The sequence below is a fragment of the Caballeronia glathei genome, from assembly GCF_000698595.1.
GTDB lineage: Bacteria > Pseudomonadota > Gammaproteobacteria > Burkholderiales > Burkholderiaceae > Caballeronia > Caballeronia glathei.
The window spans coordinates 57,672-115,342 of record NZ_JFHC01000013.1 but is presented as its reverse complement, the minus strand read 5'-3'; the positions used below and the strand labels follow the sequence as shown (position 1 = coordinate 115,342).

50 protein-coding genes and 2 pseudogenes (2 of these 52 cut by a window edge) are annotated in these 57,671 nt (G+C 63.1%); 23 read left to right on the top strand and 29 right to left on the bottom strand.

The window, feature by feature from the left end:
• A protein-coding gene (locus tag BG61_RS11530) for a PA4780 family RIO1-like protein kinase (RefSeq protein ID WP_035938477.1) crosses the window boundary here: on the bottom strand, positions 1-591 show its 5' portion. The gene continues 267 nt to the left of window position 1, outside the view; only the first 591 of its 858 coding nucleotides appear in the window; it begins with the start codon at positions 589-591; its stop codon lies beyond the left edge, outside the window.
• A 489-nt stretch (positions 592-1,080) separates the two neighbouring features.
• On the opposite strand from BG61_RS11530, the gene BG61_RS11525 reads away from it, so the two are divergent.
• The 7 genes from BG61_RS11525 (at position 1,081) to BG61_RS11495 (ending at position 8,619) form a co-directional block, all read left to right on the top strand.
• Complete coding sequence (locus tag BG61_RS11525; protein ID WP_035938479.1) at positions 1,081-1,473, top strand: potassium channel family protein; 393 nt, start codon at positions 1,081-1,083, stop codon at positions 1,471-1,473.
• A 1,102-nt stretch (positions 1,474-2,575) separates the two neighbouring features.
• Positions 2,576-2,833 carry a hypothetical protein gene (locus tag BG61_RS11520; protein ID WP_051672431.1) on the top strand — a complete coding sequence of 86 codons (258 nt, stop codon included), beginning with the start codon at positions 2,576-2,578 and terminating at the stop codon, positions 2,831-2,833.
• A 227-nt stretch (positions 2,834-3,060) separates the two neighbouring features.
• Positions 3,061-3,318: a YtcA family lipoprotein gene (locus BG61_RS11515; RefSeq protein WP_035938480.1), complete on the top strand. Its 258-nt coding sequence runs from the start codon at positions 3,061-3,063 to the stop codon at positions 3,316-3,318.
• Between the two features lie 21 nt (positions 3,319-3,339).
• Complete coding sequence (gene mdtN / locus BG61_RS11510; protein ID WP_035938482.1) at positions 3,340-4,398, top strand: multidrug transporter subunit MdtN; 1,059 nt, start codon at positions 3,340-3,342, stop codon at positions 4,396-4,398.
• A gap of 9 nt (positions 4,399-4,407) precedes the next feature.
• A complete protein-coding gene (locus BG61_RS11505; protein ID WP_035938484.1) occupies positions 4,408-6,507 on the top strand; it encodes an FUSC family protein in 2,100 nt (699 codons plus the stop codon).
• The gene (locus tag BG61_RS11500; protein ID WP_035938486.1) at positions 6,504-7,991 is read left to right on the top strand and encodes an MdtP family multidrug efflux transporter outer membrane subunit; all 1,488 of its coding nucleotides are present in this window, start codon (positions 6,504-6,506) and stop codon (positions 7,989-7,991) included. The genes BG61_RS11505 and BG61_RS11500 overlap by 4 nt, the downstream gene beginning before the upstream one ends.
• 259 nt (positions 7,992-8,250) lie before the next feature.
• Positions 8,251-8,619 carry a BON domain-containing protein gene (locus BG61_RS11495; protein ID WP_035938487.1) on the top strand — a complete coding sequence of 123 codons (369 nt, stop codon included), beginning with the start codon at positions 8,251-8,253 and terminating at the stop codon, positions 8,617-8,619.
• Between the two features lie 476 nt (positions 8,620-9,095).
• Here the strand turns inward: BG61_RS11495 and BG61_RS11490 are convergent, their stop codons facing one another.
• Both BG61_RS11490 and BG61_RS11485 read right to left on the bottom strand, forming a co-directional pair.
• The gene (locus tag BG61_RS11490) at positions 9,096-9,566 is read right to left on the bottom strand and encodes a ribonuclease (protein WP_035938488.1); all 471 of its coding nucleotides are present in this window, start codon (positions 9,564-9,566) and stop codon (positions 9,096-9,098) included.
• 213 nt (positions 9,567-9,779) lie between these two features.
• Positions 9,780-10,838, bottom strand: coding sequence for a DMT family transporter (locus BG61_RS11485; protein ID WP_035938495.1), 1,059 nt, complete (start codon positions 10,836-10,838; stop codon positions 9,780-9,782).
• A gap of 137 nt (positions 10,839-10,975) precedes the next feature.
• On the opposite strand from BG61_RS11485, the gene BG61_RS11480 reads away from it, so the two are divergent.
• The 6 genes and pseudogenes from BG61_RS11480 to BG61_RS11460 all read left to right on the top strand — a co-directional run bounded on the left by BG61_RS11480 (position 10,976) and on the right by BG61_RS11460 (position 14,622).
• Positions 10,976-11,959, top strand: coding sequence for a chromate resistance protein ChrB domain-containing protein (locus BG61_RS11480; protein ID WP_035938496.1), 984 nt, complete (start codon positions 10,976-10,978; stop codon positions 11,957-11,959).
• A complete protein-coding gene (locus BG61_RS11475; protein WP_035938497.1) occupies positions 11,956-13,140 on the top strand; it encodes a chromate transporter in 1,185 nt (394 codons plus the stop codon). Before BG61_RS11480 ends, BG61_RS11475 begins: the two co-directional genes overlap by 4 nt.
• Before the next feature lie 33 nt (positions 13,141-13,173).
• Complete coding sequence (locus tag BG61_RS11470; protein ID WP_232256409.1) at positions 13,174-13,908, top strand: superoxide dismutase; 735 nt, start codon at positions 13,174-13,176, stop codon at positions 13,906-13,908.
• 5 nt (positions 13,909-13,913) lie between these two features.
• Positions 13,914-14,111: pseudogene (locus BG61_RS43925) on the top strand (chromate resistance protein ChrB domain-containing protein); the annotation flags it as partial.
• Positions 14,088-14,198: pseudogene (locus BG61_RS43920) on the top strand (quinone oxidoreductase); the annotation flags it as partial. The pseudogenes BG61_RS43925 and BG61_RS43920, both read left to right, overlap by 24 nt.
• 154 nt (positions 14,199-14,352) lie before the next feature.
• Complete coding sequence (locus BG61_RS11460; protein WP_035938685.1) at positions 14,353-14,622, top strand: hypothetical protein; 270 nt, start codon at positions 14,353-14,355, stop codon at positions 14,620-14,622.
• A 177-nt stretch (positions 14,623-14,799) separates the two neighbouring features.
• Here the strand turns inward: BG61_RS11460 and BG61_RS11455 are convergent, their stop codons facing one another.
• On the bottom strand, positions 14,800-16,518 hold the full coding sequence (locus BG61_RS11455) for a SulP family inorganic anion transporter (protein ID WP_035938501.1): 1,719 nt from the start codon (positions 16,516-16,518) through the stop codon (positions 14,800-14,802).
• A 317-nt stretch (positions 16,519-16,835) separates the two neighbouring features.
• Here BG61_RS11455 and BG61_RS40015 point away from each other — a divergent pair, with 317 nt between their 5' ends.
• On the top strand, positions 16,836-16,997 hold the full coding sequence (locus BG61_RS40015) for an alkyl sulfatase C-terminal domain-containing protein (protein WP_306434261.1): 162 nt from the start codon (positions 16,836-16,838) through the stop codon (positions 16,995-16,997).
• A 474-nt stretch (positions 16,998-17,471) separates the two neighbouring features.
• Here the strand turns inward: BG61_RS40015 and BG61_RS11450 are convergent, their stop codons facing one another.
• Together BG61_RS11450 and BG61_RS11445 are read right to left on the bottom strand one after the other, a co-directional pair.
• Positions 17,472-18,206 (bottom strand): Crp/Fnr family transcriptional regulator, encoded by a 735-nt coding sequence (locus tag BG61_RS11450; RefSeq protein WP_035938503.1) that lies wholly within the window; start codon positions 18,204-18,206, stop codon positions 17,472-17,474.
• Between the two features lie 871 nt (positions 18,207-19,077).
• Positions 19,078-19,326 carry a hypothetical protein gene (locus tag BG61_RS11445; protein ID WP_129572293.1) on the bottom strand — a complete coding sequence of 83 codons (249 nt, stop codon included), beginning with the start codon at positions 19,324-19,326 and terminating at the stop codon, positions 19,078-19,080.
• A 438-nt stretch (positions 19,327-19,764) separates the two neighbouring features.
• On the opposite strand from BG61_RS11445, the gene BG61_RS11440 reads away from it, so the two are divergent.
• The 6 genes from BG61_RS11440 (at position 19,765) to BG61_RS11415 (ending at position 27,332) form a co-directional block, all read left to right on the top strand.
• Complete coding sequence (locus BG61_RS11440; RefSeq protein WP_035938504.1) at positions 19,765-20,661, top strand: LysR family transcriptional regulator; 897 nt, start codon at positions 19,765-19,767, stop codon at positions 20,659-20,661.
• A gap of 675 nt (positions 20,662-21,336) precedes the next feature.
• Positions 21,337-22,356 carry a TRAP transporter substrate-binding protein gene (locus BG61_RS11435; protein WP_035938506.1) on the top strand — a complete coding sequence of 340 codons (1,020 nt, stop codon included), beginning with the start codon at positions 21,337-21,339 and terminating at the stop codon, positions 22,354-22,356.
• Between the two features lie 85 nt (positions 22,357-22,441).
• On the top strand, positions 22,442-24,385 hold the full coding sequence (locus BG61_RS11430) for a TRAP transporter large permease subunit (protein ID WP_081868041.1): 1,944 nt from the start codon (positions 22,442-22,444) through the stop codon (positions 24,383-24,385).
• A gap of 21 nt (positions 24,386-24,406) precedes the next feature.
• Positions 24,407-25,480 (top strand): LacI family DNA-binding transcriptional regulator, encoded by a 1,074-nt coding sequence (locus BG61_RS11425; RefSeq protein ID WP_035938508.1) that lies wholly within the window; start codon positions 24,407-24,409, stop codon positions 25,478-25,480.
• A complete protein-coding gene (locus tag BG61_RS11420) occupies positions 25,477-26,499 on the top strand; it encodes an NAD(P)-dependent oxidoreductase (protein ID WP_035938509.1) in 1,023 nt (340 codons plus the stop codon). Before BG61_RS11425 ends, BG61_RS11420 begins: the two co-directional genes overlap by 4 nt.
• Positions 26,496-27,332: an amidohydrolase family protein gene (locus BG61_RS11415; RefSeq protein WP_035938511.1), complete on the top strand. Its 837-nt coding sequence runs from the start codon at positions 26,496-26,498 to the stop codon at positions 27,330-27,332. Before BG61_RS11420 ends, BG61_RS11415 begins: the two co-directional genes overlap by 4 nt.
• Before the next feature lie 122 nt (positions 27,333-27,454).
• Here the strand turns inward: BG61_RS11415 and BG61_RS11410 are convergent, their stop codons facing one another.
• The 15 genes from BG61_RS11410 to BG61_RS11340 all read right to left on the bottom strand — a co-directional run bounded on the left by BG61_RS11410 (position 27,455) and on the right by BG61_RS11340 (position 41,386).
• A complete protein-coding gene (locus BG61_RS11410; protein ID WP_233469204.1) occupies positions 27,455-28,156 on the bottom strand; it encodes a hypothetical protein in 702 nt (233 codons plus the stop codon).
• Positions 28,157-28,240: 84 nt separating this feature from the next.
• The gene (locus tag BG61_RS11405; protein ID WP_035938514.1) at positions 28,241-28,921 is read right to left on the bottom strand and encodes a GntR family transcriptional regulator; all 681 of its coding nucleotides are present in this window, start codon (positions 28,919-28,921) and stop codon (positions 28,241-28,243) included.
• 116 nt (positions 28,922-29,037) lie between these two features.
• Entirely contained in the window at positions 29,038-29,808 is a 771-nt protein-coding gene (locus BG61_RS11400; RefSeq protein ID WP_035938688.1) for a carboxymuconolactone decarboxylase family protein, read from the bottom strand.
• Positions 29,809-29,908: 100 nt separating this feature from the next.
• Positions 29,909-30,298, bottom strand: a complete 390-nt coding sequence (locus BG61_RS11395; RefSeq protein WP_035938516.1) for a cupin domain-containing protein — start codon at positions 30,296-30,298, stop codon at positions 29,909-29,911.
• 18 nt (positions 30,299-30,316) lie between these two features.
• Positions 30,317-31,231: an NAD(P)-dependent oxidoreductase gene (locus tag BG61_RS11390; RefSeq protein ID WP_267908588.1), complete on the bottom strand. Its 915-nt coding sequence runs from the start codon at positions 31,229-31,231 to the stop codon at positions 30,317-30,319.
• A gap of 19 nt (positions 31,232-31,250) precedes the next feature.
• Positions 31,251-32,600, bottom strand: a complete 1,350-nt coding sequence (locus BG61_RS11385) for an MFS transporter (protein ID WP_035938519.1) — start codon at positions 32,598-32,600, stop codon at positions 31,251-31,253.
• A gap of 102 nt (positions 32,601-32,702) precedes the next feature.
• Positions 32,703-33,095, bottom strand: a complete 393-nt coding sequence (locus tag BG61_RS11380) for a carboxymuconolactone decarboxylase family protein (protein WP_035938520.1) — start codon at positions 33,093-33,095, stop codon at positions 32,703-32,705.
• A 108-nt stretch (positions 33,096-33,203) separates the two neighbouring features.
• On the bottom strand, positions 33,204-34,637 hold the full coding sequence (locus BG61_RS11375) for an aldehyde dehydrogenase family protein (protein WP_035938522.1): 1,434 nt from the start codon (positions 34,635-34,637) through the stop codon (positions 33,204-33,206).
• Positions 34,638-34,670: 33 nt separating this feature from the next.
• On the bottom strand, positions 34,671-35,552 hold the full coding sequence (locus BG61_RS11370) for an NAD(P)-dependent oxidoreductase (RefSeq protein WP_035938523.1): 882 nt from the start codon (positions 35,550-35,552) through the stop codon (positions 34,671-34,673).
• 59 nt (positions 35,553-35,611) lie between these two features.
• Positions 35,612-35,938, bottom strand: coding sequence for an NIPSNAP family protein (locus BG61_RS11365; RefSeq protein WP_035938526.1), 327 nt, complete (start codon positions 35,936-35,938; stop codon positions 35,612-35,614).
• A 52-nt stretch (positions 35,939-35,990) separates the two neighbouring features.
• Positions 35,991-36,890: an NAD(P)-dependent oxidoreductase gene (locus BG61_RS11360; protein ID WP_035938527.1), complete on the bottom strand. Its 900-nt coding sequence runs from the start codon at positions 36,888-36,890 to the stop codon at positions 35,991-35,993.
• A 53-nt stretch (positions 36,891-36,943) separates the two neighbouring features.
• Positions 36,944-38,305, bottom strand: a complete 1,362-nt coding sequence (locus BG61_RS11355) for an MmgE/PrpD family protein (protein ID WP_035938529.1) — start codon at positions 38,303-38,305, stop codon at positions 36,944-36,946.
• A gap of 22 nt (positions 38,306-38,327) precedes the next feature.
• A complete protein-coding gene (locus BG61_RS11350; protein WP_035938691.1) occupies positions 38,328-39,110 on the bottom strand; it encodes an SDR family NAD(P)-dependent oxidoreductase in 783 nt (260 codons plus the stop codon).
• A gap of 11 nt (positions 39,111-39,121) precedes the next feature.
• Positions 39,122-39,922 (bottom strand): N-acyl homoserine lactonase family protein, encoded by an 801-nt coding sequence (locus BG61_RS11345; RefSeq protein ID WP_035938531.1) that lies wholly within the window; start codon positions 39,920-39,922, stop codon positions 39,122-39,124.
• A 60-nt stretch (positions 39,923-39,982) separates the two neighbouring features.
• Positions 39,983-41,386 (bottom strand): MFS transporter, encoded by a 1,404-nt coding sequence (locus BG61_RS11340; protein WP_035938533.1) that lies wholly within the window; start codon positions 41,384-41,386, stop codon positions 39,983-39,985.
• A 190-nt stretch (positions 41,387-41,576) separates the two neighbouring features.
• Between BG61_RS11340 and BG61_RS11335 the strand changes: the two genes are divergently transcribed.
• Positions 41,577-42,503 carry a LysR family transcriptional regulator gene (locus BG61_RS11335; RefSeq protein ID WP_035938536.1) on the top strand — a complete coding sequence of 309 codons (927 nt, stop codon included), beginning with the start codon at positions 41,577-41,579 and terminating at the stop codon, positions 42,501-42,503.
• Between the two features lie 50 nt (positions 42,504-42,553).
• Here the strand turns inward: BG61_RS11335 and BG61_RS11330 are convergent, their stop codons facing one another.
• The 6 genes from BG61_RS11330 to BG61_RS11305 all read right to left on the bottom strand — a co-directional run bounded on the left by BG61_RS11330 (position 42,554) and on the right by BG61_RS11305 (position 53,726).
• A complete protein-coding gene (locus BG61_RS11330) occupies positions 42,554-43,939 on the bottom strand; it encodes an MFS transporter (protein ID WP_035938539.1) in 1,386 nt (461 codons plus the stop codon).
• A gap of 78 nt (positions 43,940-44,017) precedes the next feature.
• Positions 44,018-45,370 (bottom strand): MmgE/PrpD family protein, encoded by a 1,353-nt coding sequence (locus BG61_RS11325; protein ID WP_035938541.1) that lies wholly within the window; start codon positions 45,368-45,370, stop codon positions 44,018-44,020.
• A gap of 24 nt (positions 45,371-45,394) precedes the next feature.
• The gene (locus BG61_RS11320; protein WP_035938544.1) at positions 45,395-46,303 is read right to left on the bottom strand and encodes an NAD(P)-dependent oxidoreductase; all 909 of its coding nucleotides are present in this window, start codon (positions 46,301-46,303) and stop codon (positions 45,395-45,397) included.
• 442 nt (positions 46,304-46,745) lie between these two features.
• Positions 46,746-47,651: a transglutaminase family protein gene (locus BG61_RS11315; RefSeq protein WP_035938547.1), complete on the bottom strand. Its 906-nt coding sequence runs from the start codon at positions 47,649-47,651 to the stop codon at positions 46,746-46,748.
• Entirely contained in the window at positions 47,648-50,221 is a 2,574-nt protein-coding gene (locus tag BG61_RS11310; protein WP_035938549.1) for a circularly permuted type 2 ATP-grasp protein, read from the bottom strand. Before BG61_RS11310 ends, BG61_RS11315 begins: the two co-directional genes overlap by 4 nt.
• A gap of 25 nt (positions 50,222-50,246) precedes the next feature.
• Complete coding sequence (locus BG61_RS11305) at positions 50,247-53,726, bottom strand: transglutaminase family protein (RefSeq protein WP_035938551.1); 3,480 nt, start codon at positions 53,724-53,726, stop codon at positions 50,247-50,249.
• A gap of 263 nt (positions 53,727-53,989) precedes the next feature.
• Here BG61_RS11305 and BG61_RS11300 point away from each other — a divergent pair, with 263 nt between their 5' ends.
• Together BG61_RS11300 and BG61_RS11295 are read left to right on the top strand one after the other, a co-directional pair.
• On the top strand, positions 53,990-55,099 hold the full coding sequence (locus tag BG61_RS11300) for a zinc-binding metallopeptidase family protein (RefSeq protein WP_035938553.1): 1,110 nt from the start codon (positions 53,990-53,992) through the stop codon (positions 55,097-55,099).
• Positions 55,100-55,199: 100 nt separating this feature from the next.
• Positions 55,200-56,003: a transglutaminase-like domain-containing protein gene (locus BG61_RS11295; RefSeq protein ID WP_035938555.1), complete on the top strand. Its 804-nt coding sequence runs from the start codon at positions 55,200-55,202 to the stop codon at positions 56,001-56,003.
• Between the two features lie 46 nt (positions 56,004-56,049).
• On the opposite strand, the gene BG61_RS11290 is transcribed toward BG61_RS11295, so the two are convergent.
• Both BG61_RS11290 and BG61_RS11285 read right to left on the bottom strand, forming a co-directional pair.
• Positions 56,050-57,090, bottom strand: a complete 1,041-nt coding sequence (locus tag BG61_RS11290; RefSeq protein WP_035938557.1) for an alpha-E domain-containing protein — start codon at positions 57,088-57,090, stop codon at positions 56,050-56,052.
• Between the two features lie 55 nt (positions 57,091-57,145).
• Positions 57,146-57,671 carry the 3' end of a circularly permuted type 2 ATP-grasp protein gene (locus BG61_RS11285; protein WP_035938559.1) on the bottom strand. 947 nt of this gene lie beyond the right edge of the window, so the window shows 526 of its 1,473 coding nt (coding positions 948-1,473); the start codon falls outside the window, past its right edge; it ends in the stop codon at positions 57,146-57,148.

Sequence of the window (57,671 nt, the reverse complement as noted above, 5' to 3'; positions counted from 1 at the left end):
TTCGTTGTTGCCGGCTGCGTCGACGGCCTGTGGCAGATCGATGATCACCGGCCCATCCGCTGCCAGCAGGATGTTGTATTCCGACAGGTCGCCGTGAATCACCCCTGCGCAGAGCATGCGGACAACCTGGTTCAGCAGCAGCGCGTGTAGTTCGAGGGCGCGGGCTTCGGTCAGATCGACGTCGTTGAGCCGTGGCGCGACGTCACCCGCCTCGTCGACCACCAGCTCCATCAGCAATACGCCGTCGGTGCAAATATAGGGTTGCGGCACGCGCACACCTGCGTCGGCGAGCCGGAACAGCGCGTCGACTTCGGCGTTCTGCCATGACGCTTCCTGCATCTGACGGCCGTAGCGCGTACCTTTTTCCATTGCCCGCGCCTGCCGGCTGTTTTTGACCTTTCGACCGTCCCGATACGACGCGGCTTGCCGAAAACTGCGCCGCTTCGCGTCCTTGTAGACCTTTGCGCACCGCGTCGATTCGCCGCTGCGCACGACGTAGACTGTTGCCTCTTTGCCGCTCATCAGCTGGCTGATGACTTCGTCGATGAGTCCTTCTTCGAGAAGCGGTGCAAGTCGTTTGGGTATTTTCATACGAGCGCCGGCCGCCGCTCGTGGAACGTGCATTCCATACGCGTGGATGGTGAATGGCCGGCCGAGGTATGCGCGACCAACAAACCGATGAATCGCGCAGCCGGTGCTGCCGCTCGTATGCTTGCTGCGTGGGAGAGAGATGGAGTCATGCCGGATTATAAGGGAGGCCGAGGCGAGCCGGCGCAAATCGCTTGGCGACTGCCTCGACGCATGGCCGCCGCAGTTCCAGACCGCTCGCTGCGTGGCACAACGGGCAGCACGCGATCGGTTCCCCCCAGCATCACCTTCGGACGATGGACGGCGTTATATTGACAACGTCGAAGCGCTGCTCGCGATCAGCCAAAGCGAGTCATCGGACACGGCCGGACCGGTCGGGAAGCTGGAACATCAGGTCGGCACAAAAGGGCACGGCAACCAGAAGGCCCATGCGCCTCGCGAAGGACCAGACGTGTTTGCAGCCTGCTTCGCGAGATTGCGAGAGGTTCCATCATGGACAATGTCAAGAAAGCCCCGGACAGCACCTTGCACGCTCGCCACGTGTTCGAGGAATTTGCCAGGATCATCTGGTATCTACGTTCGATTCTCGCCGCCCTGCTGGCGATTTTCGTGCTGCTTTCGGCCGTCATGTATTACGCGGGTGGACCAATCGAAGCGGCAAACGGTGCACCGCCCTCCTTTGGGCAGACGCTGTACTTCTGCACGGTAACGGCGCTTACCATCGGGTACGGTGATGTGGTTCCCACGACTACCCTGGGCCGGATCGACGCGATTTTGCTCGGAGTGGTGGGCGTGTTAATGACCGGCGTCGTCACCGCTGCGGCGGTGCGCAGCCTCGAGCAGGCATCGCATCGGGATGACCTCCGGGAACAGGGCCAGCGCTAACGCTCCTGTTTGTGCGCTGGGATCGTATGGCTACCATTGGTCCAATCATGCAGCGCCCAATACACGAATCCGTGCCTCCTACCGCCTCATGAACACTGAGGAAATTACTTCGACTTAAGCCGCCGAGGCAATATGTAACAGCATCAATCAGTCGTGGCGATCCGTGGGAAATGATTCGATCCGTGACATCACGGCTGAACGCTACGCGGTTCGCGATCGCTTTGCTCGCTTTTGGGTGCGCTTTTGCCGGCGCGCTGATCGGCCTGTACCTGACCGACCGACATGCTTCCCGAGCACCACCTGCGGCGTCGTCAAAGTCTCGATCGCGCCGTTGCTCGATGCTGCTGTTCAGCTTGGGCAACAGGCGCGCTTACTTCAGAATCACGCTTGCCTCGGCATTGCGAGTCCTTCCGCAAGCGCGGAGCGAGTCACAAGGCCCGTACGTTCGCTCAAATCAAGCAACTGTGTCATCTGCACAGCTTCTTTAACGATATCGATAATAAGGCGCGAGAGCGCCCCTCGCGCGCAGTTGGCGGTCGCGATAGTGCCCGCCTTTGGGTGCCGAACGGCCGTGTCGTGGCCTATACTAATGACGGAAGATGGCTGAACGTGTTTCGCGGAAAGCCTTCGGCACAGAACGCTTTTCGCTGTCGTCGCCCGCCACCTGATCGCAATCGCAGGCCTTCGGGAATGGTCCGTATCGGTCTCACAAATTGCCACGGTCGGCCGTCTACTGTCGCGCTCCGCCTGGTACCGGGACGGCTTTAGCATATATCAATCTATTGTCGCACTTACAGTAAAGCGCAAACCCACTTTTATTCCTCTGCCGACGAACACGTTGAGAGCAATTCCCAAGAAGAATATTCCACGCTGCGTATTGGCGCCATTGAACCTTGGGCTACGAGTGACGTGCCCACCGCACGCATAGTCTTTCAGATAAAACGATGATGCCGGCCGCGCGGCTTGAGGCGAGAATCGCTCACGATACATCCAGACAGAACATGACGACGACCAATCCCGACTACGCGGTCCTGGTCTATCTTCTGACGCGACCGCGCAAAGGGCGCGCTCGCGCGGATGCGTACTGACCAGGGAGCGTGGCATGCCCGGATTCGAACTCGGGCTCTGGGATTACGCGACATTTGCCACGTCGTTCCTCGCGGGCGGTGCCGGGATTCTGATCTACATCGGGATCGCCGGGTTGCCGGTGCGAATCGCGCTCATGCGCTATCACCCGGAAGCGGAAGCGCTCGAGCCGATGGATTTGGCACCGCACTCCTGCCTACGGCATTGCCATGTATTCAACCGTCATCCCGGAGAAGGATGCCCATTTGAACGGCGCCGCCCCACACGCTTCTAGAGCGCTCCCATCCGGCGCCAGGCACCCGTCGGATCGCGGTACGAAATGCGGAGGAAGGAAATCGATGCTACTCGGGTAAGGAAGCGGCGCGGGACAAAGGCCCCGACGGCACGCTGCCGAGCTTCGGCTCGCGAACAAGCGGCCCACGGGGCGAAACGTAACGCAAATACCAGCGAGACTTACGACCTTGGAGCGCTTACGTGCGGCTCTTCAGATGGGCAGGCCTGATGCGTGCAATCGGCGTCGCCGTGGTTGCCACGGTGCCGACGTCAGGATGCGCGTATGCGCCGTCCATCAGCGTGCTCGGCGCCTACTTCCCGGACTGGCTGTTCTGCATCGTCGCGGGCGTCGTGCTTACGGTCATCTTCTACCTGATCCTGCAACGTGCCCGGCGCGGTGAATGGCTGTGGCCTTCAGCAGTGGTATATCCGACACTCGTTACGTTTTTTGCACTCGCGTTCTGGTTGATTCTGTTTCCACATTGAATCTCCATACGGGTGGATCCGATGACGACGACCGCCAGCAAGACACCGAACAGAAAATGGCCGGCCATTGTGCTGGTTGTCGTGACCGTGCTTCTGCTGATCTTCGTCATCCGGCTGCTGGATCGCGCGCCGCGCACCGATGATGCGTATGCCTACGCGGATACGATAGACGTCGTGCCGGAGGTCAACGGGCGCATTGTCGAACTCGCCGTGCATGACAACCAGGCGGTGAAGCAAGGCGATCTGCTGTTTCAGGTCGATCCGCGTCCATATCAGGATGCGCTGACTCGGGGAAAAGCCTCCCTTATCGCACTCGACAGGCAGATCGAGCTAACCCAGCGCACCGTCAACGCGCAGCAGTACAACGCGCAGTCTGTGCGTGCTGCCGTCGAACGCACGCGCGCAGCGGCTACTCTGGCGGCTGATACCCTGCACCGCACCGAACCGCTGCTGCCGCAAGGCTATGTGTCAGCGGAAGATGTCGACCGCGCCCGAACTGCGCACCGGGCGGCGCAGGCAGAACTCAACGCAGCGCAACTGCAGGCGCGACAAGCCGCAGCGGCCATCAGCGGCGTCGATGCGCTGGTCGCGCAGCGTGCGGTCGTGCTGGCGGAGATCTCCATCGCCGAGTTGAATCTCGAATATTCGACCGTGCGCGCTCCGTTCGACGGACGCGTCGTCGCCTTGAAAACCTCCACCGGGCAATTCGCATCCGTGCTCAAGCCGGTCTTCACGTTGATCGATACGCGCCGCTGGTACGTGGTCGCGAACTTTCGCGAGACCGAACTGATGGGCATTCAAGCCGGCACACCTGCCACGGTCTATCTGATGAGCGATACGAGCCAGCGCTTTCAGGGCACCGTCGATTCGATTGGCTACGGCGTGGCCCCCGAGGAAGGCGGCTTTGGCTTGTCAGGCGGGTTGCCGCGCATTCAGCGCACGCTCAACTGGGTCCATGTGGCGCAGCGCTTTCCGGTGAAGATCCGCGTCGAGAACGCCAATCCGGAGCTGTTTCGCATCGGTACGTCGGCGGTTGCGGTGCTGCATGCCGATCGCAGCAACGACGGCGAACACCAGTGAGGAGCGGGTATGCCTGTGGCCGATTACCTGCCCGTCACGCTTCGCGACACCGGCTCGTTTCTCAAGAACGAGCTTGCACCGTATCCGGGGCGGCTCAACGTGATGCTGCGCTGCATGCTGACGAGCGCGATCGTGATCGTCGCGTCGATGGCGCTCGAGGTGCCGTCGCTCGCGCTTTCGCTGCTGGTCGTGTTTTACGTCACGCAGTCGAACGTGGTGATCACGCGGCTGGTCGCCCTGATGTTCATCGCCGGATCGACACTCGCAATCGGCCTCTCGATCCTGCTGCTGAAGTTCACCTTCGACTACCCGCTGCTGCGCATCGTCATCGCCAGTCTTCTGTTCTTCGGCAGCGTATATCTGATACGGGTTCTGAAAATCGGCGTCGTGTTCTTCATTGTCGCGATCGTCATCATCTACGTGCAGTCGTTCGTCGACCAGACCGATCAGTCCGACCTGCTGATTCGTGCGGTGCTATGGGTGTGGGTCGCGGTGAACTATCCGATCGCGCTGACACTCGTGGTCAACACGCTGCTGCTGCCTGCCGAGCCGGCATTGCAGCTGAAGGCGGAAATGCATCGGCAGCTTGCGGCCGTGGAAGCGCGCCTGACACATCTGATCGACGGCGGCCCGGACTTCGCACCGATCACGCTGTCAGAAGTCCAGCAAGGCGCGCTCGCCCTGCAAAAGCTGCTGCGGTTCGCGATGATGCGCGATAGCCGATATCGCGAGCACCAGACGTTGCAACTCGCCTGCATCGCAACGGTGTCGCGGCTCTATCGCGGGGCAAGCGAACTGCCCGCCAGTCTGCCGGGGGCATCGGCTGACCAGCTTGCGATGCTGCGCGAGTTGCGCGCGAACTGCCGCGCGCTCGACAAATCGGTTGGTGCGGACCAGCCCTATGGTTACGTGGCCACGGCAACGCCTGACGAGCGCCAGGCTGCCGACACGATCGCGGCAGCAGGCGAGTTGCAGCGAGCACTGCACGCGTTCGCCAATCTCGGCGCGAACGGCACCGCGACAGGCAAGCCGCCCGCGAAGGAGCCAATGGTGGTGCCGGATGCGTGGACGAACCCGGCATACGTGCGCTTCTCGCTGAAAACGCTGCTTGCCGTGCTGGTCTGCTACGTCTTCTACAACGCGGTCGACTGGCAAGGCATCCACACCATCATGCTGACTTGCGTGATCGTCGCGCTGCCGAGTCTTGGCGCCTCGACGCGGCACGCCCTGCTGCGTCTGGGCGGGGCCGTGATGGGCAGTGCGCTGGCGCTGTTCATGGTCGTGTTCGTCATTCCGCGGCTCGACGACATCGTTGGTTTGCTGCTCATGACCTTGCCGGTCGTCGTGCTCGGGGCGTGGATATCGGCCGGTTCGGAACGCATCGGCTACGCGGGCGTCCAGGTGGTGTTCACGTTCTCGCTCGCGTTGCTCGAACAGTTCAGTCCCACCACGAATCTGACTGAAATCCGCGATCGGATGGTCGGCATTCTGCTGGGTGTCGGCGTATCGACCTTCGTGCAGATGGCGTTCTGGCGCGAGGGCGAGGCAGACGTGCTGCGGCAGAAGCTGGCGTCGATGCTGCGCACAGTCGCCGCGCTGCTACGCGCGCCGCGCGTAGGTGAAGCATCGACGGAGCAATTGCAATATGCGCAGCAGCAGCTGCAAGCGTGGGCCGTGCTGGCCGATTGTGAAGCGACGCTGTCGCGCGTCGCGCTCGAGCCGAGTTGGCAGGAGGGCGAACAAGAGCTATTGACGCTGCGCGCGCAAACGGTTCTCGCGCAAGGCCGCGAGATCATGGTGTCGAGCAACGTGCTGCGCAATGCACTGGCTGCGCGGGAGGCCAGCTTCAGTCGGGCAGTTCACGACGCAGCGCGAGCAGCTCAGGAACGGGCCGTCGCCAGTCTCGCCCGTTACGCCGACCAGCTCGCAACCGATCCGCCGGTTGCGCACATGCCGCTACGCATCGAGATTGCCGTACAGCCGGCCGAACCGGGCGACGCGCCGCTCATCGCTGCTGCAGAAGATCTGTCGCGCCAGGTATCTGGACTGCCTGACTGGCGCGTTGCGGCATCGGCTCCCGCGCCTTCTTCGCAAGTCGTACGAACATGAGCACGCAACGGTGTCCCCGCGTATCGTCGAACCTTCGTCGCGGCTTTTGCGTCGCGGGGCTGCTGTGCATGCTGGCGGGCTGTGCGCTTATCCATGAAAACGGCACCCCATACGCGCAAATCCAGCCCGAGCAGATCAATCTGGCCAGCGATATCCATCTCGCGCGCGACGGCTGGCCCGCCGCACGCTGGTGGACGCACTATCGTGATCCGCAACTCGACGCGCTGATCGATCGCGCATTGGCGGATGCGCCGACGATGGTAATCGCGCGCACGCGCGTCGCGCAGGCGAAGTCGGATGTCGAGCTCGCCAGGTCGGGGTCGAGCCTGCAGGTAAGCGCTCTCGCCCTGCTCAATCGCCAGCATGTATCCGCGAGCGGCTTTCTCGGCCCGTTCGCGATGAACGATCCGGCCGAGGGTCTGACGGGCCCATGGTACACCGAGGGCATCGTAGGGCTGAACGCGAGTCTCAACATCGACATCTGGGGCAAGCAGCGCGCGGAGATCGCGGCCTCGCTCGGTGTGAGCAATGCGCGGCTCGCGGAGACGTCCGCGGTCGAACTCGAAATCTCGACCGACGTCGCGCAGTTGTACTACGGCATCCAGACCACGTACCAGCTGATCGATCTGCTGGAGGAATCACGCGCGGTGGCGGCGTTCGCAGTAGAAGCGCACGACGCGCGGGCGGCCCGTGGCCTCGAGGCGCGCACGCAACTCGAAGAAGCCCGCGCGCAGCAGCTGGCAGCCGAACAGCAGATCGTCGTGGCGCAAGGACAGATCAAGCAGTTCCGTGAATCGTTGCGGGCATTGATCGGCACGGGTCCGGACGGCCTTCCCGTCATCGAGCCGGTAGCGCTGCCGCGCGTGCAGGGCAGCTTGCCGGACACGCTCTCGTACGAATTGCTCGCGCGGCGCCCCGACCTGCAGGCGCTGAGATGGTATGTACAGTCGTCGTTCGATCGCATCGATGCAGCAAAGGCAGCGTTCTATCCGAGCTTCGACATCAAGGCGTTCTTCGGCTTCGACGCGCTGCACCTCGGTGATCTGTTCACGCATGCGAGCCAGCAGATCAACCTCATTCCCGGCCTATATCTTCCGATCTTCGATGGTGGCCGGTTGAATGCGAACCTGGGCGGTGCGCGTGCAGTGAGCAATACGCTGATCGAACAATACAACCAGGCCGTTCTCAATGCGGTGCGCGACGTCGCGCAGACCGGCAGCCGCCTGCAGGTGCTCGATGCTCAGACTCAGTTGCAGAAGCAGCGGATCGACTCTGTCGCGTTCGTCAGGGACAGCGCCGAGGCGCACTATCAACGCGGACTGGCGAGCCGTCTGACGGCGCTTGAGGCACGCCAGCCGGTGATTGCGGAACAGGTTTCCCTGCTCACGCTTAACGGTCAGATGCTGAGTCAGGAGATTGTGCTCACGAAGGCGCTTGGCGGCGGCTATCGCGCCGATCCGCCAGTCGAATTGAAGCCGCGTTGAACGGCAATTTCAGAAATGCTGGACGCGAGGCGACTCGAACTCGGTACGGTACACCGAATTAAACCTGCGGTGGCACTGGGCTCGGCGCTACGCGTCGCCCGTTGCAACAGAACTTTGCATCAGGTCTTGCGGTCACCGCACCGGTTGTCACACTGCCAATGCGACTGCCGCACGATTTCGTAGCCCAAGCCGCCAAGGAGATGCGGTTCGTCCGAAGTAGCAACTGTGCGAAGCAATAAGCGAAACAAAAGGAGAAGCCATGAAAGCAGTCGATATGCTGAAGGCGCTGGGTGTAGTGGTATGCGTGGCGATGGCGTCGAACGCCTACGCCCAGGCGAGTGACGCCGCCGCGTCCCCCGCTACGGCCGCGTCGGCCAAGGCAGCGAAGAAAGCTACCAAGAAGACCGACCACCAGCTCGAGGTGGATGTTCGTCGCGCGTTGTCGAAAGCGCAAGGCTTCGACGTGTCGAAGGTGTTCGTGAAAGCGCGAAGCGGCGCGGTCGTGCTGACCGGCACCGTGCCGGAGGGCAACCAGATCGGCCAGGCCGAGGAAATCGCGAAGGCCGTGCCCGGCGTCAAGTCCGTTTCCAACAAAATCTCGCTCGGCACGCAGGGCGGCGGAGGCTGAGCGGGCATCACGCGTCGCCGTACTCCTGAAGCGCGGCGATGCGTGCCGGTCGTACGGCCAGGTGGGCTTTGGTGTTCGCGCCGGGGCCCGTCGTTGTTTGGCGGGGTGTAGACAAGATACGCGTCTCGTGGCAGACGGTACGTCGTGTCCGCGAGATCCTTTACTGCGCCGCGCGCTGTACGCGATCCGGCAGACCGCACGACTGCAACCGACCAATATCCGCAGAACGTCTGCCAAAGAAATGCCCTTGGTGTTCCAAGGCAAGACACTCGCCCTGTACCGGATGGAAAGACGTGCTCACTCTGAGGACGACGCGGTCTGCGGCGAGTCGACTCGAATACGAGAGGAAGAAGCGGCAGATGACGAGCCCCTGTTACCTCGGCCACTGATCGTGCCATCGCGGCACGGGCTCGGAAAGCACATCGCCCAGGCGTCTCCTGTATCGGAGGCCCCGGGGCGTCTTTCATTGGCTCGAGTTATTCCGTAATACGTTTGAAACTGACGTAGTAATCGTCGGTGTAGTAGCAGTCGCTGGTCTGCTTGCGCGGTCCACCACATACGATGCGGCGCTGCCCGCGATCCGCCGAGCCGGGCGTACGAACCGTGTATGCGTGGTAGTAGCCGCGCGGATGCTGCGGCAGCAATACCGCGCTGTTGCGGAACAAGACACCGTCTTCGCCAAAAGGGAAAGGGCCACCCGCTTTGATCAGACGTAGTGTTTCGGCTGCTTCCCCCGGCAACTGCGCCTTGGTGACAGCGGCCGGCGCGCTCCGCTGCTGCGCGCCCGATGCGGCGGGTGTGTCGCTCGCGGCCTGCTCACGCTGACCCGGCGCCTGACTCGCGGATGCGCCCGGTTCCTGAGTAGCGTTTTGCGACCCGTCCTTGCCGCATCCGCCGAGGATCGCGCTCAACGCGAGGATGCAGGAGAAAGCCCAAGCTCGGTTCACGATACGGTTGTCTCCGGGTTGACCAGCATCCGACGACCACGAACGATTTAAGGGTATCGCTAATAGCAGAGTGAATCAATGTCTGCCGGAACGATGAGCAGGCGACAGGACGGAGACGGTCCTAATCAGTCAGTATTCGAAGATGGTCATATGCAAGACGCCCCAGCAACCCATTCCCATAGGCATCGAAGCTTCCTCATTGCCAGGTTCCCGTCAATGCTGATGCCGGTGATGAACATCCGGGAAATGGGCGTGCGAATGGGTAATGGGCAGATGCACGTGTGGGTGCGTATGCGGCTCGTCCCCGGAATAAGCAAATTCGTGTTCGTGCTGGTGATGCTCGTCATGGCGATGCCGATGGGCGTGCGCGAACCGCTCATGCGTGTGTTCATGCTCGTGCCTTTCGCGTACGTGCAGCCAGATGCCGAACGCCATCGAGGCCGCAGCAATCCAGAACGACACGTGCGGCAGTTCGGGCCACATGAGCAGCGAGAGCGCCACACCGAATAGCGGCGCTACAGAGAAGTACGCTCCGGTACGAGCCGTGCCGAGATGCCGAAGCGCAACCACAAACAGGGTGAGACTCACGCCATAGCCGGCAAGTCCCGTGAGCATTGCTGCACCGACCGTACCTGCTCCCGGCAGTGACGCGCCGGTCGCAAATGCGATCGCGAGATTCACAGGCCCTGCAATCAGGCCCTTCAGGCACGCGATCACCATCGCATCATGCGCCGAGACCTTCCGCGTGAGGTTGTTGTCGATCGCCCAACAAAGACAGGCGCCGACGATCAGCAACGCGCCAGCCGGCACCCCCGTCTCGCCAGGATGCCAGGAGAGGATGACGCCTCCTGCAACGATGGCCAGCATGCCGAGGAACACCTGAACGTCGACGTTCTCGCGGAACACAACCCATGCGATGACGGCGGTCAATACGCCTTCAAGATTCAGCAGGAGTGAACTGGTTGCCGCCGGTGTACTCGACAAGCCGAGCATCAGCAACGCGGGACCCGCGATACCGCCAGCAGCGATCGCTCCGGCCAGCCAGGGCCACTCGGCTCGATTAATCCGGTGGTGGCCATTTTCTGAACCGGACGTGCGCAGTCGGCGCAAGAGGATGCCTGTGCCGAGGCCGACCCCGCTACCGAGGTAGAACAGCCCCGCAACCATGAACGGAGACATCGAGCCGAGGAGCACCTTGGCAAGCGGGGTAGCGGCGCCAAAGAGCGCTGCCGCGGCAAGCGCCGTAAATATCGCGCTGAATCTCGAGTTCATGGACAGGACGTGGATGCATCAAAAGGACAGTGTATTGGCCGGCATCTTTCGATCCGCAACAACCTGTATGCCGGAAGTGTAACTCAGCCAGGAAAGTTAACTTGTAGAGTCGGTGACACGTGAGTAGCATACTCTACATGAACACTCTCCTGATCTGGTCGCTCCTGGTCCTGACGCTTCCCACAGAGAACGCGACAGCACGCATGCGCTTCTGGCGCGCGCTCAAAGCCAAGGGCTGCGCGGTGCTGCGCGACGGGATCTATCTGTTGCCTTACACGGCCGAACGCGAAGACATGCTGCGCGAACTGGCTGCGTCCATTGCCGATAGCGGCGGGACGGCGCATCTGCTGCGCGCCCCGAGCCTCGACACGTCGCAGGAGACCGAATTCCGTGCGCTCTTCGACCGCGCCGACGAGTACGCCGGTTTCGTCCGGGCGCTCGCCGACGCTCGCAAGACCGTTTCCGGCCAGTCGGCGGCCGAATTGACCAAGCTCGTGCGGCGGTTGCGCAAGGATTACGAGACTCTTGTTGCGATCGACTATTTCCCCGCCGAATCGGCCACGCGTGCCGAAGCGGCCTGGCAGGATTTCGTCGCCCACGTCGACACGGTGCTGTCGCCTGGCGAACCGCATCCGGCCGACCGTGCAATCCGCGCCCTCTCCGTCGCGGACTATCAGGGCCGGACGTGGGCGACGCGGCAGCGCCTGTGGGTCGATCGCGTGGCAAGCGCGTGGCTCATCCGCCGCTTCATCGATCGCGACGCACGCTTTGTCTGGCTTACGTCGCCAGACGCCTGCGCGGCTGACGCGCTTGGTTTCGACTTCGATGGCGCGGCATTTACGCATGTCGGCGAACGCGTCACGTTCGAAGTGCTGCTTGCGAGCTTCGGTCTGGAAAGTGATGCGGCGCTGCAGCGGCTCGGCGCAATGGTTCATGCGCTCGACGTCGGTGGTGCGCCGGTGCCCGAGGCGAGCGGTTTCGAAGCGATCATGGCCGGTGCCCGTGAGCGCGCGGCGGACGACGACCAGTTGCTCGATGAAATGAGCCATGTGCTCGATTCGATGTACACGCACTTCGCCGCGAGCGCGAAGAACGGCAGTGATACCGGGAAGCGCTCATGAGCACGGCGACCGCATCGGCGCCCGGCTACACGCTCGGCCAGATGACGCGATATATGCTGAAGCTCGGCACCCTCGGGTTCGGCGGACCGGTGGCGCTTGTCGGCTACATGCGCCGGGATCTGGTCGAGCAGCGCGGCTGGATCAGCGATTCCGACTACCGCGAAGGCCTGGCACTGGCGCAGATGATGCCGGGCCCGCTCGCCGCACAACTCGGCATCTATCTCGGCTACGTGCACTATCGGATTCTCGGCGCCACGATGGCCGGCCTCGCATTCGTGCTGCCGTCGTTCCTGATGGTTGTCGCGCTCGGCTGGGCGTACGCGCACTTCGGCGGGCTGTCCTGGATGCAGGCGGTCTTTTATGGCGTAGGCGCAGCGGTGGTCGGGATCATTGCGATGAGCGCATACAAGCTCACGACAAAAACCCTGGCTGCCGACAGGCTCCTATGGGTCATTTACCTGACGCTCGCCGCCGTGACGATCGTCACCGAGTCCGAAATCGCGTGGCTCTTCATCGCGGGCGGTCTTGTGAACTGGTTCCGGCGATCGCCGCCGCGATGGCTGGGCAAGGGCGGACTCAACGCGCTTGCCGTGACGCAGGTGCCCGCGTTAAGCGGCGTACTCAGCGGGCTCGATATTTCGTTGCTGGGTCAGATCGGCCTCTTCTTCGCGAAGGCGGGCGCCTTCGTGTTCGGCTCGGGGCTCGCGATCGTTCCGTTCCTGTATGGCGGAGTGGTAACCGAACACCACTGGCTCAATGACAAGCAGTTCGTCGATGCTGTGGCCGTCGCGATGATCACGCCCGGACCCGTCGTCATCACGGTGGGGTTCATCGGTTATCTGGTTGCAGGCTTCGCCGGAGCGTGCGTCGCCGCGCTCGGTACCTTTCTGCCCTGCTATCTGTTCACGGTCCTGCCCGCACCGTATTTCAAGAAATACGGCCGGCTGCCTGCGGTCAAGGCGTTCGTCGACGGCATTACGGCCGCGGCCGTGGGCGCGATCACCGGGTCGGTGATCGTGATCGCGAAGCGCTCGATTATCGACTGGCCGACCGTACTGATCGCCCTTGCCACCGTGTTGCTGCTCTGGCGCTTCAAGAAGCTGCAGGAGCCTGTGATTGTCGTGGCAGCCGCGCTGATCGGCCTTGCTGTCTATCCGCTTGTCCACCTGCACGCCCTTTGACCGGCACGTGCTCGAATTCCGAGGAATGCACACATGGCAACACGTCGTACCTTTCTGCACAACACCGCCGCTGTCGGCGCGGGATTGATGCTGGCACAGGCGCAAACCGTCCATGCCGCAGATGAAACCGGCTACATCGACAAGCTGGTAGACGCCGACGGCAGGTACGCAGCAGCGCCGCTGCCGTTTGCCTACGATGCACTCGAGCCGGTCATCGACGCGCGTACGGTCGAGCTTCACTACACCTTTCACCACAAGCCCGCGGTGGTGGCGGCCAACAAGGCTGAGGAAGCGCTGGCCAAGGCGCGGGATGTGAACGACTTCACGCTCGTGAAGTTCTACGAGAAAGAACTCGCTTTCCAGCTGTCAAGCCACATCCTGCACACGGTCTACTGGACGAGCATATCGGGCAAGGGTGGTGAACCGAAGGGCGAACTCGCGAGGGCGATCGATAAGAACTTCGGTTCGTACGCGAAATTCAAGGCGCAGCTCGCCGCTGCGACCATCGCCACCGAAGCGTCGGGCTGGGGCGTCGTTGGCTATCACCCGGCGACGGGCAAGCTGATGATCCTGCAATGCGAGAACCACCAGAAGCTGACGGCCTGGGGTATCGAGCCTGTCCTCGTGCTGGATGTGTTCGAGCACGCGTACTACCTGAAGTACCAGAACCGCCGCAATGAGTACGTCAACCAGCTGTTCAGTATCGTCAACTGGAACAACGCGGCGCAAAGGTTGCAGGCCGCCACGCCGACGCGCAGACAGGCCTGAGCGCACTGACATGCCTAGCGCGGGAGACGTCGACGAAATGGATCACACGTGAAAGACCGAAGGTCGACCGGATCGCCTGTCCCTGGTTAATTCTTCGTTTCATCGACCGGGACGCCGCGTTTCTCTACGTTCCTCGCGACGACGTGTTGCGTGTCGCCGCGCAACAGCAGGCGATCACATCCGGCACGATCCCACCGTTCGATCCGCAAATTCCCGCGCGCAAGGGCTCCTTGTACCTGACCCGCCCGGGCCTTGCCGACGATATCGCCGATCCAGCCGATGCTCATGACGAAGTAAAGCAACATTCAAGAGACCATGCCGGCAGATGAGCCAGATATGCCGGAGATTGCGCGGCAGCCGAGGTGCGGTAGCGCGTGCATACGGTTTGGGAAACGTAAGGTTCAATTAGGGTAAACTGTGCCTCACACTCTCCCAAGGAACTACATGACACACTACTTGCAGGAAGAGTTATCGTCGTTTTGGGGGCGCCTGACGCCTTATCTCGCGCTATTGGAGACCACGCAGAATGGCGCAACGGGTCCCATCGGACGCGTGACCATCGACATGGAGGACCGGCAGGCGTTCGCGCTCCACATTACCGACGTCAAGTCCGCGGACGATACCTCGGAGACACCCACTGGGCACAGCGCGACCTACACCCGAGTTAAAACCGATGGCGCTGCTTGGGGACCTTGGCTGAAAGAAGTCTATTAGCAGTCGTCCTGAAGCGACGTCTCAACGGCAGTCGTCGCTCTAAAAATGCCACGACGAACTCGTCAATACTCATGGCGAGCGGTACTTCGCGGAACAAGAAAAACCATCGAGCAGTCCGCTATGAATCACTGCTTTCGCGTTGCGTGTGAAGGCAGTGCATCCTTTGCCGCAGACCGCTTACAGTATTCCGGTCTCAGTCGCAGGCGACCTCACGCCTGCGGCCGCGAGGGCCTCGTGCAACGTTTCGAATATGTTCGACTCGCCGACGGTCTGCGTGATGCCGTGCCTGTCCATGTCGGAGCGCAGATAGGGGTTCACTCGTCCGAAAATCACCGTGATGTTCCGCTCATGCAGCGTCTGAATCAGGTCGTCCAGGGTGCGGGCGGCGGAATAGTCGAGATCGGTGATCGCCGCCGCATCGACGATGAGCCAGCGCAACCCATCAGACGCGGAATCAATGAGTTGAGTGATCTCCGACGTGAAAAAGTGATCGTTAGCGAAGAACAGATCCGAGCCAAAACGATAGACGATGAGGCCCGGCGCCGTCACGGCCCCCGGTCTTGCCGGCACGGGCTGCCATCGGCCTGTTGCGGCAGAGGGCTCCAGCACCATCGTATGCGGACGATAGCTGTGCCGCACGTGCCGCATCAGCGACAGTGCAACCGCTAGGAGAATGCCGTGCTCCACGCCCACCATCACGACGGCAGCGGCCGTGATGAGAGCCAGTGTGAATTCACCCGGGCTTTCGCCGCGGATCGCCTTCAGACTCTGCACATTGATCAGACCGAGTGCGATCGTGAACACGATGCCTGCCAGCACGCAATGCGGCAGATATTGCAGCGAGGGGCTCAGAAACAGCAGCACCACGACCACCACCACAGCAAACGCAAGCTGCCCGATCTGGCTGCGGGTGCCCGCGCGTTCGGCCATGGCTGTCTGCGTCGGGCTGCCGTTGACTACGAACGTACCGCCGAACGCAGCAGCCGCGTTCGCTGCGGCCAGTCCAAGGATGTCTGCATTGGTGTCGACTTCCTCGTGATACTGCTGCGCAAACACCCGGGCCGCTGCAGCGCTTTGCGCGATGATCATCACGAAGCATGATGCCGCCGCCGGTACGAGCGCGAGAAACTGCTCCCACGTGACCGCGGGAAAGCGCAACGGCGGCAAGCCGCCATTGATCGGTCCGAGTACCGCGATGCCGTGAGCGGCGAAGTCGAAGGCCTTGCTTGCCGCGATGCTGCCCACCACGGCCACCAGCGGGATCGGCACATGAGGCAAAAGCCGCTTGAAACCCAGGATGGAGCCCACCACCAGCGCTGCGAGCGCAAACGTCGGCAGATTCACGTGGGCGAGATGACTGACCACATAGGCCAGTTGCGCGAGACTCCGCGATGATGGAATGGGGACCGTCATACCGAACATGTCACCGAGCATGGCGATCGAGACCTGAATGCCCACGCCGGCCAGAAAGCCGACCAGTACGGTGCGCGATAGAAAATCGGCGAGAAATCCGAGTCTGAAGATGCGGGCGAGCAATAGCAGCCCCGCCGTCTGAAGCGCGACCATACCTGCCAGCGCCACGTATTCAACGCTCCCCATCGGCGCCATCGTCGAAATCCTGCTGGAGAAGATGGTGGCGGTTGCCGAGTCCGCAGCCACCACGAGATGCCGCGACGCGCCGAAAAGCGCAAACGCGACAAGCGGCAGAAAGGCGGTGTACAACCCGGTCACAGTGGGCATGCCCGCAATGCGTGCGTAACCGAGCACCTGGGGAATATCCATCGACGCGAGCGATATGCCGGCAAGTGCATCGCGCAACGCCGAAGCCCGGTTGACCGGGAGAATGCCCTTCAAAAGGCTCAGGCGCACCGCTCGATTGTCATTTGAATCGCGCATGGTCGTATCGTGTCTTTGGCGGGTTGATTCCCGCATCGTGCCCGGAGCGGGCACACGATGGCAAGCGTTGCTCGCAGAAGCCGCTGGTTGAATGCCGGCTTGAGAGCGTGATCGAATATCCCGGGACCCGAAGCAGCCGTTCGACCAGACACGACCCCGTCGGGAGCTTTCGAAGCACTGCGCTCGCGGTTCGCACGGCAATTGGACGGGGGATCAAGCCGTAACGCTGCGGACAGGGCTTTCGAGTCGAGCTCCATCGCAATGGCACGCCGCGCTTCGCGGACGGATGAGCATGGACGGCGGCATGAACGTACTCGATCGCGGGCACCGGCCTGAACGAAGTCATGATGGGCAATTCGATGATGGAAAAGCAGGTGATGGCCGGCAAGGCCAAGATCACGGGCAATACGCAGACGCTGGGCGAATTCGTGTCGTGGCTCGATAACTTCGAGTTCTGGTTCAACATCGTCACGCCGTAGCTGTCGCTATAACGCCAACGAGGGCCGCATCATGTGCGCGATCTGCGGCTTCAGGATGGAGTTCGGCGGCTGCCCCGCCGGAGCGGATTTTCGACGGCGCGCTCAACAACATGAAGATGCGTGCCGTCGCGATCGATACGCCCGGCGCGCTGCAAGGCCGGATGGAGGCGTCGCTGCCGCCCGCGGAACTTGCGGCGTTACCGGACTTCTATGCGCTGCTCGTCGAAAGCGGCACCTCGCGCTTCTTTCACGCAACTCCGGACGGCTTCGATCCTACATCGTCCCGGTGCACCGGACGTTCTTTCCGAGGATCAGGCCGAGCGGGACATCGTGCTGATCACAGCCGAAACGGCGCTTCGCAGCACACTCGATGGCGAGTTCGAGCTTGAGCGCGCCCTTCGCGAACAGCTTATTGCCGGACGCCGGCGCAACGAGCGCGCAGCTCCAGGCACGTCTGTCCGGCAGGCTCAGCCCTTAGATGACCTCTTCGGCCTGGCGCACGCGCGGCAGCATCCGCTCGAACTCGCGCTTGACGATGCCGTAGCACTCGCACGCACGGGCTTCGAGACCTTCACGGTCAAGCACCGTGATGCAACCGCGGCGGTGTTGGATCAGGCCGGCGTCGTGCAGTTTTCCTGCCGCTTCCGTCACGCCTTCGCGACGCACGCCGAGCATGTCGGCGATCATCTGCTGCGTCACCTGTAACTGGTCCGACGGCGTACGGTCAATCTCGATCAGCAGCCAGCGGCACAGTTGCTGGCTCAACGAGTGGTGACGGTTGCACGCGGCGGTTTGCGCAACTTGCGTCAGCAAGGCTTGCATGTACAGGAGCATCAGGCGGCGAAGGAAGTCCGAGCGGCCGAACTGCTCGCGCAATACGCTTGCGCTCATGCGATACGCAACGCCCGGGCATTGAACCTGAACGCGCGCCGGCATGGTATCGCCGCCGGTCAGGATGGGCACGCCGGTCATGCCTTCACGGCCGACTGCGGCGATCTCGACCGAGCCGCCGTTCTCCATCGTATGGAGAAGAGAGATGACGGCTGTCGTCGGAAAATACACGTGCTGAATGCGTTGCCCTGAATCGGAGAGCAACTGGCCTGTACGAAGCTGGACGATCTCCAGGTAAGGCGTGAGAGCTTGCCATTCGTGCGCCGGAAGCGCACCCAACAGATGATTGCCGTGCAGGTCGGACTGAAGGGTCAACATGTTTTTCTTCTCTCGTTTCTGCGCTGTGCGCCGTATTTTTTATTCCGGTCAACTCGCGTCCCGTGATGCATCTGAAGGCACCATCTGAAACGTGTTGCGACCAGCCCCGTAAGCAGGTCCGTCATTGTCGCTTGCGTAGTTTTGAGTTTTCGACGATGACGAGTGCTGCTCCACACATTTAGCGAGGACCGTGCCAGACGACCTCGATCCCAATGCCATCGTGGAGCGCCCTGCGATATGCAGCAGCGCACAGTGGAGACAGGGACATTTATGTTTCAGTCTTGGACACGCACGCTCTCAAAGGCGCGATCTGTCCGATCAATCCAGCAATCGCTTTCATCTGCTGAATGCCTTACTGGAGGCGCGTCGGAACCGTTGAACCGACGTTCGAAACCCGCGAATCCTGGCCGTCAAACCGTTATGGAATGAGCATTCGTGGGTTGTTTATGAAAATGATTCAAAATTGATTCATCGACTTGGCGGGCGCCCGGCCGCGGCTGGCTCGTTCATGGATCGATGCACGGCGGAGAAACGCGTCGACAAGGCTGAAGCTCATGCGTGCCGCGCCGGCCAAGCGAAGCGTTGGGCCCGAGAGAGAGTGAGTCGAAACTGTTGCGTTGCAGAAGCAAAACTCGCCCGTTGGACGTAGTCGAAGGCATGGCCGCATACGAACCCAATGCGACGCTCTCCACCTGGGCCAGGAGAAAACCGCCCCGTCCCGGTTGTGAATCCCTGCCCGTTAAAAAACCTGCCAAACGTTTGCGGCGAAGATGTCCGACTGACCGTGCCCGCCGGGCCACGAAAGAGACCGCACGTTGCGCCGCATGGGCCTCTCAGAAACCTTGTGTGTGATGCATTCACTGACGTTGCTTCAAATCCCCCTCCTACCGTCGATTAGCTGACGTGCCTCGTGAGCGCAGTGATTCAATGCGCGCTCGATCGTCATGAGACCCTCTTCCATCGCTTCGACGCGACGGTTCTCGGCGAAAAGACGTTGTCCGGTGGCAACTTCTTCGATCGACATCACGACATCGACGTGCAGTGACTCGCCGTCCCCTTCCTGTTTGACGGCGTTCATCGAGACCGCACAGCCTCTATGCATAAACGAACGTTTTTCCATCGTTGCGCTCCCGTGCGTGAGGGGATCCGGATCACATACAGAGCATTTGACATTGGCGCCGGCAATCGTTCCGTCCCGTGGCATGAAGACGCAAAACGCCGACTGGCGCCTGCAGTGCCGCCTTCTCCCTGCGATACCGCTCGGTGCTTGTCTGCGGTTCGTATTCCGCCAACACGGAGCCCATGCGCGGCACGTCCGCATGCCGCTCAGTGTTGAGGAGGCAATCGCCCCGACAGCGTCAGCGTGCATACCCGGTTCCACCATCGCGGGCGCGATAATCGTCGTCTTAGCCCTGTCTGCCGTGACTGTCGGAAGATGCCTGATCCGCGCACAGCCTTGCGCTTCGGGACGTGCTGTGAGACAGGAAATGCATCTACCATTGCATGGCATGCGGCGAATTGTCGATCGATATCCAGGGCACTCTTCGGGAGGTATAAGTTGGAACTACGTCAGCTCCGCTATTTTGTCGCCGTCGCTGAGGAAATGAATTTCACGCGGGCCGCGAGCCGCTTGCACATGACTCAGCCACCGCTTTCCCGCCAGATTCAACAGATTGAGGAAGCCGTGGGTCTCTCGTTGTTCGAACGCGGCGCGCGACCTCTCAAGCTGACCGATGCGGGCCGCATCTTCTATGAGCAGGCAAAGCGCCTGGTCGATGAAAGCGACGAGATCGTGCCTCTCACGCGCAAGCTGGCGGAACTCACGGAGCGGATCGTCATCGGCTTTGTGCCGTCGACGCTCTACGGCGCGATACCCGAGGTGATTCGCGCGTTTCGCGAGGCCGCGCCACAGATTGAGCTTTCGCTCATCGAGATGTTTACCGGCGAGCAAGTGGACGCGCTGAAAGGCGGTCGTATCGATGTCGGTTTTGGCCGGCTGCGCTTCGACGATACGCGGCTCCTCCGTGAAGTGCTGCTCGAGGAAAGCATGATCGTCGCCTTGCCCGACAGCCATCCGCTGGCGCTGGAACAAGCGCCGCTGACACTAGCCGCTCTTGCGAATGAGACGCTGATCATCTATCCGAGCCAACCCAGGCCTAGTTACGCCGATCAGCAGTTGGCGGTGCTGCGTGACCGGGCGCTCGAGCCAAGAGCGGTGCACGAAGTACGCGAGTTGCAGACGGCCCTCGGGCTCGTGGCTGCGCAGGCGGGGGTGAGTCTCGTGCCCGAGAGTGTCGAAGGCTTGCGGGCACGCGGGGTCGTCTACCGGCGGCTATCCGACAAGAACGTCTTCTCTCCGATAGTGATGAGCCGCCGTCTGCACGACGAGGGGCCGACCACCGAGCTGTTTTGCTCGCTCGCGCGAACGCTTTTTAGACAAAGGTCCGACGGGTAACGCATATCCTTGCACGTGCGACAAAAATATCGTGGTGTTTAATCAGTGAATTGGCCGGGTGAACTGCGGGCCACGGCGCTATTGAAACAGCGTGCATGTTTTTGCAGCGAGTGAAAGGATATGGCTTCCCCACACAGTGCGACCCTAACCTTTGCAGCAAGGGCGATGCTGAGGCGACCTTGTTGGATCGGGACGCGCCTCTGACAGTCCCGCTTCGGCTCCGATCAGGCCGCCAGAAGTCCCGTCACGTCGATGCCGGATTACCCAAGGTGCGGCGGTCATTCGTCGTGTCCGTCAGCGGTGTCATCCGCTTGGCGCGCCTATGCGCCTTGGTTTCGGCTCGAGCGCATACAACCGCATATCGGACAACGTCACCTGTTTCGACAGATCAGACTTTGCGAGAAGCCAGCCTTGCACTCACGCGTTCCATGTCGGGCTGAACAGACGTGGTCGTCTTCATTCATGCCGACACCATGCGCTCCTCATGTCGCGTTCCGATCACGCTCAATTCGCACATGGCTCAATCGTCGGTCCCACACACCGGATGCGAAGGCATCGGGTAATCCCTATCCGTGGGTGTAAACCCTCCCGTATTGATCCGTCAGGCCGCTCTCCCTATCATCGGTAAAACGATTTAGTAAATCGTTCTACAAAACCATGATGGAGACAAGCAATATGCACGCGTCACGTCGTCGTTTCATCCGGTTCGCCACGGCCGCAACCGCTGCCGCGGGCATCCCCGCGCTAGGCCGCGCGGCGGCTCCCGTCACGTTGCGCTTTTCGTCAACCATGACGGCGGATGCAAACTCCGCGCACTTTATCTGGTACCAGCGCTTTAGCGAGAACCTCAGGAAATCCGTCGGCGATCAGCTTCGCGTCGATTTCTTCCCGAACGGCCAGCTGGGCAAGGAAGCCGATGTCGTGCAACAGGTACGCCTCGGGTCGATCGACATGATGATCACCGGCAGTTCCATCTGGGCCACGGCGCTGCCGGAACTTGCCCTGCTCGATCTCGGTTTTCTCTTCGACAACTACGCGCACGTGGGACGCGCGGTCGACAGCGGCGTCGCCGGAATATACGACAACCTCCTGCAAACGCGCACCGGCTGCTCGGTGATCGGCTGGGGTTCGCATTTCAACGCGCGTAGCGTCTACACGAAGCCGGCGATCACGGACCTGGCGCAACTGAAGAACGTCAAGCTGCGCGTCCTGCCAACGCAGGCCTTCATCGAGACCTTCAAGCTGATGGGTGCCATTCCGACGCCGATCGCCTTCAACGAGGTGTACACCGCGGTGCAGACAGGTGTCGTGGAAGGCTTCGAACACGACGCGGCCAGCGTGCTGTCGAACAAGCTCAATGAAGTGGTGCGCAACAGCTGGCAGACGAATCACTTGTTCAGTCCATGCATCACCGTGATCGGCAAGCGCGGGCTCGCGAAGATTCCGGATGCGCTCAAGGGACCATTCAGGGCAGCCGCCAGCGAAGCAACCTTCTACCAGCGGCAGGCCGCCGCAACCAAGGGCGCCGACGCTCTCGCGTCGCTCAAGAAGCAGGGTATGACCTTCTTCCCGATGGCCGACGCAGAACGCGACAACGTCCGCAAGCAGATGCGCGAGAAGCTCTGGGTCCCGTTCACGCAGACCTATCCGGTGACCGCGCCCGTGCTCGCCGCGATCGACAAGGCCCGCGCCTGACGCGTACGGCCCTTCCGTCCATGCCCCGGCGCCGGTCACCGAACGGGCGGGCAATGCGTGAGCAAACAGCCACGAGAGCAAATACATGAATGAATCACTCAGCAAGGTGCCAGGGATCGATCTGAGCATCGAAGACGCCCCTGAGACAATCGCCGGACCGGTCGCGCGGCCCCGCGCGTGGGAATTCGGTACAAAGACCAGGGCCGGGCGGCACCTGGCGACGCTTTGCACCTTTGTCGAACGTCTTTGCGCAGTGGTGCTTGCACTGGACGTGCTCGTCGTGTTCACCTCCGTCATCCTTCGCTACTTCGTCCACCATCCAGTCGACTGGGCCGAAGAAGTGGCGCGTGGCCTGATGGTGCTGCTCGTGTTCCTTGGAGGCGCGACGGTGCTCGCGCGCGGGCACCATGTGCGAATCGATTTTTTTTGCGCATTGCTGCCACGAACGTGGCGTGCCCCGGCGCTTCAGATCGGTGGCTGGGTCGTCGCCGGAACAGCGGCCGGACTTGCGTATTCCGCCTGGCTGCTGCTGGAGGACGCGGCCAACGTGACCACCCCGATGGGCCTGCCGCAATGGCTCAACGTCCTGCCGGTGCTGGCGGGTGCAATTCTGATGACCGCCGTGGGCGTGGCTAACGCGATCACCGGCGCCACTCGGAGCACATGGCTCACATTCGCGGGATGCGTCATGGCCGCTTCCGCCGTATGGGGCTGGAACACTTTTCTCGATCAGTTTTCAATTGCGCCCTGGGGGCTGCTGCCGACGGGTTTCATCGGCGGGCTGGTGCTGGGCGTACCGATCGCTTTCGTGCTCGCACTGGCGGCACTCCTTTACTTCATCAGCGATCCGAGTCTGCCGATGATCATCTACTCGCAGCAGGTCATGGCGGGTATGGACCACTTCGTGTTGCTGGCGATTCCGTTCTTTGTGCTCGCGGGACTCGTCATGGAAGTGAACGGCATGTCGACGCGGCTCATCGAGTTGCTCGTGCGCATCTTCGGCCGCGTACGCGGCTCGATGAACCTGATCGCCATTCTCGCGACTGCGTTCTTTTCCGGCGTTTCCGGATCGAAGCTTGCGGATATCGCGGCGGTCGGAGGCATCGTCGTGCCGGCCGTGCGACGCACGCGTCAGGACCCGAACGAGACTGCGGCGGTACTCGCCGCGTCCGGCGTGATGGCGGAGACCATTCCGCCGTGCATCAACATGATCATCATTGGCTTCGTCGCGAATATTTCCATCGGCGGGCTGTTCCTCGCGGGCATCGTGCCGGCGGTCGTGATGGCGCTCGCGCTTGCGATCATGGTCGTGATCTTCGGCAAGAAAGTCGATCCGCGCACGGCATTTGCCACCCGCAAGCCGCTGCTGCGACTGCTCGGAGGCGCGCTGGTCGCGCTCGTCATGGTGATCATGATTGGCAAGGGCGTGACCTCCGGGATTGCGACGTCCACCGAAGTTTCCGCGTTCGCGGTGGTGTATGCGCTGGTTGTCGGCGGGCTGGCGTTTCGGGAACTCACGCCGCGGGCGATCGCCGGTCTGCTCGTGCGGGCAGCCTCGATGGCGGCAGGCATTCTTTTCATCATCGCGGCGGCGTCAAGCGTGGCGTTCGCTCTTACCATCCTGCAGATTCCCGCCATGATGTCCGCGGGCATGCTGGCGCTCGCTCACGACTATGGCCGCGTGGCGTTTCTGGCCGTGTCGGTGCTGATCATGATCGTATTCGGTGCAGTGCTGGAAGGCGCGCCCGCCCTGATCATATTCGGTCCGCTGCTCGTGCCGATCGCCGTGCAGGTTGGCGTCAACCCCCTCCACTTCGGCACGATCGCCGTCACGGCCATGGGCCTCGGCCTCTTCTCGCCGCCCTTCGGACTCGGACTCTTCGCCACCTGTGCGATGACGGGCACACGGGTGGAAGACGTCTCGCGCCGCATGATCAAGTATCTGGTGCTGCTTGCGATCATGCTGGTGTTGCTGATCCTCGTACCCGAGGTCTCGCTTTGGCTGCCGCGACACTTCAACATGGCCTGACACTGACAATTCATCCGACCCATGGCTACGATTCACGATGTTGCCGCGCTCGCTGGCGTATCGACGAGTTCGGTTTCCAACGTTCTCAATGGACGCACGGAAAAGCTCAGCGCCGAAACCTTTTCCCGCGTGGAAGAGGCGATCCGCTCGCTCGCGTTCCGTCCGAACCGCGTGGCGCGGCAACTGAAAACAGGACACACGCCGATACTCGGGCTGCTCGTGCCATCGACGGCGAACCCGATGTACGGCCAGCTTGCACTGAATATCGAAGCAGCTGCGCAGACACGCTTCGACTACCGGCTTCTGCTTGGCAACACACACCGGGACAAGCAGCAGGAAGCGCGAATGTTCGACGACCTGCTTTCGTTTGGCGTGCGGGCAGTCATCGTGGTGTCGTCGCTCGATGACGAGCGCCATCTGGAAGAAGCGGTCGCACGCGGGCTCGCGGTCGTGAGCTACGACCGGGGCGCGGGGAGCGATGCGCACTCGCGCGTGGACCATGTGTCACCCGACAACTACCAGGCGGGCTATCTCGCCGCCGACCACCTTATCGCGCATGGTCACAGACGCTTGGCGTTCCTCGTGCCGGGCGGCAAGACGGTCAGCCGGGGCGAGAAGATTGCGGGCTTTCGCGACCGTATTTCGCGCGACGGCGGGCGCTACAGCGGACATGTGGTGCAAGGCCAGGTGTCGCAGGCATTCGGTGACTCCGAACTGGCCGACCTTGGCTTTGCGATGGCCAGCCAGGTTGCCGAAATGCGGCCGATGCCGACCGGCGTTGTGACCGTCAACGACATGCTTGCGATCGGCCTGATGTCGGGTCTGAACGGCCTGGGGCTGCGCGTGCCGGAGGACGTTTCGATCGTCGGCATGGACGGATTGCCGATCGCCGCGTTCGTCAACCCGGGGCTCACGTCGGTTGCGATGCCTCTCGCAGACATGGCGAGCGCAATGGTCGAGCGCGCGATCGAACGCTCTACCCAGCCCGATTTACCACCCGCCGATTTCCTCTTTCAACCTGCTTTGATCGCGCGCCAGTCGGTCGCCGCGCCGGCCCGTGCGAAAAAGCCAAGAAGCCAAAGAACAGCCCCATGACAAAGATCTACCTGACACACACGCCCGAGGCGCTTAAAAACTACTATGGCGAACGCGCGCTCGCGCAATTGCGCGCGCTCGGCGAGGTGACGCTCAACAACCATGATCGGGTGCTCACGCTCGACGAGTTCGTGAACGAGGTCCGGGATCACGAGATCGTGGTGGCGAGCCGGGACGCGGCCGCGCCAGCAGGATTGTTCGAACGTTCGCCCGGACTCGTCGCGTTTTGCCGCGTGGCCGTGGATATCCGGAATATCGACGTCGATGCCGCGAACCGTCATGGTGTGCTCGTCACGCGCGCTACGCCGGGGTTCGACACGTCGGTGGCCGAATGGATCGTCGGCGTGATGATCGACCTGAGCCGCGGTGTCAGTTCGGCTGCCGCGGCCTATTGGCAGCAGCGCACACCCTCAATCGCGATGGGGCGCGAGTTACGCGCGTCGACGCTCGGCATTATCGGGTACGGATTCATCGGACGGCGACTCGCCGTGCTGGCTCGTGCATTGGGTATGGGGATCGTTGTGTGCGATCCCTTCGCCTCGATTGCCGAACCGGACGTTCACCGGAGATCATTCGAAGAAGTCCTCGAATGCGCCGACTACGTGATCTGCCTCGCTCCGGCCATCCCGGAAACAGCCGACCTCTTCGGGCGAGCCGCGTTCGCTCGCATGAGGCGAGAGGCCTATTTTATCAACGCGTCACGCGGCGAACTTGTCGACGAAAGCGCGCTGCTCGATGCCCTCGACAACGACGTCATCGCGGGCGCGGCGCTCGATGTCGGCCGCGCGGCCGATCAGATGCCAAGCCCGATGCTCGCCGCCCATCCGAAAGTTGTAGCGTCCCCCCATGTGGGTGGTCTGACACCGCCCGCCATCGAACATCAGGCGATGGACACTGTGCGTCAGGTCAAGGCACTCCTTGACGGCACCATGCCCGAGAACGCGGTAAATCCCGGATACGCCACGAGACTCGCACGTTTGCCGGGCTTTTCCGGCGCATTCGAAGGAGCACGCACGTGATCGACACGCCAGAAGCCACCGTGAACCATGCGTGCGATTGCCACGTGCATATTTACGAACTCGAGCGATATCCACTCGCAAGCACATCGACGTTCGGGCCGCCGCAGGCATCGTGGCAGGACTACACGGCCGTGCAGCGCCGCCTTGGCCTGACCCGGGCGATACTCGTGCAGCCAACCGGCTACGGCTACGACAACCGCTGCATGCTCGACGCACTGGCCCTTTCGGACGGCGCGGCACGTGGAATTGCCATTGTGCGTTCCGACGCGCCCATGGCCCAATTGCAGGAGATGCACGATGCCGGCGTGCGCGGCGTTCGTTTCATGATGATCCCCGGCAGTGGCGGACTGCTCGGCTGGGACGACCTCGAATTGCTTGCCCGGCGCATCGCAGAATTCGGCTGGGTTATCAACCTGCAACTCGACGGCCGCGACCTTGCTCAGTTCGAAGCGCGCCTGCGGGCGCTGCCCTGCCTGCTGACCATCGATCATATCGGCAAGTTTCTGGAGCCTGTCGGGACGGACCATCCCGGCTTTCAAAGTCTGCTCCGCCTCCTTGATGCGGGACGCACATGGGTGAAGGTTTCCGCGCCCTACGAAACGTCGCGGATCGGACCACCGAACTATGACGATGTCAGCATGCTTGCCCGTGCACTCGTAGCGGCGAACCCCGAGCGTTGCCTGTGGGCGAGCAACTGGCCGCATCCGAATCGCAAGCCCGTGCCCGACGACCGGGACATGCTCGAGCTTCTCTCGCTCTGGGCGTCCGATCAATCCGCGCGTCGGATGGTCCTCTCGGACAATGCTGCGAAACTGTATGGGTTCGATACGTGAAGACTCCAGCATCTCGCAAAGCGGCCTCGCCTGGGATTTTCAGTCTCGACGATCGCTGCCTGCGCGAATGGCACGCCGGATACCATTGACCGGAAGAGGATCGCCGGTTCGACTTGCCTGATTCAGCCGGCGTCGCCGGCGCTGATTACTGTCTGCATGCTCCTCAGGAGATTCGCCAGATAGCGCAGCAAGCCGACCGTATCGCCCAGTTCCATGAAGCCGGGCTTGACTCCATCGCCGAGCAGCAGCGTGCCGTTGAGCTTCTCATCGACGATCAGGCCACCATACGCGGCATGCGGCAGGTATTCATCGGTGCTGATCCGGAACGTATTGTCGTTCAAAGCGGCGTCGCGCAGACGCATCAGAAACTGCACCTCAGGCGTTCTCGAACTCGACATCTGATGAACTTCAAAGAAGTCGGCCACCGCGATAATCGCGTTGGTATTCGGGACGCGCAACGCGAAGGCCATGCGCTGCGAGGCGTCGCCGAATTCCGGCCACGAAAGCGAGAGGGCTGGCGGAGCGCTCTTCGTCGGCGTGCCGTCTTCGCTGTGCGCGTGACGTTCCGGATGAGCACGCTTCACAGTGAACAGGCGTTGTGCCGCGCTCGGGTCTGGCGTCTTTTCGCCTTTCTCGATCCAGTCGGCCAGCAAACTCGCGTGGGTATAGAGGGTCAATAGTTGCGCATCGATAAAAGCGATTCCAAGTTCGCATGCATCTCGTGATTTGCTTTTGGGCATGTCGTCTCCTGCGTTTCCGTGAGGGTTACGTTCAATCGATTCCGGAGCGCACCCGCCGCGGCCCGGTCCAACCACGTTTGTCACGCAACACTCGTACCCGCTCGCAATTTGCCCGTTGGGTGGCTGCTGAGCCGCCCCACCGCGATGTTCTGGGGAAACGCGCGGCTTTTACTCGTCCGCTTCTTTTGTATTGTCCAGCATCCGCAGCGCCGCCTTTTCAGCGTTGGCGACATGCAGCCGCGCAGCCGCTTCCGCAGCCTGTGCATCGCGCGCCTTGAGGGCCTTGTACAGCTTGTCGATTTCGCGCAGGCTCGACGGCAGCCGGTCGGGATGCATCAGTGAGGTCGCCCGCAGCAGGTTGACCCGCGAATACAGGCTCGTCAGGATGTCCTTGACCAGCGTGTTGCCGCAATTGTCGAGCAGGATGTCATAGAGATCGGTCTTGGCCTTGAGCACGCCGCTTTGATCGCCGGCAAGCGCCTGGGCCCGCAATGCCTTGGCCGCTTCGCCGAAGCGGGCGATAGCGCCATCGTCGGCGATGCGCGCGAATTCGCCCGCCGCGAAGCCTTCCAGCAGGCCACGAATCGCGTAGAGTTCGGAGGCCTCCTGCTTCGAGATGACCGCGACCATCGGCCCCTTGTGCGGCACGCTGCATACGAGACGCTCCGCCTCGAGTCTGCGAAGCGCTTCACGCACCGACGTGCGGCTCACACCCAGCGTCTCGCACAGCTCGCGTTCGATCAGCCGCGCGCCCGGCGCGAAGCGCCCAGACATGATCGCCTGGCGAAGCACGTGCTCGACCTGGTGGCGCAAGGTCTCCGGCCGGACCAAACCCATATTCTCTGCCATTATTGTATTCCCGTCTGACAATCCTGCCCCCTATGATACTAGATGTCACGACTCGAACAGAGGCCTGGTGCGTCGTCCGTGCGGCTTTACAGGCGACCCGTGTATGGTGTCTTCCCTTAACCTGAGCGCGCCGCCGGCGCTTCCGCGAGCGCCTTCTCCAGCATCGGCGCCGCGACGGCGGCACCGTGAATGCCGATCATGCTGACAATCTCCAGCACTTCCATGATTTCTTCCGCCGTCGCGCCATAGCGGATCGCATTGCGCATATGCAGCTTCAAACCGGGCACGTACAGATGTGTGGCCGCGGCGTCGAAGGCGCAATACATCAGTTCCTTGATTTTCGGCTCGAGCACGCCCGTCTTCCACGGTACCGATGAAAACGCCACGTATGCATCGAACAGTTCCGGATCGAGTTCCAGCAGCCCTTCCCACGAGGCATGCCAGTAGCCGCGATTCTCGATGAAGCTCTTCTTCAGCGCCTCGCGTCTTTCGTCGAGCGGCTGGGGGCCCTTGCGCAGTCCTTCTTCCTCGAGCACTTCGAGCAGCACCGGCACGCCGACATTCGATGCGTGAATGCCGACCGTGCTCGCCAGTTCCAGCACCTCCATCAACTCTTCACGCGTCGCCCCGAAAAGGATCGCCGCGCGCAGATGCTGCGCGATCCCGGGCGCATACAGATGCGTCGCAGCGGCGCACGCGGTGATCGAAACGAACGCCTTGACCTTCGGCGACAGATGATTCTTCTTCCACGGCACCGCCGAGAACTGCAGATATGCTTCGAGAAAATCCGCGTCGAGGCGCAGGATGCTCTCCCATTGCGCGTCCCACGTGTGGTGAACGTGAACGAAGGCATCCTTGATTGCCTGCTCCTTTTCCGTAAGACTCATCGTCTTTTGCTCCTGCTGCGCGACGTCGCGCGCGACGACAGGGCAGCAGCGCACCGGTAGGTCCGCAACCGCCATTGACAGACCGAACGCGAGCCGGCGCTCAGCGCGACGCACGTCGATACACCTCCTCGGCAACCTCTTCGGACCACATCGTCTTGCCGAGCGATGTCGCGGTATGGACCATGTACGTATCCGATCCCGCGCCATGCCAGTGCCGCTCGTTCGCACCGATCCACACCACGTCCCCCTGGCGGATCATTTGCGGCTCGCCGCCGTCCACGCAGATCCAGCCGCATCCCGACGTCACCTGAAGGATCTGCCCCTGCTCATGCGCGTGCCAGTAGGTGCGCGCGCCCGGCGAGAAGAACACGTTCGCGACGGTCACCTTGTCGGTCGTCGGCATGATCGGATCGGCCCACACCACACCGCTGAACGTATCCGAGCGTTGCTCGGAAACCGTGCCGTTCGCCCTGCCGTGAAATACTTTCATTGCCTGCCTCCTGGTTGATCAAGCCTGATCCTTGAGCCGCACACCGCCGGACACGTCGCCGATCGCATCGACGACGCGGTTGCTGATCTGGTCGCCGTAGCCGAGCGCCGTCGCGAGACCGAAACTCGCCAGCGGTCCCGACGCATTGAGCGACGACACGCCGAGCTCGCGAATGCGGTCGATATACAGCACCACATCCTTCGTCATCAGCTTTGCGGTGAGTCCGCCCTCCAGATAGTCACCATCGACGATCTTCGGAAAACGGTTCTGCGTCGCGAAATTGACACCGCTGCTGCTGTTGAGCACGTCGAGCAGCCGATGCAGATCGAGCCCGGCCTTCTTGCCCGCGACCATCACTTCAGCGGTGGCCGCAAGGCTCACTGCGTTGAGAAAATTGTTCAGCAGCTTGGTGGTGTGTCCCGCGCCGCTCTCACCCATGCGCTGCACTTTCGCAGCAATCGGCTTGAAGACCCATTGCACGCTTTCGATCGCGGCAGCGTCGCCGCCTACCATCAAGGTCAGTGCGCCCTTCTCCGCTGCCGCGGCGCCGCCGGAAATGCCGGCGTCGATATACTGCACGCCGCGTTGACTGAACCGCTCGTTCAGCCGGATCGTCGAACTCGCCGCGGCAGTACTCAGGTCGATCACCGTCTGACCCGCACGACAGTGCGCGAGAATGCCGTCATCACCTTCCGCCACCGCTTCCACGACACGACTGTCCGGCAACGACAGCAGCACGATGTCTGCATGGACGACCACCTCGCGCACCGATTCAGCCACCCGCGCGCCGGCGGCTTCGGCACGCGCGGGCAGCGGGTCGTAGCCGAGCACGTCTATTCCCGCTTCGACCATGCGGCGCGTCATGCGCCCGCCCATGTTGCCGAGCCCGATAAATCCGATTCGTTCCTTGTTCATGGTTTCCTGCCTGAGTATTGGAGGCTGAGTACTGGTTTCAGAAATCGACGTCCTTTGTCTCCGGTCCCATCCACGCGCCGATCATGCCGATCACGCCGCCGATACACAGCAGCACCACGGGCGTCATCCGCAGCGGCATGAACGCACCGAGCCAGTTCATATAGAACGCGTAGAACGAGGGGATGATCACGGACAGACTGAAGCCGACGCCGAAGCCGGTTGCGCGCACATCGGTCACGAAACGCTCGTTGATGTACGTGACGATCACGCCCCACGGCGAGGTCACGAGCACCGCGAGTACGCAGACGAGCAGCATGATCGTCGCAAGCGACAGGCCGTCGACGTTCGACAGCACATACAGCAGCGCGGCGCCGACGGTAGCGATCAGCGGCCCGACGATCACGAAGAAGCGGCGGCGGCCGATCTTCTGCCCCAGCATGCCGGCGCCGATATAGCTGAAGAACAGGACGAAATACGACAGCAGCAGCGTCGAGGTCATCTGGAAGCCGCTCAGATGCAGCGTGTGAACCAGCAAGCCGGTGGGAAGGAAAATCGTGATGATGTTCTGCGTGAGCCAGAAGCCGCTCATCATCAGCAGCACCTGGATCAGGTTGCGGCCGCTCTTGCCGCGAATCAGGTCCGACAGCGGCAGCTTTTCGCTCTTCTCGCTGCTCTCTCCGGTTTCACTCTCCCAGATTTCTGATTCCGCGACCTTGTGCACGTAGTACAGCGCGAGCACGCCTGCCAGCAACGCGCCGATAACGAATGGAACCCGCCAGCCCCACTGCGCGTAAGGCGAATTCACACCGTTGAGCGGAAAGAGCACGAACATCAGCATCGCAACCAGATTGATCGTCACATACGCGGCCGGAAACCCGGCGATGATCAGCCCGCCGACAAAACCGCGCTGCTCCTTCTTCGAATACTCGATCGCAAGCGGCATGGCGCCGGTATAGCCTCCGCCGAGGAAGATGCCGTCGACGAAACGCAGCAGTACCAGCAGCCAGTACGACACGATGCCGATGCTTTCATACCCGGGCAGAAGCGCAATCAAGAGCGTGACGACGCCAAAGCCCGACACCGAATAGATCGACGCCTTGCGCCGGCCGATGCGATCGGCCACCATGCCGAACATCAGGGCGCCGATCGGCCGGCCGAGCAGCGTGGTGATAAACACAAGCGAGGCAAGAATCGCCTCCATGCCGCCAGAAAGATGCGGCGGCTGGAAGAAGAAGAGCACCGGCGAAAGGACCACCACCGGCAGATAGATGTCGAACATGTCGATGAACTCGGAGAAGAACGCGCCCTTGATCGCGTTACGCCTCTTCGCATCGACTGCACTCTCGCTCCCGTCCCGGGCGACGTTGTCTGCTGTCAGCGCTTTCATGCATGTCTCCAATATCGTTATGCCGCATCACTCGCGGATGCGTGCTGTCGCTTTCCGGTCCGCGGCATGCTGCGAAACGGTCCGGGCATGGGCGTCGCCTCTTTACTTGATCGCTTCAGCCTCGTACGCCTTGATCGCTTCCGTCGCCACACGAAACGCCGCAAGAGCGAGCGGCATACCGCAATACACCGCGGCCTGCAGCAGCACTGCGCGGATCTCATCCTTCGTGACGCCATTCTTCAGCGCGCCCTTCACATGCACCGACAATTCGTGGTGCTGGCTCATCGCGGTGAGCATGCCGATGTTCAACATGCTTCGCGTCCTGAATGGCAATGTCTGGTCGCCCCAGATGTCACCCCAGCAATACTCGGTGACAAGCTTCTGCATGGGCCGGTTGAAGTCGTCGGCGTTGGCCCACGACTTTTCGACGTGCCCCGCGCCCAGCACTTCCTTGCGGTTCGCGAAGCCTTGTTCAAAACGGTTGTTGTCTTCCATCGTCTGTTTCCTCTGCAGTTCGTGATGCAAATCTGAATATTCGTCTTCGTGACCGATTGTCCTACAATCCATTCGAGCAAAATTTTTTAGACCGCGACACGGGATGCGTCAGTCCGTGCCGTAGCCCACCATCGACTTGATTTCGAGGTATTCGCGCAGCCCCGCTTCGCCCCATTCGCGCCCGTTGCCTGAACGTTTGTAGCCGCCGAACGGCGCGTTGAAATCGACCACGGGGTAGTTCAGGTGCACGCCGCCCGCGCGCAGTTCGCGCCCCACCTTGCGGGCGCGCTCAATGTCGCTGGACTGAACGTACGCGGCGAGGCCGTAGTCGGTGCCGTTGGCGATCTCGATCGCTTCTGCTTCGGTGTCGTAAGGCATCATCGAAAGCACGGGCCCGAAGATCTCTTCACGTGCGATAGTCATGTCCGGGGTAACGTCGGCGAAGATCGTCGGCTTGACGAACCAGCCTTTGGCCAGGCCTTCCGGCCGGCCGGTGCCGCCGGTAACGAGCCGTGCGCCTTCATCGATGCCTGTCTGAATCAGCGTCTGCACGCGCTCGAACTGATTGCGGTTGACGAGCGGGCCAAGCTGCGTCGTGACCTTGTCGGTCGCGCCGACACGGTACGCCTGTGCGGCCCGCTTCGCGATCTGCGCGGCATCGTTCATCAGATGACGGGGCACCAGCATGCGCGTCGGAATCGAACACGACTGTCCGGAGTTGGTAAAACACGCCGTGACACCGCGCGCGACGGCTTCGTCCAGGTTCACATCGTCGAGCAGGATGTTTGCCGACTTGCCGCCGAGTTCCTGCGCCACGCGCTTGACCGTATCCGCAGCCGTCTTCGCGACCAGAATGCCGGCGCGCGTCGAGCCGGTGAACGAGACCATATCGATATCCGGATGCGCGGCGATCGCAGCGCCCACGCCGGGGCCGTCGCCGTTCACGAGGTTGAAAACGCCCGCCGGAACGCCAGCCTCGTCGAGCACTTCGGCGAACAGGAGCGCGCTGAGCGCCGAGAACTCGCTCGGCTTCAGCACCATCGTGCAGCCCGCCGCAAGCGCCGGTGCAATCTTGACGACGATCTGGTTCACCGGCCAGTTCCACGGCGTGATGAGCCCGCATACGCCGACCGGCTCCATTCGCAGACGCGTGCTGCCGCGTTGCTCTTCAAACGCGAAGTTCTCGAGCACGCCGATCAGTGCATTCAGATGCGCGGGTCCGCGCGCCGCCTGCCCGTTGCGTGCAAACGTGATCGGCGCACCCATTTCGATGCGCATCGCCTCGGCGAATTCGTCATAGCGGCGTTCGTAGATCTGCAGAATCCGCTGCAACATCGCAATGCGATCGGCGACGCTGGTCTGTGCGTTCTTCGGGAACGCACGCCGCGCCGCGGAAACGGCGCGATCGACATCCGCCGCGTTACCTATCGCCAGTTGCCCGACTTTCGCTTCAGTAGACGGATCGATCAGATCGAACCATGCCGACGACGACGACGGGTCGACCCATTGTCCATCGATATAAAACTGTCCTGCACGAGACATCGCAGACTCCATCCAGAGTTGATTCAAGCGTGCTTACTCTTTCGCCAGCAGCCGGTACATCTCCGTGTGATCGGTGGCCGGCGTAGAGCGTTGCGAAACCTCATCCCATAGCGCGGTGCAGGTAGCGCCGAGCTTCATCGGATAGCCCACCGTTTCCGAGAGCGCACGAGCGATCTTCAGATCCTTGTTCATCAGATGCAGGGCAAAACCCGAAGCAAACGAGCCGCTCAGCATGAACTGCTTCACCTTGTTTTCCGACGTGTTGCTGCGGCCTGTCGACGCGTTCAGCACGTCGGTCATGGCTTCCGGATCGATGCCGAAGCGTTCGGCAATATGCAGCGCCTCGACCGTGGCGATCAATCCCGCTGCCGACACGTAGTTGTTCAGCGCCTTTGCCGCGTGCCCGGCACCGGCGGTGCCGATGTGCAGGACGCTCTTGCCCATCGCTTCGAGAAGTGGCCTGCAGCGTTCCAGCACCGCCGCATCGCCGCCTGCAAGGATCGCGAGCGTGCCCTCCTTCGCCTTCTTCACGCCGCCCGACACCGGCGCGTCCAGATACGCCAGCCCGTGTTCCGCGAGCGTCGCGCCGAGCTTGCGTGACCGTTCGGGCTCCGACGAACTCATGTCGATGATCACCGCGCCTTTTGACAGCAGACGGCTCCAGGCCTCGTCACCGCCGCCAAGCAGCACGGTTTCGACGACGTCCGAATTCGGCAGCATGGTGATCAGCGCGTCGAGCGACGATGCGTTTGCCGGGCTGAGTGCCGCTGCCCCGAGCTGTGTCCTGAGCGCCGCCGTGCGCGCTTCGTCGACATCTGCGATGAACAGCTCGAAGCCGCCATTGGACAGACATTGCGCCATTGGCGCGCCCATCATTCCGAGCCCGATAAAACCAATTCGTTGTGGTGCTTTCATCTCACTTACCTTCGTGAATCAAGTGGATCGCATGCGAGTTGAAGGCGGCGCGGATGCTTCTAGCGCAGCTTCGAAAACGCGGTCGGTGTGAGGAAATGGTTTTCGATGCGCTCGACGATAGCCTTTTCCGCCTCGCTTGCCGCACGCTTCGCGATCCACTCCTGATCCGCCTGAAAGGCATTCCATTTGGCTTCGCGTTCAGCGAGGCTTTCCCACTTCAACAGGTACGTCAGCGCGTGATTGCTCGGCCCGATCAGCGTCGTCCAGAAACCGATTTGCTCGATGCCGTATTTTTCGAAAAAACCCAGCGTCGTATTCGTAAAACGCTCTTGCAGCGCCGGCAGCCGGCCTGGTGCGCAGTGATAAATCCGCATTTCGACGATCATGTTTTCAATCCCGTTAAGTGAATCGGTAAGCCGCTGCATGAACACGCGGGGTTCAATCCGTCAGTCCCTTTCCTTCCGACCAGCTTTCCACGTATCTGACCAGTTCGGTCATGTCGCGCGCCTTGCCGTCTTGCATTGCCGCGATGTTCCAGATCTGCCGCACGGTGTTACCGACCCACATTGGCACACCGAGCGCCTGACACTCGTCGACGGCAAGGCCAATGTCCTTGCAGACGCTGCTGATCGGAAAGCCGAAATCGAACGTGCGCGGCAACACCTGCTTTGGAAACTTGTCGAGCGTCGCGCCGTTCTTGCCGCTGCCGGCGTTGATCACCGCCATCATGACTTCGGGGTCGATACCGCCCTTTAGCGCGGCCACATACGCCTCCGAGGTGATCGCGAAGGCCGTGGACGACAGCATATTGTTCAGGAGCTTGAGGAGTTGGGCTTGCCCCGCCTTTTCGCCCACCACGAAGACCTTGCCGAACACATCGAACAGTTCACGCACCTGGTCGAGCGCCGCCGGCGTGCCCGCCGCCATCACCGCGAGCGTTCCCTTTTGCGCGCCGGCCGCCCCTCCGCTGACAGGCGCATCCACGGTTTCGATGCCTTTCGCCAGCAGGCCTGCCGCGACTTCCTGCTCAGCGCGCGAGCCGACTGTCGAGAGATCGACCAGCACCTTTACCGTTTCTCCGTGAACGATACCGTCTGCGCCCAGCGCAACCTCCTTGAAGATTGCCGGCGTAGGAAGGCTCGTGAAGACGATCGTCGCCGTGTCGGCGACTTCACGAACGCTCTTCGCCACGCGCGCGCCGATCGCCGCAAGCTCCGCCATCGCCTGATCGTCGCGATCGAAGACAACCAGCGTGTGACCTGCCTCGATGAGACGACGGGCGATCGGCCGCCCCATGACACCGACGCCGATAAAACCGATCAGTTTCCTTTCCGCCATGACCTTTCCTCGTCAATAAAAAGCATTCGCTCTGCCGGGCACGAATCAATGCCCTAAGCGCCACAGGCGCGCGCAAGCCGCATCGGCGCGGCTGCATCACCTGCACTGTCGAGCGCCCAAAGCGCGTCGATCAACGGTTGGGCCGCCACGCCCGAGCCGCCATAGGCGGTGAGCTCCCGCAGCTTCGCCTCGAGTTCGGCATCCGCAAGCGGTGCCTCGAGGCTGCCGCGCGCGGCGTCCACCTTGCGCGAGACGGTGCCGCCCGAGCGCAACGTGACGATGACCTGGGCCGACTCGACAGGGAAACGCGGATCGTCGATGAACACGACGCGACTGCCGAACGCGCGTAGCGCCGGGTCCATCACGCTCGCATCGCTGAATTCCGCAAGACCCGCCTTGCCCTTCGCGAGCGCGACGGCGACCGCATGCTGCGCGCTCACCTGCGATTCACGCCCCGACCGGATGCCCGGGCGGTCGGTTCGCTCGCGCAGCAATGGATGACCGACCAGTTCGATACGCTCGATGTCGGCAAGCGAGAGCTGCGCGCCACGTGCGAGATCCAGACACGCTTCGATCACCGGGTTGAGCACGACGCCGCACGGATAGGGCTTGTATGTGTTCGACAGCAACGCCCAGTCGCGGCCGAGGCCTTCGCTGATCGCGCTGAAATCGGGTCGTTCTGCGGTCACCCGCAGGAAGCCGCGCTCGCCTTCGAGGGGCTGCCCGGGGCCCGAAAACCCTTCCGCCGCCAGCAACGCGGAGAGCAATCCGTTGCGTGCCGCATTGCCCACGCTAATGCTTTTCGACATGCTGCCCAGGGTCTCGACCAGCCCCGACGCCTGCGCGGACGCGTTGCCGAACGCCCAGGCAATATGCTGCGCATCCAGTAGCATCGCCCGCGCGGCGCCCGCAGCCGCGCCGAACACGCCGCACGTCGACGTGATGTGCCAGCCGCGCTGGTAATGGCCTGGCGAGACGGCGTTGCCGAGCCGGCACTCCACTTCGACGCCGAGCACGAATGCGAGCAGCAACTGCTCGCCGCTGAGTGGCGCGGACTGTGCCAGCGCGAACAGCGCGGCGGCGACAGGCGCCGTCGGATGGATGATGGTCGGCAAATGCGTGTCGTCGAAATCGTAGACGTTCGCGCTCATCGCATTGAGTGCCGCGGCGTTCAGGATATCGGTGCGTTCGGGACGGCCAATGAGACTGGCTTCCTCCGCGGAACGGAAGCGCCCGTATACCGCTGTGGCCTTTTCGACCGCCGGATCGGCGCATCCCGCCAGCGCCACCGCAAAATAGTTCACGAGCGCGCGCTTGGCTTCGTGGCGCACCGCGGGCGGAATGTCGTCCCAGCGTGTACGCGCGATGAATTCAGCAAGCTGCCGGGTGAGCGCCGGGGCTTTCCCCACCGGCATGTCCGCTGTCTGTGGTTCGCGTTCAGCTCGCAAGCCAGCCTCCCTCGATCGGCATCGTCGCGCCGGTGATCTGGTTCGCCGAGGCGCTGCACAGAAACACGAGCAAGTCGGCCACATGCGCAGCTTCGACAAGCTCGCCGGTGGGTTGCTTGCCGCGGAGAAACTCGCGCACGGCATCGTCGCGATTGAGTCCGCGCGTATCCATCAGTTCGCCGATGCGGCCGTCGATATTCGGCGTCAGCACCGAACCAGGACAGATCGCGTTGCACGTGATGCCCTGATTGACCGTTTCGATTGCAACTGCGCGCGTCAAACCGAGCAGCGCCGTCTTGGTTGTCACGTAGTCGACGCGATTTGCGACCGCGCGCGATCCATACACGGACGTCATGTTGAAGATCCGGCCCCATCGGCGCGAGCGCATGTCGGGCAATGCAAGCTGGATCGCACGAAACGCCGCACTCAGATTGACGGACAGCGCCTCGTTCCAACGCTGCTCCGGAAAGGTATCGATGCTCGCAAAATGCCTGACCACCGCGTTGTTCACCAGCACGTCGATCGATCCCATCTGTTCACGCGCGGCGTTCAGAAGCGTATCGACCGCGTGCGTGCTGCGCAGATCCGCCTGCAGATAGACCGCCACGACGCCCTGCTCCTTCAGCTCGCTGACTGTGCGCTCCATGGCCGCCGGCCGTTCCAGGCCGTGCAGCACGATATTGCAACCCGCCCGCGCAAGCCCCTGCGCCATCGCGAGACCAAGGCCGTTCGACGAACCGGTGATCAGCGCGGATTTTCCTTTCATCGTCATGTGCATGGCGGTTAGCGCGGCACCACGTCGAGGCGCGCGATCCATCCTTCCGTTTCGCGATCGTGCGGCGCGTAGCGCTTCAGCACATCGGGGTCGTGGCCGGGAATCACATGTTCCGCCGAATCCGCGAGCCGGTGCGCAGCAGCGTACCCCTCGAGCATGTCGCCGACGTTGTAGACGCCAGGAAACGGACGGCTCTGCTGCATGTTCGCGTAGAAATGCGACGCGTCCGACGCGAGCACCACCCAGCCGCGCGCCGTATGCACGCGCACGACCTGCAGGCCGTTCGTATGACCGCCGACCCAATGCACGCTTAAGCCCGGCGTCAGCGACGATGCGCCGTCGTGAAACTGAACGCGGCGATCGAATACACGACCGACCATCGACTTCACGTCTTCGGCCTCGAAGGGATGGCTCAGACTGCCGTGACACATGCAGCGCCCGGTGCAATAGGCCATTTCGCGATCCTGTATGTGATATCGCGCGCGAGGAAAAAGCGAACGGTTGCCCGCATGGTCGTAGTGCATGTGCGTGATGATCACGTCCTCCACCGCGTCGGCGCGAATGCCGATTTTCTTCAGACCGTCCTCGACGGAATGCGTGATCGTGCGCCCACGCTTGCCGGCCATTTCGGCGTCGAACCCCGTGTCTACGATGAATGCGCGCGACTCGCCGACCACCGCCCAGACGAAGTAGTCGAGAGGCATCGATACGTCGTGCGCGTCGCCGCCGAGAAAGTTCTCGGGCGCGCGACGGTCGTGGAATGCATATTTGACGGCGAAGATACGGTAGTTCTCTATCGGCGAAGACATGTCTCGATGTTCCTGTTTTCCTGATTGATTCGGTTTGCGTCGGCAGATGGACTCAACTTCTTATCGACCCGCTGTAGCTGTTCGCGCTTCAATGCCGCCGCCTTCGACGCTCGCGGCCTGCGCGGCGATCTCTTCAAGCGAGCGGTTCTTCGTTTCCACTCCGAGCACGCCAACGATCAACGCCTGCAGCAACAAGGTGCCGACAATCAGCGTCACCACGCCCGCTATACCGAAACCGCCGAACGCGGCCGCTACTGCATACGGCACAAGAATGTTCACGCCGCGCCCGATGGTGTTGCACAGGCCTGCACCGCGCATTCTCAACGCGGTCGGAAAGAGTTCCGGCACATAGCTCGCCACGCTGAACGACGACAGCACATAGATGCAGCAGGTAATGGCAAAGCCCGACGCGATGATGGCGGCCTCCGATCGGGCAAACGGATACGCAATGCCAAACACCATACCGATCAACGAGAACGCCACGATGCCCCACTTGCGCCCCATGCGTTCGGCCAGGGCAAATGCGATCAGCGATCCCAGCGGGCCGCCGGCGAACATCAGCGTGGTCAGTCCGAGAGAATTCGACATGCTGTGCCCCTGCTTCACGAGGAAGGTCGGAATCCAGCTGACGAACGCGTAATTAACGGTAAAGAGCGCGACGAGCACCGTAATACCGGTGATGGTGCGTGTCAGCAGACGGCGCGAAAACAGATCGCTCAGACGCGCTGGTGCCTCGACAGGTGTCGCGAGATCGCGCTGCGCCGTGCCGCCTGCTGCAGCGTGCGGCACGACGCCGCACGCCACTTCGATGCGCGACACGATCTGGTCCGCCTCCTCGGTCCGCGAGCGGGACGCAAGCCAGCGCGGCGATTCCGGCATCGATTTGCGCAGGAACCAGACGACCAGCGCACCGGCGCCCGCGATCACGAACATCCAGCGCCAGCCGTAGCGCGGCACGATCAGCCAGCCAAGAAATGCCGCGAGAAACAGCGACGTATTGATGATGAGATTCAGGATCGTGCCGAACCGGCCGCGCCACGCGGCCGGAATGAATTCGCTCAGCGTGCCGTAACCGACCACGATTTCCGCGCCCATGCCGACGCCCATCACCAACCGGAAGAAGATCAGCCAGTAGATGGAAGGCGCCAGTGCCGCCGCGATCGATGCAAAGCCGTAGATGCCGAGATTGAACTGATACGAGAAGCGGCGCCCGAAGCGGTCACCCAGCACACCGGAGAGCCACGCGCCCGCCATCATGCCGATGAAGGTCGCCGATACGAAGGCCGCATTGAGTTGCAGCGTGGATTCGCCCTTCTGAACGAGCGCGGCAAGTACCGTGCCCGCGATGTAAATGTCGAACGAATCGAAGAACATGCCGGCCGCGATCAGCCCCAGCAGACGCCAGTGAAATCCGGACAGCGGTAGCCTGTCCAGTCGTAAGCCAATGCCCGATTCAGAAACCATGTCGACCTGTCTCCGGTTTGAATGCTCGTGGTGCGTCGTCGCGCGCCTTCTAACTGATTATATTCCTGTCATACAATCCGTCAAGCAGGTTGGATGGTGAGATTTGGCTGCTTTGCTATTTCAGTTACGATGACCACGACGCCCCCATGCAGGGCTGCGCTGCATGTCACCTCCTTCGTGGATCGCAAGCATGGAAATCCGGCAATTGCAGTACTTCCTGAAGATCGTCGAGGCCGGCACGCTGTCCCGCGCTGCGATTTCAATGTCTGTCGGTCAGCCGGTGCTGAGCCGTGCGATCAAGTCGCTCGAAGATGAATTCGGCACCCCGCTCTTTCATCGCACCGGCCGCGGGGTCGTGCTGAGCAGGGCGGGCAAGCTGCTTGAACAACATGCCCGCGTGGTGCTCGACGCGGTCGGGCATGCGGAGTTCGAGATCAATGCCTTGAGCGTCGCGCCGGCAGAACGCGTGGTGGTCGGCCTGCCGCCTTCGGTGGGTGCCGTGCTCACCGCACCGCTTGTCAGGCAGTTCAGCCGTGAACTGCCGAACAGTGCGTTAGGCATCGTCGAAGGGTTTAGCGGCTACATGCTCGAGTGGCTGCTGTCTGGGCAAGTCGATGTCGCGATTCTTTATAACGCGCCGCGTCTGCGCACGCTGGCCACTGATCCGCTCGTGACCGACGAGATCTTCCTGCTCGGTCCGGCGAATGACCCGGCCAACGTCGGCGACGGACCGGTGCAGGCGGCGCGGCTCGCCGGAATTCCGATGATCCTTCCGACGTTGCCCCACGGGCTGCGCGTGCTGTTCGATCAGGTGCTCTCGAAAGCGGGTGCATCACCCACCGTACAGCTCGAAATCAACGCGATGCCGTCCACGCTCAGTCTCGTCGAAGCCGGTGTCGGCTACACGATACTGTCGTATTCGTGCGTGCATGCACAGGTCACGAGCGGCAAGATCCGCTGCTGGCGCATCGTGCAGCCGACGATGACCCGTTCGCTCGTGGTCGCAACGTCGACCAAACATCCTGTCACGCGCGAAGCGCGCCTTCTGATGCGCATGATCCGCAAGCAGATCGACCGGCTGGTCGACGAAGGATGCTGGGCGCCGGCCGGTCTCTAGCGCAATCAATGCAGCGGCATGCAGGGTTGCCGCCGCACCTCGGACGCGCTTCACGTGCGCCGGTATTGCGGGGCCGCGTCATGAAGTCCGGCCACGGTGTCCAGCTTGTCGGCGTGTACTTCTTCGAGCGATCGCATCCGCGTCTCGATACCGAAGAACACCAGCACGGCGACGAGGAACATGAACAGAAGCGCCATCAACGTCACGACACCGAGCAGCCCCGCCATCGAATACACCGCGACGACCAGATAAGGCACGCCCACGTTGGCGAGCCTGCCGAGCGAATTGCACAGTCCGACGCCACGCAGGCGCAGACGAGTCGGGAACAGTTCGGTGACATAGCACGCAACGCCCAGCGCCGACGTCACGTAGATGCAAGTGGTGACGCCGAAGCCGACCGCTGCGATGGCGAAGCCGTTCGTGACGAACGGATACATCATGCCAATCGCCGCGCCGATCACGGAGAACAGCACGAGTCCCCACTTGCGTCCGAGCCGGTCGGCTATCGCAAAGCTGATCAACGAACCCGCGGGACCGCCGGCGAACATCGCCGATGTCAGCAGCAGCGAATGCGACACGCCAAAGCCCTGCTTGATGAGGAACGTTGGCACCCATGAGACGAACGCATACATCACCGAGAACGACATGCAGATCACGGTGATGCCAACGAGCGTGCGGCTCAACTGCCCCGGTGCGAACAGTTCCCGAAGCTGCCCGCGATCTTCCGGCAGCGCTGGCACGCGCGCAGGGTCCTGTACCTGCACGCTCTCTGCTTCGATCGCACGCGTGACGCCATCCGCTTCGTCATGCCGTCCGACTGAAGCAAGCCAGCGCGGCGATTCCGGCATTGCCTTGCGCAGATACCAAACCACCAGCGCGCCTGCGCCGGGAATGACGAACATCCATCGCCAGCCCGCGTACGGGATCAGGATATAGCTCGCGGCCGACGACAAAAACAACGACGAGTTCGTGATCAGATTGAGGATCGCCGCGTAGCGTCCGCGTGAACGGGCCGGCACGAATTCGCTGAGCGTGCTGTAGCCAACGACGATCTCGGCGCCCAGTCCGATGCCCATCACGAAGCGAAAAAAGATCAGCCAGTTCATCGACGGTGCCAACGCTGCGGCAATCGAAGCGAGGCCGAAGACCGCCAGATTGAATTGATAGGAAAAGCGCCGCCCGAAGCGATCGCCGAGGACGCCCGCCATCCAGGCCCCTATCGTCAGGCCGGCGAAGCTCATCGAGATGAAGAGCGCGTTCAGATGGATATCGGAGATGCCTTCGTGCACCAGGGCGCCGAGCACGCCGCCGGCTAGGTAGTTGTCGAAGGCATCGAAGAACATACCGGCACCGATCAATGCAAGCAGGCGCCGGTGGAACGGGCCGATGGCAAGCGCATCCAGGCGCTGCCCGACTCCGGACTGTGCGGGGGTCATCGGTTGTCTCCTTGTGTTTTATTGGTGTGCTGCTGATTCGCCTTGCCGCCATGTTCGCTTCGGTGGCAACGAAGCCTGCTACGCAGGCGGCGGCACGGTCAGCCGGATCAGCTCGTTCATGTCGGCGAGCCTCTCCACGTTCCAGCAGCACGACATCAGGCGATCGACGCTGCCGCGTGGGATGACGTCGGCCTGATCCGCGAACTTTCGTTCGAGTTGGGCATCGCTAAGCGGCCGCGCGAGGTTGCCGAGCGATTGCGCCAGATCTTTTGACAGCACGCGGCCGTCGGCAAGCTGCACCTCGACGCGAACGCTGTCTTCGCTCACACGCTCGTCACCGGTCGCCTCCGTGATCTCGCGCAGGCGCTTGAGGACAGGATCGGTTACGACGTCGTCCGTGAATTCACCGAGTCCGCCCTTGCCTCTTCCGAGGCCGATCGCCGCTGCGTGATAGATCGAGAACTTGCCTTCGAGGCCGCACGTGATGTGCTGCTTGTTGCACAGATCCTTGACGAGCGGCGCCACGCGCAGCCTGACGGCGACGATGTCCGCGGCGTCGATGTCGTGTTCATCACGCATCTGGATGCAGGCGTCTATCGTTGGATGAATCACGATGCCGCAGGGAAACGGCTTGTATGCGTTCACCCGGAGATCGAAGTCTTCGCCAAAGCGATCGGCGACCTTCGAGAGATCGTACGCGGCGGCTTGCACCGCCGCGAAACCGCGTGGTCCCTCGAGCGAGCGCAGCCCGGCCGTGAAGCCCTTCTGCGCAAGCAGCGCCGCCATATAGCCGCTTTGAGCGGAGCGCCCCGGGTGAAACGACTTCGCCATCGAGCCGAACATTTCCCTCAGACCCGCCGACTGAGTCGCGGCAAGACCGATCGCATGCGTCATCTGTAGCTGCGTCAGGCCGAGCAACCGGCCGATCGCCACGGCCGCACCGAACACGCCGATCGAACCGGTGCTGTGCCAGCCCGCATCGTAATGCGCCGGATAAGTTGCATTGCCGATCCGCGACACCACTTCGAAGCCGACGATGAAAGCATGCAGAAAGTCGCGGCCTGTCACGCGTCGTTCGCTCGCGTAAGCAAACAATGCCGACGCCACCGGGGAGCTGTTGTGGATGTAATTGCGCGGCGTGGTGTCGTCGTAGTCGTGAACATGCGAGCTGATGCCATTCAGCATCGAGGCAAAGAGCGGATCGAAGCGTTCGCGCCGCCCGATTACTGCAGCACTCGGCGGCCCCGCATACGGGCCGAGCGCATCGATCGCGATATCCATGGCGGGATGCAAACTCCCGCCGAGCGCGCAACCGGTAATGTTGAGCAGCGCACGCTTCGCTTCGTGTACGACGTCGGCGGGAATCTCCGCCAGCGAACTGCCGACGATCTGCGCGGCGAGCCGGCCGGTCGTCGCTGTTTCTGTGCTCATCCTGTGTCTCCGTGGTGTCGTCTTTCAGTGCTTGCGAATCTCGGCGCCGCCAAGGCGCTCGCTCATCAGCGTCACGGCGGTGTGGTCGGTTCCCGGGCCCAGCAGCGCCGAAGCGCCACCCCAAAGGTCGCGGCAGAGCGACGCGAACGGAACGTTGAGCCCTTGCTGGCGCGCAATCTCGAGCGCGATCACGAGATCCTTCACCATCAGCTCGATCGAGAATCCCGAATCGAAGCCGCGTGTCAGCACGTATTGCTTGAACTTCTTCTGCGTGCTGTTATTCACGCCCGACGACACATTGAGGATGTCGACCATCGTCTCGGGATCGATGCCGAACTTCGCGCCGACCAGCAGCGCCTCGACGCCGATCAGGAAGCCGCCCGCCGACACGAGATTGTTCAGCGCCTTCATCGCATGACCGCTGCCGAGCGGGCCGGTGCGGATCACGGAGCCCATCGCATCGAGAATCGGCATCGCGTCGTCGATCAGCGAGCGCTCGCCGCCGGCCATGATCGTCAACTCGCCGCTGCGTGCACGCGGCACACCGCCGCTGACCGGTGCGTCGAACAGGTGCACGCGCTGTTTCGCGAGGCGCGCCGCCATGCCGACCGTTGCGTGCGGCACGCCCGACGTCATATCGATGACGAGCGCGCCTTCGCGCAGGTGTTCCGCGATGCCGTCGTCGCCGAACAGCACGCTCTCCACGACCGCGCTGTTCGGCAGAATATTGATCACGATGTCACAGGAGGCGCCGAGCGTGGCCAGCGAGCCGGCATGCCCTCCACCTACCGTCTCGACGAATTTCTCCCGATGGGCGGCGCGAACGTCATAGGGAACAAGCGGAAAACCGGCCCGCAACAGGCAGGCGGCCATCGGCCAGCCCATAGCGCCGAGGCCGACAAAGCCGATCCGTGGCAACTGCGAAGATTGCATGAGATGTCGTCTCCATACTTGTTGATTAGTGATCCGGCCGATCCCGATGAACACCAAACCCGCGCACAGAGCTTTCATTTCTTTCGCACTGTCTGCCCGGATGCGTGCCTTGGCGAACGCCGATGTGACGTATGTTAGTCGCGGGCTGCAGGAAGGACATTGCCGTTTCAGGCATACCAGAGTGGCTGGTTTGGACATAGCGCTGGCTCGCGCCAGGCTTCGTTCAGCCGATGGAGCGCGGCGAGGGGAGGACTTCCAGGAGATCGACGTGGATCATCGCGCTGGGCTCGCTTTTCTTTTCGGCCGAGATGCGCTCTGCAAATAGACCCGGACGCCCGAGGCGCAGCAAATGCTCGCCGATCAGTTGATGGACGACATCGCGAGCTTCGTCACGGATGCGGCGAGGAGACGGTCTGCGGAGACGCCGCGCCCCGGTGCGCGGTCACTTTTTCTCAGCGTCCAGCGCGAGCACGGTCACGCCGACATCCACGCGATGCGAGCCGCCACCGAGAATGAGTCCCCGCAGCAGCGAGACATCGCTGTAATCGCGGCCGATGGCGAGCGTCACGTGACCGAGATCGGCGAGCACGTCGTTGGTCGGATCGAGGTCGATCCAGCCGCTGCCCGGGCAGAACACCGACACCCAGGCGTGCGATGCGTCCGCGCCGATCAGCTTCTCCTGACCCGGCGCGGGATCGTTGCGCAGATAGCCGCTCACGTAGCGCGCGGGCAGCCCGATGGCCCGCATGCAGCCGATCATAACCTGCGCGAAGTCCTGGCAGACGCCGCTGCGCAGGTCGAACGCGCGGTGCGCGGGCGTGTCGTAGGAGGTCGAGAGCGGCCGGTACTTGAAGTCGGCGTGGATCCGGTGCATCAGGTCGATGGCGCCCTCGGCAAGAGGCCGGCCCTCCGGAAAGCTTTCGAGGCCGTAGTCCTGCAGATCCTGGCTGAGCCCGATGTTCGGCGACGCAAAGCAGAATTCCGACTCCGGGAGAAACGGCGCGCCCACACTGAACCGCATGCCGGCGGCGACCGTATCCCAGGCGGGCGTCGCGGCGGGATCGAGCGACGCCCAGCGCGGCGTCAGTTCCACGGTCGCCTCGCTGATCATCTGAAGCGACCGGTGCGGCGACTCCAGCGAGAAATACAGCACTTCGTTGCCAAAGGCATCGACGCGGCTATTGATATACGACGGTGTCGGCTCGATGCTTTCCTCGTACGAGAGCACGCGCTGCCACGCGCAGTTCTGCGGCCGCGTGGTCGCGAGATGCTGCGCCGTCTCCACGTACGTGGAGTAGCGGTAGGTCGTGCGGTGCGACACCGACAGCACGGTCTTTTCGATCTTCACGACGACACCTGCAGGGATTGCGTCTTCGCGTGGCTGAAGTAGCGCGCGCTGATTTCGTGGGCGGCGGCGCTCACGTGATCCGCGAGTTCGTCGCAGGCGGCGATGACTTCCGTGTACCGGGCCTGCGCGTCCGTCGTGCACAGCGTTTCCAGCCCGCGCAGCGATGCCGCGAAACGCGTCGCCTGGTGAAAATCGCCGTGGCCCGCGCGGTTCGCCGCGAGCGAGATTTCGACGAGCTTCGCGCACAGGCGCTTGTAAACGCCATAGAGGCCGCGCGGATTGGTCGGCTCGACCACGAGCAGGTCGATGAGCGGCGGCACCTCGAAGCGCCCCGGGTACAGCGAACGATACGTGAGCGTGCTGTCGAAGAGTTGCAGCAGGAGATCGAACCCGCCGGGCGTCGCGATCTGGCCATGTTCGGCGGCCGTGCGCAGGAACGTCGCCATGGTGATGACGCGCTCGATGTGGCGTCCCACGAACACGAGCCGCCACGCCTCGTCGCGTGTCATGCGATCCCCTTGCGCGCCGCTGATCGCCAGCAGTTGCGCCGCCAGGTTTTCGAGCGTGCGAGTGAGCAGCACGCGGTCGTAGCGCTCGATGCCGGGCGCCGCGTGAAGGGCCTGGATGGCGTCGCGGAAATCGTTGCGTGCCGCGAGAATCGTGCGCCAGTGGTCGGTGGAGAGGCGCCCGCGAATCTCGCCGCTTGCGCGCGCCTGGCTCGCGAGATTCTGCCCGATGCTCGCGGCCGGGCCGCCCTCGCCGAGATTGGCGACGAGGATCCGTTCGAGCGAAGCGGCGGTGTGCCCGACGAGCGGCGTGCCCGGCGGAAGCAGGCCCGACTGCGACGCGAGGCTCACCATCGTGTCGAGCATGCCCTCGGCGTCGTTGCTTTCGAGCGAGGAGAGGATCACGCGCACGAGCCGCACGTTGTTCTCGGCGCGCTCGCTGTAGCGGCCGGCCCAGAACAGATTCTCCGCCGCGCGGCTCGATACCGTGCGGTGCTTGCGCGCGAGGTCCTCGGGCGTCATCGGCGTGGGCAGCAGCGAGAAGGTCGAGCTCGGATGGCTCGACAGCACCCACGTGTCGACGCTGCTGCTGCCGTATTGCATCGACACCGACGGCTGCCGCTCGGCGCCCAGGCGCGTGAAGCCCCCCGGCATCACCGACCAGCCGCCGTTCATGTCTGCGATCGCGTAGACGCGCAGCACCGACGAGCGTCCCGCGATCGTGCTCTCCTCGTAGCGCGGCGCGTGCGAGCCGGGAAAGAGCTCCTGGATCGTGAAGGCATCGGGCATCGCCTCGATACTCTTCTGCCAGTCGGCGAGCGGCTGCAGACCGTCGCCGAAGCCGCGGGGACTGTGCCCGTCGAGATCGACGCCGGGCCAGGTCGGAATGATGAACGCCTCGCCGAGCGTTTCCAGCGCCGACTCGCGGGCCGCCTCTTCGCCGCACCACCAGGTCGGCACGCTCGGGAGTTCCAGGCGCTCGTTGAGCATCGAATGCGAGATGGCCGGCAGGAAGCCATGCAGCGCCGGCGATTCGACGAAGCCCGAACCGGGCACGTTCGACACCATCACGTTGCCCGCGCGCATCACCTGCAAAAGGCCCGGCACGCCGATGGTCGAGTCGGCGCGCAGTTCCACCGGATCGCAAAAGGCATCGTCCAGGCGCCGCAGCAACACGTGGACGCGTTCGAGCCCGGCGAAGGTCTTGAGGTAGAGCTTGTCGTCGCGCACCGTCAGGTCCTTGCCCTCGACGAGCGTCACGCCGAGATAGCGCGCCAGAAATGCGTGCTCGAAGAAGGTCTCGCTGAATGGCCCCGGCGTGAGGAGCGCAATGTGCGGCGAGCCCTCGCCCGACATGGTGGCGCGTCCGCCCTCGACGAGCGAGGCGATGAGGCGCGAGTAGAACGGCGCGAGACGCCGGACCTGCATCGAGCGGAACGCATCGGCGAACACGCCCGCGACGATCAGCCTGTTTTCGAGCGCGTAGCCGAGGCCGGACGGCGCCTCCGTGCGATGCGCCATGATCACCCAGTCGCCGCTCGGCGCGCGGGCGAGATCCACCGCGACGAGCTGCAGATACTGCCCGCCGGGCGGCACGAACCCCTTTACGGAGCGCAGGTAGCCCGGGTGCCCGAAGACGAGCGCGGGCGGCAGGAACCCTTCGTGCAGGAGCCGCTGGGGACCGTAGACGTCGCGCACGATCGCGTTGAGCAGCGTGGCGCGCTGCTTCACGGCGCGCTCGAGCACGGTCCATTCGCCCTCGTCGATGATGAACGGCAGCACATCCAGCGACCACGGCCGCGGCTCGCCATTGTCGGCGTAGACGTTGTAGCTGATGTCGTTGTCGCGCACCTGCTGGGCGATGGAATCGATCGCGTGATCGAGTCCGGCGATGCCCTCGTCGCCGAGCAGTTCGAAAAAACGCTGCCAGGTCTCGCGCAGGTGCCCCGACTCGTCGCGCAGTTCATCCCAGTGTCCTTCCCTCACTGGGAGCGCGCGCAATGGGGTTGAGACCTTCGCGCGGCTCGCGACTTCTTCGAAAGGAAGACTAGATTGGACGGACAAATTGCACCGGTCTTGGTTTAAGAATCTATTTCCTGCGGCGCAGGTCCAGCGTGAACGGAAACTCGAGGCTGCGCTGCGGGTCCTTCACGTCGACGCGCCCCGGCGTATGGCCGGTCTTGAAGAAACGCGCGCGACGCCGGCTCTCCGCCTCATAGGCGTTGACCGGAAAGGTCGCGTAGCTGCGCCCGCCCGGATGGGATACATGATACCGGCATCCACCGATCGACCGCTTGCTCCATGTATCGACGACGTCGAACGTGAGCGGCGCATCGACGCCGATCGACGGATGCAGCGCCGACGGCTGCGCCCACGCCCGAAAGCGCACCCCGGCGACGTGCTCGCTCGCGCGGCCGGTGGGCTGAAGCGGCAGCGGCACGCCGTTCACCGTCACCACGTAGCGGCTGTCGTTCAGGCCGAGCACATGCACTTCCAGCCGCTCCACCGACGAATCCACATAGCGCACCGTCCCGCCCGGCGCGTTTTCCTCGCCCATCACGTGCCACGGCTCGAGCGCGTTTCTCACCGTCAGTTCGATGCCGCTCGCCTGGATCGACCCGACGAGCGGGAAGCGGAACTCGAAATGCGGCGCGAACCATTCGGTATCGAACGCGAATCCGGCTTCGTTCAGGTCGGCGATCACGTCGTCGAAATCCATCCGGATGAACGTGCCGAGCAGGAACCGGTCGTGTAGTTCCGTGCCCCAGCGCGTGAGGCGCGTGGTGTACGGCTTCTCCCAGAAACGCGCGACGAGCGCGCGCAGCAGCAATTGCTGCACGAGGCTCATGCGCGCATGAGGCGGCATTTCGAAGCCGCGCAATTCCAGGAGGCCGAGGCGCCCGTTCGGGCCGTCGGGAGAATACAGCTTGTCGATGCAGAACTCGGCGCGGTGCGTGTTGCCTGTCACGTCGATCAGCAGGTTGCGCAGCGTGCGGTCGATCAGCCACGGCGGCAGTTGCGCGGAGTCGCGCCCGCCGAGCCGGTCGAGTTGCCGCTGCAGTTCGCTGAACGCGATCTCGACTTCGTACAACTGGTCGTTGCGCGCTTCGTCGATGCGCGGCGCCTGGCTCGTCGGCCCGAGAAAGAGGCCCGAGAACAGGTACGACAGCGACGGGTGGTTGATGAAGTAGCCGATCAGGCTCGCGAGCAGGTCGGGCCGCCGCAGGAACGGGCTGTCGCCGGGCGTCGCCCCGCCGAGCACGAAGTGATTGCCGCCGCCCGTGCCGGTGTGGCGCCCGTCGGTCATGAACTTCTCGGTGCTCAGATAGGTCTCGTGAGCCGACTGGTACAGATACTCGGTGTGATCGACGAGCTGGTCCCAGTTCGCCGCCGGATGGATGTTCACCTCGATCACGCCCGGGTCCGGCGTGACCTGCAGCATCTTCAGACGCGCGTCGCGAGGCGGCGGATAGCCTTCCACGATCACCTTCATCTGCAATTCGGCGGCGCTCGCCTCGACGGCGGCGATCAGGTCGAGGTAGTCGTCGAGTTCGGTGAGCGGCGGCATGAACACGTGCAGCAGGCTCTTGTCGCTGCCGAAGTTCTCGGCTTCGACTTTCGGCCCGGCCGCGCGGGCCGGATCGCGCGTCTCGACGCAAAGCGCCGTGCGGCGAATCCACGACGCGGACTCGCCCCGCGCCGGCAGACGCTGTGAGTGCGCCGCTGCCGAAGCCGGCCCGCGCGCCGCCGCGGCGCGCTGTGCGCCCTCGCCGGTGCCGTCCGCAGCCGCTCCCGGCGCGCCTTCCTCTGCCCCGGCATCACCCTGCCCGAGCCCGCCGCCCGCGTACTGCATCCGCAATTCCGCCGCCGAGCGCAACGGCACGGGCGGCGAGAACGGGTCATGGGGATGCTGGTACGGATAGTCGCCTTTATCGACCCACGGCAGCGATTCGAGCGGCAACCGGTAGCCCATCGGCGAGTCACCGGGAATCAGGTACATGCGGTCGTCGCGGAAGAACCACGGGCCGCTCACCCACCTCGGCGCCTGCATCGGCAGGTCGCGCTCGCGCGTGATCGGCAGCACATAGCCCGTCACGGTCGAGAGGCCCGCGTCGAACACGCGGCGCACGCGCACGCGCTCCATTTCGTCGTCGAGTTCCGACTCGAACGGGTCGACGTTGACGGGCAGCCGCCGCTCGCGCCACAGGTAGTAGAACGTGTCCTCGTAGCCCGGCTGGATATGCGCCGTATCGAGGCCGAGCTTCTTCGTCAGGTGCGTGAGGAAGCGCTCTGCGTCCGCCGGCGTGTAGTGGCCGGGATCGCGCTCGTCCGCGAAGCGGGCCGGATCGCTCCAGATCGGCTCGCCGTCGGCGCGCCAGAACAGCGACATCGCCCAGCGCGGCAGCTGCTCGCCCGGATACCACTTGCCCTGGCCGACATGCAGGAAACCGCCGACTCCATAGCGCGCGCGCAGCTTGTCCATCAGCGCCACCGCGTAGCCGCGCTTGGTCGGCCCGAGCGCGTCGGTGTTCCACTCCGCCGCGTCGCGGTCGCGCACCGCGACGAACGTCGGCTCGCCGCCCATCGTGAGACGCACGTCCATGTCGGCGAGACGGCTGTCCACCTGCGCCCCCATCGCCTGCACCCCGGCCCACACCTCTTCGGTGTACGGCTTGGTCACGCGCGGCGTCTCCAGCACGCGCTCTACCGACATGTGGTGCTCGAACGCGACCTCGCTCTCGTCGACGGCGCCCGAAATCGGCGCGGCGCTGCCCGGCTCGGGCGTGCACGCGACGGGAATGTGCCCCTCGCCGGCGAGCAGCCCGGACGTGGGATCGAGGCCGATCCAGCCCGCGCCCGGCAGGTAGACCTCGCACCACGCGTGCAGGTCGGTGAAGTCGACCTCGGTGCCGCTCGGGCCGTCGAGCGCCGGCTGGTCCGGCGTCAGCTGCACCAGGTAGCCCGAGACGAAACGCGCGGCGAGCCCCAGCTGCCGCAGGATCTGCACGAGCAGCCAGCTCGTGTCGCGGCACGAGCCGAGCGCCGTCTCGAGTGTTTCCTCGGGCGTCTGCACGCCGGGTTCCATGCGGATCACGTAGGCGATCTCGCGCTGCAGGCGCTGGTTCAGGTTCACCAGGAAGTCAGCGGTGCCCACCGGCGTCCGGTCGATGCTCGCGACGAACTGCGCGAGAAGCGGCGTCATCTCCGCCTTGACGAGATACGGCGCGAGTTCCGTGGCGAGATGCGCTTCATAGGTGAACGGGAACTTCTCGGCGTGCGGTTCGAGGAAGAAATCGAACGGGTTGTACACCGCCATTTCCACGACGAGATCGACTGTGATCTTCAGCTCGCGCGTCTTCTCGGGAAAGACGAGCCGCGCCTGGTAGTTCGCGAACGCATCCTGCTGCCAGTTGATGAAGTGATCGGCCGGCTCGACCCGCATCGAATACGACAGCACGGGCGTGCGGCAATGCGGTGCGGGACGCAGCCGCATGACCTGGGGTCCCAGTGCGACGCGGCGGTCGTAACGGTAGTGTGTGATGTGATTCAGCGCAACGCGGATAGACACACCTGGCTCCTGGACGAATGAGATCATTGAGACGATGCCGTTGCCGCCATCGCGGATTGTACGTCGGGTCAAGCGGCGGACCATCCGGGCACGGCACAAAGTCCGCCCCGCGCCCGCCCGACGGCCGGAAGCCCCGGCCTCGCTTACGTGAACCTGTCGGATGAACCCGTCTGCGCGACGCCGCACGACCCGCCAAGGGCGTGATTGGCACGTCGTTTGCTGACGGGTTCGGGTCTGTCCTTGTCTTTCTCCCACGGCCCACCATGAAAACGTTTCATTGCGATCGATGCGAACAGCACGTCTTCTTCGAAAACGTGAAATGCGAGTCCTGCGACGCCCTGCTCGGCTACGTCCACGAACTGGCGGAGGTATGCGCGTTCGAGCCCGCGGGCGAAGGCGTCTGGCGCAACCTGCATGCGTCGGCGAACGGCGCGCTCTACAAGCAGTGCAACAACTACGCGGTCGAGAACGTGTGCAACTGGATGCTCCCTGCCGATTCCGCCGACGTCCTCTGCCCCGCATGCAGCCTGAGCCACACGATTCCGAACCTGTCGCGCCCCGAGAACCGCGTGTACTGGTATCGCCTCGAAACAGCGAAGCGCCGGCTCCTTTACGCGCTCGCCGCGCTCGGGCTGCACGTGGACTCGCGCAAGGACGACCCCGAAACGGGCCTGCAGTTCGAGTTCATGGAGGACGGCGGCGTCGGCGAGAAGATCCTCACCGGACACGACAACGGCCTCATCACCATGAACATCGCGGAAGCGGACGACGCCCACCGCGAGCGGACCCGCGCGGAAATGGGCGAGCCGTACCGCACGCTGCTCGGGCATTTCCGGCACGAGATCGGCCACTATTACTTCGACCGGCTCGTCACCGGGACGAAGTGGGAGGAGCCGTTTCGCGAACTGTTCGGCGACGAGCGCGCCGACTACGCCACGGCGCTTCAGACGCACTACGAGGAAGGGCCGCCCGCCGACTGGGACAAGTCGTACGTGAGCGCCTACGCGACGACCCATCCGTGGGAAGACTGGGCGGAGACGTGGGCGCACTACCTTCATATCGTCGACACGATCGACACGGCCGCCGCCTGCGGGCTCGAACTGAACCCGGATGCGCGCAACGAGCCGACCCTCACCGACAGCACGCCGATCGAGAACGAGACCTTCGACAACCTGATGAAGCGCTGGTTTCCGCTGACCTATGCGCTGAACAGCCTGAACCGCAGCCTCGGACTTGCCGATGCCTACCCGTTCACGCTCGCGCCGAGGGTGATCGACAAGCTGCGTTTCGTTCATAAGGTGATCGCCAGTGCCGCCACGCCGGACGAACCGATGCCCAAGCAAACCAGCGAGCCCCCGGCGACGCGCCCCTGACGCGCGGCCGGCGCACAGGCGCCCGATGGCGGCAGTCGCGAACGGCCGTCCTTCCGGACTTCGCAATGTGGACGTTGTACACCCGGGAAAGGTCAAACCGATGAAACTCCGTGTTGGTTATGAACTCGTGTATCAGTGTGCGCAGCCCACGCCGATGCTGCTGATGCTCAACACGCACTTCTCGCGCGCGCGGGACGTGATCGTGCCGGAACACATCGACACCAATCCGTTCGTCCCGCTGCGGCAATACTGCGACTCGTTCGGCAATCTCTGCACGCGGCTCACCGCGCCGGCGGGCCAACTGGCGCTCTCGTCCGTCGCGGTGTTCGACGTGCCGCCCGGCCCCGAACTGCCCGAGCCCGACGGCTACCAGCATTCGATCGAGGAACTCCCCGACGAGTGCATGCAGTTCCTGCTCGGCAGCCGCTACTGTGAAACCGACCTCCTCTCCAACGACGCCTGGCGCATGTTCGGCCACGCCCCGCTCGGGCGCGCGCGCGTGAACGCGATCTGCGACTTCGTGCACCGGCACATCCGCTTCGACTACAACTGCGCGCGCCCGACCAAGACCGCCTGCGAGACCTACCGTGAAGGCGCGGGTGTATGCCGCGACTACGCGCATCTCGGGGTCGCGCTATGCCGCGCGATGAACATCCCGGCGCGCTACTGCACGGGCTATATCAGCGACGTCGGCCTGCCTCCGCCCTATGCGCCGATGGACTTCTGCGCCTGGTTCGAGGCGTACCTCGGCAATACGTGGCAGACCTTCGACCCGCGCAACAACGCGCCGCGAACCGGACGCATCCTGATGGCGCGCGGGCGAGATGCCGCCGACGTCGCGATCAGCAACACGTTCGGCACGTCGATCCTGACCCGTTTCCGGGTGGTGTGCGAGCCGCAGTGAGCGTCACACGCCTTCATCGCGAATACGGACCGGCAACCGGTGCGCTCTAGCGGACCGCAACGCCGGCCGTCTGCGTCTGGCTCTCGCCCGATTGCGTCTGCGTCTGGCTCTCGCCGGACTGCGTCTGCGTGGCCGGCTTCGGCGGCGCGAGCGGCACGAGGAAGTCGCGGCTGATGCGGCTCGCCAGGTCGTTCACGCGCGCAAGGAAATCGACGAGGTATGCGTGCAGCCCCCCCTTCAGGATGTTCTGGATGCGGCCGTCGCGCAGTTCGGCGGACAGTTGCGCGGCGAGCCGCGCCGTTTCGCTGGCGCGCCCGTACGCCACGCGGCCGATCAGTTGCTCCACCTCCGCGATGCTCGCCGCGAGCGAGCGCGGCCAGTCACCGTACAGGATCAGGAGGCCTGCAACGCGCTCCGGCGTGATGACGTCGCGATAGACCTTGCGGTATACCTCGAAGCCCGACACGGAGCGCAGCACGGCGGTCCAGTGGTAGTAGTCGAACGGCTGGGCGGAAGTGTCGGCGCGCTGCTCGAGCATCTCGAACTTCACGTCGAGGATGCGCGCGGTGTTGTCGGCGCGCTCGATGAACGTGCCGAGGCGCATGAACCAGAACGCGTCGTCCTTCACGAGCGTGCCAAGCTGCACGCCGCGCGACAGGTGCGAGCGGAACTTGACCCACTCGAAGAATTCGTACGGGTCGCGCTCCAGGATGCCGCCGGCGAGCAGGCGCTGGCATTCGAGCCAGGTCGTATTGAGGCTTTCCCACAGCTCGCTGTTCGTCGAGCTGCGCACGGCGCGCGTGTTCTCGCGAGCGGCGCGCAGGCAATTCACGATCGATGACGGATTCGACGCATCACGCGCCATGAAATCGATCACGTCGCGGCTTTTCATGCCCTGATGCCCGGCCGCATAGACGCCGGAGAGCTCGGAGATCGACAGCATCGCGCGCCAGCCGAGTTCCGCGTATTCGTCGGATTGCGGCAGCAGCGATAACTGGTAGTTCGCGTCGAGCATCCGGGCTGTGTTTTCGGCGCGCTCGGTGTAGCGCGCCATCCAGAAGAGATGATCCGCGGTACGGCTCAGCATGGGTGCTCCCGGTTCTTGTTGCTTCTAGTTGCTTTTAGTCGATGTGCGGCGGGCTTCAGCGCTCGAGCACCCAGGTGTCCTTCGTGCCGCCTCCCTGCGACGAATTCACCACAAGCGAGCCTTCGCGCAGCGCGACGCGCGTGAGGCCGCCCGGCACCATGCGGACATCATGGCCCGACAGCACGAACGGACGCAAGTCGATGTGGCGCGGCGCAATGCCGGCTTCGACGTAGGTCGGACACGTGGAGAGCGCGAGCGTCGGCTGTGCGATGTACTTGTCCGGGTTGGCGACGAGCGCCGCGCGAAACGCCTCGATCTCGGCCGCGCTCGACGCCGGACCGACCAGCATGCCGTAGCCGCCCGCCCCGTGCGTCTCCTTGACGACGAGTTCAGGCAGATGATCGAGCACGTGCTTCAGGTCGTCGGCCTTGCGGCACATCCAGGTCGGCACGTTCTTGAGGATCGGCTCCTCGCCGAGGTAGAACCGGATCATGTCGGGAACGTACGGGTAGATCGACTTGTCGTCGGCAATGCCGGTGCCGACCGCGTTGCAGAGCGACACGTTGCCCGCGCGATACGCC

Coding starts and splice junctions, on each gene's coding strand:
- BG61_RS11395 (WP_035938516.1), bottom strand. CDS start 30,298: ATGAAAGTATTTCACGGCAGGGCGAACGGCACGGTTTCCGAGCAACGC.
- BG61_RS11505 (WP_035938484.1), top strand. CDS start 4,408: ATGCCTGTGGCCGATTACCTGCCCGTCACGCTTCGCGACACCGGCTCG.
- BG61_RS11445 (WP_129572293.1), bottom strand. CDS start 19,326: ATGGAAAAACGTTCGTTTATGCATAGAGGCTGTGCGGTCTCGATGAAC.
- BG61_RS11350 (WP_035938691.1), bottom strand. CDS start 39,110: ATGACGATGAAAGGAAAATCCGCGCTGATCACCGGTTCGTCGAACGGC.
- BG61_RS11320 (WP_035938544.1), bottom strand. CDS start 46,303: ATGCAATCTTCGCAGTTGCCACGGATCGGCTTTGTCGGCCTCGGCGCT.
- mdtN (WP_035938482.1), top strand. CDS start 3,340: ATGACGACGACCGCCAGCAAGACACCGAACAGAAAATGGCCGGCCATT.
- BG61_RS11375 (WP_035938522.1), bottom strand. CDS start 34,637: ATGTCTCGTGCAGGACAGTTTTATATCGATGGACAATGGGTCGACCCG.
- BG61_RS11470 (WP_232256409.1), top strand. CDS start 13,174: ATGGCAACACGTCGTACCTTTCTGCACAACACCGCCGCTGTCGGCGCG.
- BG61_RS11365 (WP_035938526.1), bottom strand. CDS start 35,938: ATGATCGTCGAAATGCGGATTTATCACTGCGCACCAGGCCGGCTGCCG.
- BG61_RS11480 (WP_035938496.1), top strand. CDS start 10,976: ATGAACACTCTCCTGATCTGGTCGCTCCTGGTCCTGACGCTTCCCACA.
- BG61_RS11360 (WP_035938527.1), bottom strand. CDS start 36,890: ATGGCGGAAAGGAAACTGATCGGTTTTATCGGCGTCGGTGTCATGGGG.
- BG61_RS11500 (WP_035938486.1), top strand. CDS start 6,504: ATGAGCACGCAACGGTGTCCCCGCGTATCGTCGAACCTTCGTCGCGGC.
- BG61_RS11430 (WP_081868041.1), top strand. CDS start 22,442: ATGAATGAATCACTCAGCAAGGTGCCAGGGATCGATCTGAGCATCGAA.
- BG61_RS11450 (WP_035938503.1), bottom strand. CDS start 18,206: ATGTTGACCCTTCAGTCCGACCTGCACGGCAATCATCTGTTGGGTGCG.
- BG61_RS11495 (WP_035938487.1), top strand. CDS start 8,251: ATGAAAGCAGTCGATATGCTGAAGGCGCTGGGTGTAGTGGTATGCGTG.
- BG61_RS11325 (WP_035938541.1), bottom strand. CDS start 45,370: ATGAGCACAGAAACAGCGACGACCGGCCGGCTCGCCGCGCAGATCGTC.
- BG61_RS11420 (WP_035938509.1), top strand. CDS start 25,477: ATGACAAAGATCTACCTGACACACACGCCCGAGGCGCTTAAAAACTAC.
- BG61_RS11385 (WP_035938519.1), bottom strand. CDS start 32,600: ATGAAAGCGCTGACAGCAGACAACGTCGCCCGGGACGGGAGCGAGAGT.
- BG61_RS11460 (WP_035938685.1), top strand. CDS start 14,353: ATGACACACTACTTGCAGGAAGAGTTATCGTCGTTTTGGGGGCGCCTG.
- BG61_RS11370 (WP_035938523.1), bottom strand. CDS start 35,552: ATGAAAGCACCACAACGAATTGGTTTTATCGGGCTCGGAATGATGGGC.
- BG61_RS11520 (WP_051672431.1), top strand. CDS start 2,576: ATGCCCGGATTCGAACTCGGGCTCTGGGATTACGCGACATTTGCCACG.
- BG61_RS11485 (WP_035938495.1), bottom strand. CDS start 10,838: ATGAACTCGAGATTCAGCGCGATATTTACGGCGCTTGCCGCGGCAGCG.
- BG61_RS11405 (WP_035938514.1), bottom strand. CDS start 28,921: ATGGCAGAGAATATGGGTTTGGTCCGGCCGGAGACCTTGCGCCACCAG.
- BG61_RS11330 (WP_035938539.1), bottom strand. CDS start 43,939: ATGACCCCCGCACAGTCCGGAGTCGGGCAGCGCCTGGATGCGCTTGCC.
- BG61_RS11300 (WP_035938553.1), top strand. CDS start 53,990: ATGAAAACGTTTCATTGCGATCGATGCGAACAGCACGTCTTCTTCGAA.
- BG61_RS11345 (WP_035938531.1), bottom strand. CDS start 39,922: ATGTCTTCGCCGATAGAGAACTACCGTATCTTCGCCGTCAAATATGCA.
- BG61_RS11295 (WP_035938555.1), top strand. CDS start 55,200: ATGAAACTCCGTGTTGGTTATGAACTCGTGTATCAGTGTGCGCAGCCC.
- BG61_RS11400 (WP_035938688.1), bottom strand. CDS start 29,808: ATGAGTCTTACGGAAAAGGAGCAGGCAATCAAGGATGCCTTCGTTCAC.
- BG61_RS11515 (WP_035938480.1), top strand. CDS start 3,061: ATGCGTGCAATCGGCGTCGCCGTGGTTGCCACGGTGCCGACGTCAGGA.
- BG61_RS11355 (WP_035938529.1), bottom strand. CDS start 38,305: ATGCCGGTGGGGAAAGCCCCGGCGCTCACCCGGCAGCTTGCTGAATTC.
- BG61_RS11380 (WP_035938520.1), bottom strand. CDS start 33,095: ATGGAAGACAACAACCGTTTTGAACAAGGCTTCGCGAACCGCAAGGAA.
- BG61_RS11290 (WP_035938557.1), bottom strand. CDS start 57,090: ATGCTGAGCCGTACCGCGGATCATCTCTTCTGGATGGCGCGCTACACC.
- BG61_RS11475 (WP_035938497.1), top strand. CDS start 11,956: ATGAGCACGGCGACCGCATCGGCGCCCGGCTACACGCTCGGCCAGATG.
- BG61_RS11425 (WP_035938508.1), top strand. CDS start 24,407: ATGGCTACGATTCACGATGTTGCCGCGCTCGCTGGCGTATCGACGAGT.
- BG61_RS11455 (WP_035938501.1), bottom strand. CDS start 16,518: ATGCGCGATTCAAATGACAATCGAGCGGTGCGCCTGAGCCTTTTGAAG.
- BG61_RS11335 (WP_035938536.1), top strand. CDS start 41,577: ATGGAAATCCGGCAATTGCAGTACTTCCTGAAGATCGTCGAGGCCGGC.
- BG61_RS11525 (WP_035938479.1), top strand. CDS start 1,081: ATGGACAATGTCAAGAAAGCCCCGGACAGCACCTTGCACGCTCGCCAC.
- BG61_RS11435 (WP_035938506.1), top strand. CDS start 21,337: ATGCACGCGTCACGTCGTCGTTTCATCCGGTTCGCCACGGCCGCAACC.
- BG61_RS11340 (WP_035938533.1), bottom strand. CDS start 41,386: ATGGTTTCTGAATCGGGCATTGGCTTACGACTGGACAGGCTACCGCTG.